Below are 57,671 nucleotides of genomic sequence, written 5' to 3'. Positions count from 1 at the left end.
CCCCTGGTAAAAAGCGTGTAAAGAGTGTTGGGTGCGGCTCTTTGCCGCTGTTGGTTGGCGAGCATCCCCCCTTGGATCCTCGCCGGTGTGGCTTACACGGCACAGATAGTAGCCGAGGCACAGAGATTGCGCTTGTCCTGCGGTAGATCCGGGGAAGGCTTAGAATCTAAAACCACATCCAGGGGGTTGGATGGGGATAACACGGGATAACACCGGATAACACGGGATGTCCCTGGGGACTAGAAGGAAATTGGGGGATTTCTCCATCATGCAGACACAGGCGCCACCGACGCTGCCTAAAGACAAACAGCCTTTCATCAGGTTGCTCATGCCCGCCGTGATGTTGATCGCGGTGGTGGGAATGATCGCCGCCATGGTGCTGTCCGGGTCTGGGCGTAACCCCATCAGCTTCATCTTTCCGCTGATGATGCTGGGGAGTATGGCGATGATGTTCCAGCCAGGGGCCAACATCGATGAGACTCGGCGCTCCTTTCACCGCCATATCGACGCGCTGAAGGACAGCGTGCAGCGCAGCCACGACGAACAACTGCAGACCATGCTGGCGGCCCACCCGCACCCGCAATCGCTGTGGACGCATGTGCATACGGGAACCGACGTCACCGCCAAGCCGGGAGTGGTGCGTATCGGTACCGCAGTGCAGACCCCAGATGACCCGCTGGAGGTGCCGGTCAACGCGCCGCCAGAGGACCTAGAACCAGTCAGCGCCATGAGCCTGCGCGAGGTGGCCCTGCGCTACGCAACTATCGAAGCCCCAGTGTCGGTGGATCTAGCTAGTTTCCACTGCATCGTGCTACTCGGCGAAGGTGCGCCTGGCCTGGCCCATGCGATGCAGGCACAGCTGGCAATGCAGGATCCGGACATCATCGGAATCACCGGCCCCTTCGAGCAGTGGTTACCGCATGACGGGCCCCGCAAGGCGCACTTTTGTACTGGCGATAGCCCGGTGATCGCCGGGGCGGTGGTCACGGAACCAAGTGATGAGTGGGTGGAAAACGCTAAGGGGAATGGCCTGTTATTGCAGGTGGACGATGCCGATGGCGGGTACTTGCTGAGCGCTTGGACCGTTGACGGCTGGGTGCCTTTCGGGGTGGCCGATCAGCTCAGTGAGGTAGAGCTGGCGCAGATCTGCCGCGCCCGGTCCACCGTGAAATCCAGCACGTCACTGTTGGAACTGCCGGGTGGGGACTTGCGTGCGCCGATCGGGTTCTCCGGTGCGCCGGTGTATCTGGACATCAAAGAATCAGCCCTAGGAGGCATTGGCCCGCACGGCCTTTGTGTGGGCGCCACAGGCAGCGGCAAATCGGAATTGTTGAAGAGCGTGGTGATCAGCTTCGCCCACCAGCACAGCCCGGAGGAGCTGAACTTCGTGCTCGTGGACTTCAAGGGCGGCGCCAGCTTCCTGGGAATGGATCGTTTGCCCCACACGTCCGCGCTGATCACCAACCTGGCTGAGGAGGCGGGGCTGGTCGACCGAATGCAGGATAGTCTGCTGGGGGAGATGCATCGGCGTCAAGAAAGACTACGCGCCGCAGGCCTGACCACGGCGGCCGAATACAACCGCGCCTACCCCGGACAGATGCCCGCGCTTTTTATCGTGGTCGACGAGTTCTCCGAGTTGCTGCACGCCCGACCCGAGTTCGCCGAGGTATTTGCCGCGATCGGTCGGCTGGGGCGAAGCCTGCGGATGCACCTGCTGCTGGCCACGCAACGGCTGGAGGAGGGGCGACTGCGCGGCCTGGAATCGCACCTAAGCTACCGTATTGCGCTGCGCACGTTTTCCGCCTCCGAATCCCGCGCACTGATCGGCACTACCGAGGCCTACGAACTGCCCACCACACCCGGCGCAGCGATCCTTTCCGCGGGCGACAAGGTGCGCTTCCACTCGGCCTATGTCTCTGGGCCAGAATTGCCACGCGACCAGCGTCTAGTGCGCGAGCTAGGAGCCACAGTGGAAGCAGAAACTACTACCATGCAGATGGTCATCGACCGGCTGGAGGGGCCGAACAAGAACCCGGTGTGGCTGCCACCTCTGCCAGAAGACCTGCCTGCTAGCGACATCATGGAATCCCGCGCGCCGGGCGTGGCCCGCATCGGTTTGGAGGATCTGCCGTTCGAGGGGCTGCAGGTGCCGTTGGATATTGACCTGCGGCGCAAGCACTGGGCGATCGTCGGCCAGCCACGGACAGGTAAGACAACGGCGGTGCGCAGTCTGGTGCTGGGGTGGGTCTTAAGTTCCCCGGGGTGGCCGGTGTACATTTTCGACCCGGGCGGCGGCCTGCGGGATCTGGCACGCTTGCCGCAGATCGCGGCGGTTGTGGGGCCGGACGGCCTGGCTCGGCTGTTCGACGAGATGGAACAGACGGAGGGGCAGCGCCTGCTGATTATCGATGGCCTGGATCAGGTGGGCGCGGTCAACGGGGGCACAGGCGAAGAGGAACAACGACTCATTCGCCTGGCCACTACCGGCCTGGAGCGCGGTTTGCACGTGGTGGTCACAGCCCTGCGGTGGAACTTCCGCCCTTCGCTGCGGGACGTGCTGACTGGGCAGCTGGAACTGCGGATGACCCCGCTGGATGCCCACTTCCGCGATGCCCAGAAGTCCCTGCCTGACGTGCCGGGCAGGGGCGTGTCGGCCCGCGGTAAGCATGTACAGTTTGCTAACTCCAACGCACAGGACATCGAGCACGTGCGCATGGAAAGCGTGAAACGCGGCGAGCCCGAGCTATCCATGCGGGTGCTGCCGGAGCGCATCGGGTGGGAAGAGTTGGCCGATCCGCAGGCCTTCGCCATCGGCGGGCCACGCCTGGATCCGGTGCGCTGGGAGCACGCCACGTTCCCGCACCTGGTGGCGATTGGCCAGGCCGGCAGCGGTGTGACCACGGCGTTGCGTGCGGTGATGCAATCCGTCGCCGAAAGCCAGAGCCACAGTGGTGAGCCCCCGGAGTTTTTGGTCACGGATACGCGCCGGGGCCTTCTGGGAGTGGCGGGTTACCGCGTCCCGGAGGACTTCCGTGCTGACCTGGCGGGTTGGGTCGATACGCTGCGGGCACGCATTCCGGGCAGCGACGTGGCACCCCAGCAGTTGCGTGAGAAAAGCTGGTGGTCCGGGCCGGAACTCTTCGTCATTGTCGACGATGCGGATGCTGATCCGGGGCTCGACCAGCTGGTTCCTTTGCTGCCCTACGCTGCGGATATCGGCTTACATGTGGTGCTGGGTCGCCGGTCGGGGCAGTTTGCCCGCGCTGCGTATCAACCGCTGATGCAGGCCTTGCGCGACCAGAGCGCCTGGTTGCTGTTTTCTGCGCCGCGTGAGGATGGGCCGATTGCCGGGGTTCGTTTAGTACGACGCCCACAGGGGCGCGCCGCCTACGTTCACAAGGAAACCTGGGACGTGCATGTGGCGGAGATTGCTGATGAAGGCTGACGTGGACGAGTGCCTGTCCGCGAGAAAATTAATTGGGGGAAGAGTATGAGGATGGATCAGAGGCTGGGTGATTCCCGGGGGCTGTTGGCGGAATCGCTGTCCTTGCAAGAATCGGGTGTGTTGGTCAGTGGGATGACCGTCACGGACCTTTCCACAGGGTTCGTGGTGGCCGGAGATGCGCAGACACAGCATCCCGAGTACCTGCTGTACAGCACGACATCGGGCTCCGCAGGGATGCCGGATGTCGAGTTTCAGCGGTCGGGTTTGAGCCTGGGGCGGCTGTCGGAACTCTTTGAACTGGTAAGCGAAGTGCTGGAGCAGCGCAAAGACTATCCGGACGTGGTGGCGGTGAATCCGCCGGAGCCACGCGTGTATTTCCCCTGGGGAATAGGGCTCCGGGCAGTCGACGTACTGGTGACGGGATCCTTCGCCGTGGAGGTGGTGCGCTACCTGCGAATCATGGGTATCCGGGCGCGCTTGGTGGATAACGAAACGGTGCTGCGTGTGGCCAGTGAGTTGGCGGTAGCGGAGCAGCAATTGGAACACCTGGGTCTAGCACGGACTTCGGAAGCGGTGTTACCGGCGGAGCCAGCGGAAGAATCCGATGCGGAGGCGGATGCCCGAACACTCGAGGAGCGGGATGTGCGAGGGGAACGAGAGGAACGAGGGGAACGAGATGAATGGGATGAGGAGGATAAGGGGAGCCGGAGGCTAGCGATCGCCTTGGCAGCTTTGGCGCTGTTCATCGTCGGCGGCGTGATTGCGACGTTTACTGTCTTTGACTCACAGTCGACTGAAGGAACAACGCAGGAGCCTGATCTAGCCGCAGCCCCCGATGAGGCTGTGCAGAGTGGGGAAGTGCAGAACTCCGATGTACAGAGCCCTGATGTGCAGAGCCCCGATGTACAAGGCGGGGAGGCGACGACGAGGGAACCGTTCCCCGAGCCTCGCAAGAACGGTGCCACCGTGGCAGAGCACAGCGCGCGACGTGCGGATATCCCAATCAGTGTAAACGTAGATGGCTGGCACCTTGGGGGTGCGACGAGGTCGCGGGAAGAGTACGTCGGTGACGATGACGGAATGCGCGTGCTGGTGGCGGCGAAGCAAACCCCGCTGAAGACTCAAAACGAGCTGGACGCAGCTCTTTTGAACGCGCTGAATGACGTGGGGCGGGTAGAGGCGAATGGAGTGACCGTCGTATCGACCCAGCCGGTTAGCTACGAGGAGACCTATGCGAACTCGACCACGTTGTGGCACGTGCGGCTCGTCGACGGACACCAGATTTCGGTGGGCTGCCAGTACCGGCAGTGGAATAAGCAAAGGGAAAAGGTGTGCCAGGAGTTCGTGAACACCGCCCGGCCGGAAAAGGTGGAGGGCGGCCCGCCTGAAGTGTAGCGATCGCAACCGTTGGCGCCGATCACAAAGAAATTCACCAGAAGCAGTGAACCTTTAAGTGGGCCGGTGAGTATAACTCTTTTGATGGCGCCATCAACAGGGGATACCCGGCGACATAGAAGACATGGAAGGCACGCATCAGTGCTTGCATGTAACAGTTTTGCATTCAGATTCTTTGAGGGGGAGTTAGAGCATGAGCTTTAAAACAGATGTCAGCACGATGAACCAGGCGGCGTCGAACGTCGACCGTGTGAAGAACGAGGTGCAGGGGGAGCTGTCTCGACTACGTGGGGTAGTGGAAGAGGTTTCTGGTAGCTGGAAGGGCCAGGCACAGGCTTCGTTCCACTCGCTTATGCAGCGGTGGGATGACAATGCGCGAAAGCTGAATGAAGCGCTGCAGAGCATTGCGGACAACATTCGCGCTAACGCCGGTGACTTCGATAGCACCGACGCAGACAATGCTTCGACGTTCAACGTCTAGGAACAAGAGAAGGCTAAGAAGAGAAGAAGGGAATAGAAGATGATTCAGTACAACTTTGCACAGATCAGTAATGCCGCGGACGATATTAACCGTGGCAATTCCACGATCAATGGTCTGCTCGGCGATCTGAAGCGAGACCTGCAGCCCATGGTGAATGAATGGGAAGGCGCTGCTTCCGACAGCTACCAGGCTGCGCAGAAGAAGTGGGACGATTCTGCGCAGGAGATCAACGATGTGCTGGGGCAGATCTCCCGCACGGTTCGCCAGGCGAATGATCGTATGAACGAAATCAACACCAACGCTGCAAACAGCTGGGCCTAAACACTTGTAAGAGCTTCGGTTCGCTGTTCTTCTTCGTCAGAGCTTTCAGCCCTCCTTGAGCAGTTTCGGGGAGGGCTGAACGCTTTCTTTTCTGACGCGGTCACGCGTGGGTAGCGACAGTGAAGCCGGGTTGATCGGAAACGTAATGGAATCTTAACCCTGGGGATTGAGCTGGCGGTTCGTTGATGAAATCTGCTTCAGCAGGCCGTTTGTGCCGATGTTGGTTGAAAAGTCAATAAACCCATACGTAGCGTCGTCGATGTACGGGAAACAGAAAGACAATCAGCGATCACCACGCTGAAGTCACACCACTGTTTAACTCCCAAATGTTGGTACTCACCAAGCAAAACCTAACCCGTATTGCGTACCGACTTGGCGAAAGGATTTATTAGCTAATGAGCAACGACATCAAGGATCTTTTTAAGGCAACCGCTTACGACAACGCTGGCGACAAGCTGGGCAGCGTGAAGGAAATCTTCGTTGATGACCAGTCCGGCCAGCCGACTTTCGTTGAGGTCAACCACGGCCTGTTCGGCATGAACTCCAGCCTGGTTCCAATGCGCGGCCACAAGTTCGACGGCGAGAACCTGAACCTGGCCTTCGCAAAGGATCGTGTGAAGGACGCGCCGGACTTCGACGCTGACCAGGCGCTGACCCCGGAGCAGCAGAACGAGATCTACCGCCACTACGGGCTGGACAATGTCGAAGACACCACCCGCTACGGCGACACCGCTGGTCAGCAGGGCACCGGCGAAGAGCGCAGCACCCTGGAGCGCCACGAGGCTGCCGGTGGTAGCGCCGCAGATGGTGTTGGCGCTGCTGGCGCTGGTGTTGCGGGTGCTGGCGCTGGTGTTGCGGGAGCTAACTCCGGCGCTACCGAGCGCGACGCTGCACAGACCGGCGATGCTGCTAACACCGCCGCTAGCCGCGAGGCTGCCGTAAACAACGAGGGCGAGATCATCCGCTCCGAAGAGCGTTTGAACGTTCAGAAGGATAAGGTGCAGACCGGCGAGGCACGCCTGCGTAAGTACGTTGTCACCGACACTGAGACCGTCGAGGTTCCGGTCACCCGCGAAGAGGTTCGCATCGAGCGCACCCCGATTTCCGCAGACGAGGCTGCTAATTACAAGGGCTCCATTGACGAGGGCGGCCAGGAAGCATCCGTGACTCTGAGCGAAGAGCGTGTCTCTGTCAACAAGGAAACCGTGCCGGTGGAGAAGGTATCCCTGAACAAGGAGCAGATCACCGAGACCGAGCGCCACACTGAGGAGCTCCGTAAGGAGCAGATCGACACCGACGTAGACGGCGGCGTCAACTCCTAAAAAACCTCAACTCCCGACAACCGCACGATCCCCGGCTCCGCACCTTCCCATCGAGGAAGGGGAGACGGGGATTTTTGGTGTTCGAGTCGGACTGTAGTAAATTCCCAAGGGTTGTGTGCATGCCGCTCGAAAGGTTTCGAGTTCATGCATTTCTGCGGGTCACAACCGGCCGCCGCAGAAGCGCTCAAGTATTCAGCTTTAGGTGTTCATCTGGCTGGCAGTTCCAAGATCAAGACTTTTAGGAGTCCACTGTGACTACTTTCCACCCGAAGAGCGGTGACATTACCCGTAAGTGGTACGTCATCGACGCCACCGATGTGGTGCTGGGGCGTCTTGCTGTTACCGCAGCTGACCTGCTGCGCGGCAAGAAGAAGCCTTACTACGCACCCAACGTTGACTGCGGCGACAACGTCATCATCATCAACGCCGACAAGGTTCACGTTTCCTCCAACAAGCGCGAGCGCGAGATGCGCTACCGTCACTCCGGCTACCCGGGTGGTCTGAAGACCATGTCCCTGGGTCGTTCCCTGGAGCTGCACCCGGAGCGCGTTATCGAGGAGGCAGTGAAGGGCATGATGCCGCACAACAAGCTGTCCCGCGCGTCCATCAAGAAGCTCCGCGTCTTCGCTGGCCCGGAGCACACTTTCGAGGCCCAGAAGCCTGAGACCTACGAGATCAAGCAGGTGGCACAGTAATGACCGAGTACAACGAGAACGTAACCGACGAGCAGAACGTTGCCGTCGAGGACAACTACGAGGGCGAGTACACCGCTGCCGACGCAGTGAACGAAGAGTTCGTTGCCACCATCGGTGACTCCGTCGCTTCCGAGGACGACGCTGAGCAGGTTGCTGCTGAGCCGGTTCTGTACGAAGGCCCCATCCAGACTGTTGGTCGTCGTAAGGAAGCTGTCGTCCGCGTCCGCATGGTTCCGGGCTCCGGCGAGTTCGTTTGCAACGGCCGCACCCTGGAGGACTACTTCCCGAACAAGCTGCACCAGCAGCTGATCAAGGCTCCGCTGGTTCTGCTGGACCGCGAGAACCAGTTCGACATCCACGCAAACCTGAACGGTGGCGGCCCTTCCGGTCAGGCTGGTGCTTTCCGCCTGGCTATCGCCCGTGCACTGAACAAGTACAACCCGGCAGAGCGCACTGAGCTGAAGCGCGCTGGCTTCCTGACCCGCGACGCTCGTGCAGTGGAGCGCAAGAAGGCCGGTCTGCACAAGGCACGTCGTGCCCCGCAGTACTCCAAGCGTTAAATCGCCTCCTTTCTTTTTTGGTGGCGACGCCCCCTCATCCCAGCCGTACAACATGTCGGCTGGGGCGAGGGGGTTTCCCTTTTGTCGCGCTTTCTATCCTTTTCTTCAGGCCACTTTTTCTAAGCCCGGGAGTGGCAGGCATAGTGTCAGGGGGTTGACCGGGTAACATTTCGCCCCATGGGTAAATTGTTCGGAACTGATGGTGTGCGCGGCCTGGCGAACAAGAAGCTGACTGCGCCGTTGGCGATGAAGCTGGGTGCCGCCGCCGCGCGCGTGTTGGTATCCAAGGAGGAAGTGGGTGGGCGCCGCCCCACCGCCGTGGTCGGCCGCGATCCGCGCGTATCGGGGGAGATGCTGATGGCTGCGCTGTCGGCAGGCATGGCCTCGCAGGGCGTGGATGTGCTGGACGTCGGCGTGATTCCGACCCCGGCCGTAGCCTTCCTCACCGATGATTTCGGTGCCGACATGGGCGTGATGATCTCCGCCTCCCACAACCCAATGCCAGATAACGGCATTAAGTTCTTTGCGGCTGGTGGGCGCAAGCTGCAGGATGATGTGGAAGACGCCATCGAGGCCACGATGCTGGAGCTGCCCGAATCCGGACCAACTGGTGCCGCAATCGGACGCATCCTTGACGAGTCCCACGATGCGCTGGAACGCTACCTGGCACACGTGGGCACGGCCATTAATCACCCACTGGATGGCATCCGCGTGGTGGTGGACTGTGCCAATGGAGCGGCATCGACCGCCGCACCGGAAGCGTATCGCCAGGCCGGAGCAGACGTCGTGGCTATTCACAGCCGCCCGAATAGCTTCAACATCAACGATGGTGTGGGCTCTACCCACATTGACGTGCTGCAGAAGGCCGTCCTGGAGCACCAGGCGGACCTGGGGCTGGCACACGATGGCGATGCGGACCGTTGCCTGGCCGTCGATTCCGAGGGCAACGTGGTGGATGGCGACCAGATCATGGCCATCATTGCGCTGGCGATGAAGGAAAACGGAGAGCTTAAGCAGAACACCCTCGTGGCCACTGTGATGTCCAACCTAGGGCTGAAGCTGGCCATGCGGGCAAACGGAATCAAGGTCCTGGAAACCCAGGTCGGCGACCGCTACGTGCTGGCCGAGCTGTTGGCCTCTGATCTTTCGCTGGGCGGCGAGCAGTCGGGGCACGTCATTATCTCTGAGCACGCAACCACCGGCGACGGCACCCTGACCGGACTGACCTTGATGGCGCGCATGGCGCAGACGGGTAAGCCCTTGTCCGAGCTGGCGAAGATCATGACGGTGCTGCCGCAGACGCTGATCAACGTGCCGGTGGCGGATAAATCCGTCATCGCCGACGACGAGCGGGTGGTGGAGGCCATCGCGAAGGCAGAAGAGGATCTGGGCGATGCAGGCCGTGTGCTGCTGCGCCCCTCTGGCACTGAAGAGCTGTTTCGTGTGATGGTGGAAGCTGCTGATCCTGGGACGGCGCGTCGTATCGCCGGCAAGCTAGCGGCTGTTGTGGCGGAGGTTTAAGCCTGCCCACGATGTTGGGAATCTTCCGTGAACCTTTTGTGCTTCCGCACGGTCTAACTGTGCGGAAGGATCAAAGGGGGAATAAAAGGTCGTGGAAGAGTTACAAGTGGATCCGCTGGTCGCTGCCGACAGGGCAGCGAAGGTGCGGGGCGAACAGGAAAGCTGGGTATCCCATCTGGGCGGGAACCGCCCTCAAGTTTCTGCCGCTATTTTTGGCGCGGGGTTGCAAGAAAAGGCTCAAGAATTTCTTTCCCTTGTAGATCAGGGGCATTCGGTGCGCATCAGCCATGCCGAGCGCATGGTCAAAGCGGGGGAAGATCTTGTTGGGTTAGCTGGCCGCGTGGGGGACGCGGATCAGGATAACTCCACACGCTTAGGTGATGGGAGCGTGTGGGCATGACGGCTTCGTTGGATATGCGTCTGAACGCTGCGCTTGATGTGATGGCCCGCTTCGGTGCACCGGTGGAGGAGGCGAAAGCTGCGGCGTCATTTACCAATGGCATGAATCCCGAAGCGATCAGAGCGTCGCTAGGGCCGGCGAGCAACAGCAAGCGACAAGCGCCGGGAGGCGAAGCGGAGAAAGACGCGAAAGATAGCTTCCGTGGCTTGGGGGACGGTCGGCCGGGGAAGGCGACTGAGAAGGCGGGGAAGGAGCAGCGGGATCACGAGCGATGCGTCCAGGATCGTTGCGTGGCGGTGCGAAATACTGCCGATGTGATGGGGGAATCCTCGGAGACCGCGGTGAGCTCTATCGAGGGGATCGCCGAAAAGCTAGAGCTTTTTGCGTTTCTGGGGGTCGGCCTGGTTGGCGGTGGAAAGCCACTGTTGGAAGTGTTGGCGAAGCTTGCGGGAAAGTTGTCGAAGAACATCCTGCACAGTCGTAACAACTGTCTGAATAAAACCATGGACACGTTGATTAAGGATGCAAAGCCCGCCGCCGAACCCGGCAATTCCAAGAAGCCTGTCTGCGAGGATCCGCGCCCTGCGGAAACGAAGTGTCCCGAGCAAGCTAAGGAACCTCCGCGGTGCGAGCAGCCAGTACAGCCCGCAGAGAAGCCCGCGGATACCCCGGCGGAAAAGCCTGCAGAGCCACCTGCGGTAAAGGCTCCGGCGCCAGTGCAAGCGGAAGAGCCTCAGACGGTCACTCGTCCGGCGATGGCCCAGACACCTGTGCCAGCGCCAGCGCCGAGTCCCGCGCCTGCACCAGAGCAAGTCCCGGTTCCGTCGCCTCCACCCGCATCGATGCCGGAGCAGACGCGCGTGGAGGTGCCACCTGCGCAGCCGGTGCCACCCGCGCAGCCGGCGCCACCTCCACTAGCAGGCTGCCTACAGATCAACATGCAGGGGGCAATGAGGCTATGGGGCGACTTTGTCCATTGCGTGACGGAGCTTCTTACCCCGCCAGTTGAGGAATGTCCGGTGCCGCAGTCGGATCCTGCACCGCAACCAGATCCAACGCCGCAACCGGACCCGAAACCGGAGCCAGAACCCAAGCCGGAACCGGAACCAGCTCCCGAGCCGAAGCCCGCGCCGGAACCAGACCCGAAACCTGAACAAGTCGTGCAGAAGGACGAATGCGAGGAAGCCCAGCATAAGCCTGCACACGCACACGTCTGCGAGGAAAAGCCCGCCCCTGAGCCGAAGCCTGAACAGGCAGAGGCTAAGCCAGAGCCAGCCCCAGCGCCGCAACCGGCACCTAAGCCGGAGCCAGCTCCAGCGCCGCAACCGGATCCACAGCCGGAGCCTCCGCGCTGCGAGCCCCCAGTCCCAGAGCAGAAGACGGAACCCAAACCAGCCCCAGAGCCCACTGCGCCTGCCGCGCCATCACAGCAGTGGAAGCCTGATATCTGGGTTGCGGCAGCGGGCTCTGCCTCGATTGAAATGGAAGGCGCCTCTGTGGAACTGGCAGGAGCTGCGGCGGTGGGCGTCGGAATAGAAAGGAGCGGTGAGTGGTGAACCGACAGGAGGAACTAGCGACGCGCTACCAGCGCATCGTCGATGAATATATGGCAGAAGTAGAAGAATCGGTGCGAGAGTTCGAAGAAACCCTGAAGGAATGCACCCGGCAGCTTGAGGAAGCGAAGGAGGCGCGGCGGGGAGCGAAGGCAGACCAGGTTGGGGAACCCCGCCAGGTGGGCAAGCACGGCGCTCAAGGAATGCGCGGAAGGATCTTCGACTAGCCACATCCGGAGCCCCGGGTAGATCAACCCATCAACCCGGGGGAGACCAACCTAGAAGATTTCGCTCAGGCGCTCTTCCAGATCCACGTTCTCGGGCAGGTTCTTGTACAGCTCGTGCTGGGTGGCAGTGCGGGTCTTCTTCAGCTCCGCATGGCTATCGCGGAAGGACTTGTATTTGCCCTTATCCTCCGCCAGAACAAAGCCCGTCAGCAGGCCACGGACCAGCTCCTGCTGGCTGAACTGCGGCAGGCCAGAGCCCAAGGCAAAGTTGCGGCCGTAGTTTTCGCTAAAGCTGGTGGAAGAAGCGCTCAGCAGTTCGCGGTAGACCACGTCACCGCCCCAGTTGGCGGCCATGCGCTTCGCATTGCCCCTTGGGGTTTCGCCCAAACGGCCAGCCTCCAGGACCAGGCCAGGGGCCTTTACGTACTTTGCGGCTTCCGTTGCATCCGGGGAAGTATCCGCAGGGTACACAGCCATAACGCCGGCAATGGTGGGTTCGGTTTCGTAGCCCTTCAGCTCGCTGCGGTGACTACGCCCCGTCGCAGCCAGCACGGCAGCCGAGGCACCCATGCCATGACCAGCGAGGTACAGATTGTTTGGCTGCACCGTGACGTTGCCGTTGCCGAGGCGCACACCGGCCAGGATCTGCAGTGCGGTCTCCAGGTCGGCGGCGAAGCCACGGTGGTTGGCCGCCAGGCCGGTCTCCGTATCCGGCGCGGCTACGGCGAAGCCCCAACTAGCCAGGTGGCGCAAAGTTGCGTGGTAGCTGTGTACCCCAACACGCCAGTCGTGACCGAAGGCGATGCCCGGAATCCCCTTGCCCTCGGCGGGGGTGTACACACGCCCCGGAATTCCGGCGAAGTTCAGGTCACCGACCATCACGCGGTGTGGGCCGCGCTTGCCCAAGCGAGTAATTAGGTTATTAATCTTATCTGCCACAGCCCCACAGCTTACCGAAATCAAGTGGCCATTGTGTATCGTCAGAGGCATGTGTGCAATTGTTGGCTACGTAGGTAACTCCGAGGCTCTCCAAATCGGGTTGGACGCGCTGGAGCGAATGGAATATCGCGGATACGATTCCGCAGGCATCGCAGTTGTCGAGCAGGACTCCCTGCACATCGAAAAGAAGGAAGGCAAACTGCAAAACCTCATCGACCGTATCGATGAGGTAGGTCGCGATAACTTCCACGGCACCGCCTGCATCGGCCATACCCGCTGGGCAACTCACGGTCGACCGAATGACGTCAACGCGCACCCGCACCGTTCCTTCGACGGCAAAGCCGCCATCGTCCACAACGGCATCATCGAAAACTTCTCAACCCTGCGTGCAGAAATCGAAGCCGCTGGCATCGAATTGGAATCCGAGACCGACTCCGAAGTCGCCGCACACCTGCTGGCACTCGCCTACAACGAAGGCGAGACCGCAGGCGACTTCCAAGCCTCCGCGCTGAAGGTTCTTTCCCGACTCGATGGTGCTTTCACCGTGCTGTTCGTTCACGACGATCACCCGGGCACTATCGTTGCCGGTCGTCGTTCCACCCCGCTGATCGTCGGCGTGGGCGAGGGCGAGATGTTCCTGGGTTCCGACGTTGCAGCCTTTATCGACCGTACGAAGAACGCCGTAGAGCTGGGGCAGGATAACGCGGTGGTTATCACCCCCGACTCCTACGATATTTACGACTTCGACGGCAACCCGGTAGAAGGCAAGCCCTTCACCATCGACTGGGACCTGGATGCTGCACAGAAGGACGGCTTTGATTCCTTCATGATGAAGGAAATCCACGAGCAGCCCGCCGCCGTCCGCGACACCCTGGCCGGTCACTTCGACGGCCGCCGAATCGTGCTGGACGAGCAGCGCTTGTCCGATGAGGATCTGCGTGGCGTAGAAAAAGTCTTCGTTGTCGCCTGTGGCTCGGCCTACCACTCTGGCCTGCTGGCTAAGTACGCCATCGAGCACTGGGTTCGCCTTCCCGTAGAGATCGAGGTCGCCAGCGAGTTCCGCTACCGCGACCCGGTTCTGGACCAACGCACTCTCGTTGTGGCTGTCTCCCAGTCCGGCGAGACCGCCGACACGCTGGAGGCGGTGCGTCACGCGAAGATGCAGGGCGCCCGCGTGCTGGCTGTCTGCAACACCAACGGTTCGCAGATCCCACGCGAATCCGATGCCGTGCTGTACACCCACGCCGGCCCGGAGATCGGTGTGGCTTCCACGAAGGCTTTCCTGGCGCAGGTTGCGGCGAACTACCTGGTCGGCTTGGCTTTGGCTCAGGCGCGCGGCACGAAGTACGCCGACGAAATCGCGGAGATTTACTACGCGCTGGAGGCTATCCCCGAGAAGATCGAGAAGACCCTCGAGCTGCGCGACCAGATCCTGGAGCTGTCGAAGGAACTCGGCCCGGTGAAGACCATGCTGTTCCTGGGCCGCCACGTCGGCTTCCCTGTCGCCCTCGAGGGCGCGCTGAAGCTGAAGGAGCTGGCCTACATCCACGCCGAGGGCTTCGCCGCCGGTGAGCTCAAGCACGGCCCGATCGCCCTGATCGAGGACGATTTGCCCGTCGTCGTGGTCGTTCCCAGCCCGAATGGCCGTCCGGTGCTGCACTCCAAGATCGTTTCTAACATTCAGGAGATCCGCGCCCGCGGTGCGAAGACCATCGTTATCGCCGAGGAAGGCGACGAGGCCGTGCGCCCCTTCGCCAACTGGCTGCTGGAGATCCCGGGTACCACGTCGCTGATGCAGCCGCTGCTGTCCACGGTGCCGCTGCAGTTCCTGGCTGCCGACATCGCCCGCGAGTGCGGCAACCAGGACATCGACAAGCCACGCAACCTGGCAAAGTCTGTCACCGTCGAGTAGCTGCGGGTTCTTTTTTAGTGACGCCCCCTGCCGTGCCCTTTTCCTAGGATTCCAGGAGGGGTGGCTAAGGTTATGAACATGTCGGATCGTCACCTTGCGGAATTAGTCGTTGACCTGGATGCCATTGCGCACAATGTGCGCGTGTTCCAGGAGGCTGCGGCGCCAGCCGGGGTGATGGCAGTAGTGAAGGCCGATGCCTACAACCACGGGGTAGATGTGGTTGCTCCCGCCATGTTGGACGCGGGCGTGGAACAGCTCGGCGTGGCCACGCTAGGGGAGGCATTGCACCTGCGCGGGAGCCTCAATGACTTGGGGGAGCGCTATCATTCCACCCCGATCACCGCGTGGATGTGGATGCCGGGCGATGAGTTGGCGGACGTCTTTGCTGCAGGAATTACCGTTGGCGTGCCCTCGCTGGCACACGCGAAATCTCTGGTGGAGCAGGCTGAGCGGGCGCTACGGGAAACGCAGGTCAGTGCTCCCGTGCGCGCCTCCCTCATGGTGGATACCGGCCTTTCCCGCTCCGGGGTAAGCCCTGCCGAGTGGCAGCAGACCGTGGAGCTGCTGGCGGCCCACACAGATTGCGTAGATATCACCGGCGTGATGAGCCACATGGCCAGCGCTGACGAGCCCCAGTCGGAAGCAAACGATCTGCAGGCCACTCGCTTCGCGCAGGCCATCGAGTTCTGCCGCAACCACGGTCTGCCGGTGCCCTGCAATCACATTGCAAACACACCGGCAACGCTCAACCGCCCTGATTTGGCTTATGAGTTGGTACGACCGGGCGTCGGACTATACGGCATCGACCCGGCAGGCGCGGGCGTAGAGCTACGACCGGCGATGACGCTCCGTGCTCGCGTGATAACGACTCGCGTGGTGCCGAAAGGGGAGGGCGTGAGCTACAGCCACACGTGGCGGGCGCAACGCGATACCCGCACTGCCGTGGTGGCGCTAGGCTACGCCGATGGGCTGCCCCGCAGCGTCTCCGGCAAGATGCAGGTGACGATCAACGGGAAGGTCTATCCGCAGATCGGACGGGTCTGCATGGATCAGATCGTCGTGGAGCTGGGGCCGGCAGACGACACAGAGGCGGAGACCAGCGCCGTGCAGCCAGGCGACTGGGCGGTGATCTTCGGCGAAGTCGGAACAAGCATCGACGAGTTCGCGGAGCTGGCCGGAACGATCAGCTACGAGGTGCTGACGATGCCACGCGGCCCACGGATCGCACGGGTGTTCCGCGGAGGAAAACCCGACTTCTCCGGCGATGGTTCCCGCACCGTGGCGACCGCCGATGACATGCGGCACCTGGGCGAACAGCTGGGGGCGCAGCTAGAGGCGGGGACCGTCGTGGTGCTGTCCGGTCCGCTGGGCGCGGGCAAGACGACTCTGACCCAGGGGCTGGCGGCCGGTTTGGGAGTGAAAGGGCGCGTGCAATCGCCGACGTTCACCATCGTGCGGACGCACCGCGCCGGGCAGCGCGGGATCGGGCTGTTGCACATGGATGCCTACCGCCTGCTGGGCGCGGATGTGGACGAGGGGATCGAACCGGGGCGCCACATCGACCGCAACGAGGTGCTCGATGCACTGGAGAGCCTGGACATCGACGCGGATATCGACGACGTGGTCGTGGTCGCGGAGTGGGGGCGCGGCGTGGTGGAGCCTTTGAGCGACAAGGTGCTGGATGTGCAGATCGACCGGGGTAGCGTGAGTGGCGCCGCGGATGCTGCCAGCGAAATCCGCACCGTGACCTGGCATTGGGGCTAGCGTTCCGGCGCGGCGTATTCTGGCAATTTCTTAGGAAAATCTATGGAACCTCTCGGCAAGACTTGCTTTTTGTCCCTGTGCTGTGTAAAAATAGTTGACGAATCACCGTGAGGGGTGTTTCACAAGACGCTGGCACTGAAGGGCCTGATCAACCCGCCAGGCGTACACAGTCCCTGAGAGGTTTACTGCGAGAGCCTCTCGGGGACTTCTTGTTTTTTCCGGGCCGCTGTCTGGACGCTCCACCCGTGCGCTTGGTGCCCACCCCGCACCCCGGCCTAGAATATCCCCATGATTAACGTGCTGGCCGTCGATACCTCCACCAATTACGTCACCTGCGGTGTTGTTCAGGTCTCTGCGAACGGCCAGGTGCGCGTGCTCACCGAGCGCCTCGTGGATAACGTCCGCGGCCACATGGAGCTCCTCGCGCCCAACATCCAGGCCTGCCTTGCTGAGGCGAAGTTGTCCCCCCGTGATCTGCACACCGTCGTAGTGGGCACGGGCCCGGGGCCATTCACGGGGCTGCGGGTAGGTATGGCTACCGCTGCTGCTTTTGGTGACGCCCTTTCGATCCCCGTCCACGGCATTCCCAGCGCGGCCGCCACGGCCTGGGAGCACGCAACCTCCCAGGTCGGATCGAAGGCCTTCGGCGACTACCTGATTGTCTCCGATGCCCGGCGTCGGGAGTTCTACCACTCGCGCATTAGCTTCTTCCCCGGGTTGGCAGGGCGGCTGCGCTCTGAGGTGCAGGTTCCGGCGTCGGTTCACTCTCCCGACGTGGTGCGGGATATCCAGCAGGAACTCGACCGCTGGCCTTTGCGGGTGCTAAGCGCTTCCGCGGTCGCGGATCAGGCGCAGGAGCTTTTCGGGCCCCTGGAGAATTGCGAGGTGGAGAGCCTGGATGCCCATCCCACGCCTCGGGGGCTAGTGCTTGCGGCGCTGGAATCCCTCGGTTCCGTTCCGGGACTGTTGGCCGACGCGCCCGCACTCCGCGCGCTCTACCTGCGCCGCCCGGATGCGCAGGAGCCGAAAGCAAAGGCGATTTCTAAGGCGCTGGACTTCTCCCGCGTGCAGGAGTTGGGCGTCCAGGAGGAAAAAGCGGGTCAGAACAGTGCCTTCGCAGTCGACCCTGACATCGCCGGTGTAGACAGGGAGGCCAATGGCCAAGCTGCCCGGGTCCGCCTGCTTGCGCCCACCGACGCACCCGTCTGCGCGGACATCGAGCAAGTCCTCTTCCCCGAGGATTCCCCCTGGTCCGCGGAGGCCTTCGCCAGTGAGATCGCCGCGCCGCATACCCACTGCCTCGGCCTGGAAGTCACCGATTCCACGAACGAACCTCAGCTGGTCGGCTATGCCATTCTCGCCGTCGGCGGCCCCGCCCAGGATCCGGAAGGGGAGATCCACACCATCGGCCTCCTCCCCGAATTCCAGGGCAGTGGTCTATCCAAGCTTCTGATGGATCCGCTCATCGCCGTCGCCGATCGCCTGGGCGCCCCGGTATTCCTCGAGGTGCGCACCGACAATCAGCCCGCCGTCGGCCTATACGAACGCTACGGCTTCACCATCGAGGGCACGCGCAAGGCCTACTACCAGCCCTCTGGTGCCGATGCCTTCACCATGGTGCGCCCTGGTCCTATTGATGACGCCACCCCAGCTTCAGAAGCTGACGCCTCAGAGGGCGGTGACCAGGGGCGGCCGCGCTACATCATGGGCATCGAGAGCTCCTGCGATGAGACCGGCGTGGGGATCGTCGCTAGCACTGCCACTGATGATGGCGACACAGCGCAGCTAGAGATCATTGCCAACCAGGTGGCTTCTTCGATGGAGCAGCACGCCCGCTTCGGTGGAGTAGTCCCGGAGATCGCCTCCCGCGCGCACCTCGAAGCAATGCAGCCGACCATGCGGGCCGCCTTGGCGGAGGCACGCGAGCGCGTCCCCGGTTTCCGCATCCCGGACGTGGTGGCCGCGACGGTGGGCCCGGGTCTGGCCGGAGCGTTGCTGGTCGGCGCGGCGGCCGCGAAGGCTTACGCCTTGGCATGGGAGGTGCCGTTCTACGGAGTGAACCACCTGGGCGGGCATGTGGCTGTCGGAACACTCACAGAGGATGCGGAAGAGGGGGCTGGTGCCGGCATCAGCACTGACAGAGACCTCAGCAACGCCATTGCCCTGCTAGTTAGTGGCGGGCACACGCAGATTCTGCATGTCACTGGCGCGGGCGCGCCGATGGAGGAACTCGGCAGCACGCTGGACGATGCCGCCGGCGAGGCCTACGACAAGGTCGCCCGACTGCTGGGACTGGGGTACCCCGGCGGGCCGGTCATCGACCGTCTGGCCTCCCAGGGTAACCCGCAGGCCATTGCGTTTCCCCGCGGAATGATGCGACAACAGGATTCACGCTACGACTTCTCGTTCTCCGGCCTTAAGACCGCCGTCGCCCGATACGTGGAAACTGCGGATCGGGAGGGTGCAACCATTCCCATCGAAGACGTGTGCGCTTCCTTCCAGGAGGCAGTGGTGGACGTCCTTGTCACCAAAGCCCTGCGCGCCTGCGAGGATAAGAATGCCCGCGTGATGCTGCTCGGCGGAGGTGTTTCCGCGAATAAACGCCTGCGTGAGGTGGCGGCCGAAAGGTGCGGAGAAGTGGGCGTCGAACTAAAGATTCCGCAAGCAAAGCTGTGCACCGACAATGGCGTGATGATTGCGGCACTGGCCGCGCGACTCGTTGCGGCGGGGGAGGAGCCGAGTGGTTTATCGACGCCTACTGACCCTTCGCTGGACGTGGAAGAGCCTGTCCTGCGCAATCCCTAATTTGCTGGCAAAATGTGGGGTGCCTATGTAAAAAGCGAAAGCCTTTCATCAAGTATCCATCAAATATCTAGGAGCTCACAATGGCACGCAGCATGCTGGTAACGCCCGACCTTCAGGCGAAGGAACTCGACATCGAACTTTCGGAGGCCGCCGACGTACTGGGGGGTAGTGCACAGGATCGCCTGCACGTCGTTTTCGTGGAGAGTGGCCTGACGGTTGCTGCTGTTTATTCTTCCGACGCGCGTAAGGCTGAAAACCCGGAGCCGAACCCACTGGCTTCCATGGGGCGCAAGGAACAGGAAACGGGCGATTCCGCCTTTATCTCCGACCCGACCCGCGCGATCCTCGGCCCGGTTCTGTTCGTGGGTGACGAGGGCGCGGACCTGACGGACGAGGACATCGAGTCGATCCACAACGGCATTCGTGCGGTAGAGAATTACAAGGCAGATAACGCCAAGGACTACCAGCTCTGGCACGACGCAGTGATTAACCTGACGAAGGGTATCTAACGCCGGGGGTTTGTTGAGCGTTAGCACTTGCGAGGGTAGAGTGCCAGATAGGTTGTTTGACTCACAGTTGTTCACCCGCGACGACGGCTGTATCTGGAAAACCAACCGGCACAACAGTTCACAAGAGTGAAACCCTACAGCTCGAATACACGGAGGTATTCAATCGTGGCTAACGTCAACATCAAGCCCCTCGAGGACCGCGTTCTCGTGCAGATCGTCGAGGCAGAGACGACCACCGCATCCGGCCTGGTCATCCCGGACTCCGCAAAGGAGAAGCCGCAGGAGGCAACCGTTATCGCAGTAGGCCCCGGCCGCTGGGCAGATGACGATGACCGCATCCCGATGGATGTTAAGGAGGGCGACACCGTCGTCTTCTCCAAGTACGGCGGCACCGAGCTGAAGTACAACGGCGAAGAGTACCTGCTGCTGAGCCAGCGCGACATCCTGGCCGTCATCGAAAAGTAAGCGGGTAGCTGCATGTCGAAACTCATCGCATTTGATCAAGAAGCCCGTGAAGGGCTGCAGAAGGGCGTAGACGCCCTGGCGGACGCGGTGAAGGTGACCCTAGGCCCGCGCGGCCGCAACGTCGTGCTGGACAAGGCCTTCGGTGGGCCGACCGTAACCAACGATGGCGTGACCATTGCACGCGACATCGACCTGGCGGATCCCTTCGAGAACCTGGGCGCCCAGCTGGTCAAGTCCGTAGCTATCAAGACCAACGACATCGCCGGCGACGGCACCACCACCGCCACCCTGCTGGCGCAGGCTCTGATCAACGAGGGCCTGCGCACGGTGGCTGCCGGTGCCAACCCGATTGCTGTGAACCGCGGCATTGCTGAGGGCACCGAGCGTGTTCTGGAGCTGCTGCGCGAGATGGCACAGCCCGTTGCTGACAACGCAGCCATCGCCAACGTTGCTACCGTTTCCTCCCGTGACGAGAAGATCGGCGCCATGGTTGCCGATGCTTTCGACAAGGTGGGCAAGGACGGCGTGGTGACCGTTGAAGAGTCCCAGTCCATCGAAGACGAGTCCATCGTCACCGAGGGTGTGTCCTTCGACAAGGGCTACCTGTCCCCGTACTTCGTCACGGATCAGGAGACCGGCCACGCTGAGCTGGAGAATCCGCTGATCCTGCTGGTGCGCGAGAAGATCTCCTCTCTGCCGGACTTCCTGCCGGTGCTGGAGAAGGTCGCTAACTCCGGCAAGCCGCTGCTGATCGTCGCCGAGGATATCGAGGGCGAGCCGCTGCAGATGCTGGTGCTGAACGCGATCCGCAAGTCCCTGAAGGTAGCAGCGGTGAAGTCCCCGTACTTCGGTGACCGCCGCGCGGCATTCATGGACGACCTGGCCATCGTGACCGGTGGTACCGTGATCGACAGCGAGCTGGGCCACAAGCTCTCCGAGACCACTCTGGAGCAGCTGGGCTCTGCCCGCCGCGTGAACATCACGAAGGAAGAGACCGTACTGGTCGACGGTGCGGGTTCCGCAGAGGCAGTGGAGCAGCGACGCAACCAGATTCGCGGCGACATCGAGCGCACCGACTCTTCCTGGGATAAGGAGAAGTTCGAGGAGCGTCTGGCGAAGCTGTCCGGCGGCGTAGCTGTGATCCGTGCCGGTGGCGCTACCGAGACCGAGGTCAACGAGCGCAAGCTGCGCATCGAGGATGCCATCAACGCTGCCCGCGCTGCTTCCCAAGAAGGCGTTATCGCCGGTGGCGGCTCCGCGCTGGTGCAGATCGCCGCCGAGATCGAGGAAATGTCCCGCCAGGCGGAAGGCGACGAGAGCATCGGCCTGCGCTCCCTGGCGCGCGCGCTGCGTCGCCCGACTTTCTGGATCGCCGACAATGCTGGCCTGGATGGTGCTGTTGTGGTTGCCAAGACCGCTGAGCAGCCCAATGGCTCCGGCTTCAACGCCGCCACCCTGGAGTACGGCAACCTGCTGGAGCAGGGCATCATCGATCCGGTAAAGGTGACCCACTCCGCTGTGGTTAACGCCACCTCTGTTGCCCGCATGGTGCTGACGACCGAGACCGCTGTGGTGGATAAGCCCGCCGACCCAGCCAAGCAGGCTGGCGCCCACGCAGGCCACGTGCACTAGTCATTCCGACTAGGCGCCTGGTCTCTGTGTCTGGCCGCTGTGCTTGGCCGCTGTGCTTGGCTACCCGGCGGGTTAGCCAGGAACAAAGCGGGGGATGCTTCCCATTGTTTTGGGAAGCATCCCCCGCTTTCCTTTTTAGGAGGCTGCGCGGCGACCGCGGTTGCGCGAGGTGGGGCGCAGGATAGCGTCTCGCTCAGATTCGCTGAGGCCGCCCCAGATGCCATAGGGCTCGCCAACGCTGAGTGCGTGGCTGCGGCACTGCTCAATGACTGGGCATTCGCGGCAGATAGCCTTGGCGCGGTGCTCACGCATGGCGCGGGCGCGGCCACGCTCGCCGTCCGGGTGGAAGAAGACGGAGGAATCAGCGCCGCGGCATGCGCCGTGGAGTTGCCATTCCCAAGTCGAAGAAGCTGGTCCCGGAAGTTGGCTGGGCTGTGGCATTAGGTGGAAACTCCTCGTGAAAGTAAAGATGCTCACTTGTAGTGACGTCAGAGAGGTTCCAATCCTTAGATGAACTTTAGGTAACGAGGGAGTGCCCTAAGAGTATCTAGAGTCCGCACTAATGGAAGTTGATTACGTTTCCATATGCTTTCACCTGCACTAACGCCCTTAGTTGAACAATGGATTAACTTGTTCTGCGCCACGCCCAGATTCCCCCAAAGGGGGGTTAGGCTGGGCTCTTAGCTTTGCTCGACTTCACAGCTGGAGCACAGGTGATGTCCGAAAAAGCTGCGGGGCAAGCTGTATATATATATGAATATTCTTGGAAAAAATGGGAACATGTTCTGAACGTGCGCAATTGCATGCACGTGAGGAGTAATGGATAGTTCAACCCAGGTTGATGAAGACGTTCGAAGGTATAGCGGAGTAAAAACGATGGCTGCATTGTGGGATGCGGATGAGGAGATTCAGGATCTCCTTCCAGCGGCCATTGCTCAGGATCGGTGCGCTGTGAACCGGCTAATAGAACTGGTGCACCCTAAGGTTGTCGTGTTCTGCCGTGGCAAGTTGGGAATGAACTCTTATCCGACGCCTGACGATGTAGCTCAGGATGTCTGCATCGCAATCGTTAAGGCTCTGCCGCGCTATGAGGATAAGGGCGCCCCTTTTATGGCCTTCGTTTATCGCGTGGCGCGGAACAAGGTTACTGACGCCTACCGTGCGCAGCAGCGGGACATGTCCGACCCTGCGGATGAGCTGCCAGAGGAAGAGCCTTTCGAAGAATCCCCTGAACAGGTGTATTTGAGCCAGGATGCCTGTAACGATTTTGCAAAGAAGCTCGATATCCTAAGTGAGAAATCAAGAGAAATCCTTATTCTGCGCGTTATTCACGGTTACTCCGCCGAGGAAACTGCGAAGATTGTAGGCTCCAAGCCCACTGCCGTCCGCGTTGCACAACACAGGGCAGTGGCGAAGTTGAAGAAGCATGGAATCATCACAAGCTCCTAGAGCCCTCCTGACAGGGCGCCTAGGAGCTGCGCCCCGGCTAGTGGATAGCGCGTGTGGCGTGGAGGCGAAGTCAGGGTATAAATTGTTAGCTACCGCCAGGTAGCGACCAGAACGAAAAGAGCTTAGCGCTATGGCACAGAATGACGACACCCAGGGATACGAGGAGAACTTCTCCTCGATCCTGGATCTCGATCGCATTCTTGACGCGATCGGGCAGGGGAAACCTATTCCGCAGACCGAGAGCTTCGACGCTAGTGATCCGGTTTTCGCGGAGCTTGCTAACGCTCGTGAGGATCTCTACCGCGACATTCCGCCTGCGCCAGATATGAGCCATCTCGTTGCCGATGACGGCAATGTTGCTTATGGCGATTTTGGCGCGCAAGAGGAATCGGGGGAGTCCACCGAGGGGAATTCTCGTTTCCTGCGTGCTGGTGCAAAGGCCGCGGCGGCCGGGGGGCTTTCTGTCACCAGCATGCTCATTGCAGGTGGCGTAGCTGCCGCTCTTGCCGTGGGTGGACTGGGGTACGCGGCGTACTCCAACTCACACGATCCGCACATCAATCGTGAGACAGCAGCCAAGGAGGGGACTGCTGAGGTGCAGAGCCTCGAGGGTTCCGGTGACGGGGTAGCCGGCGGACGAGGTGGCGTCACCAACGAAGAGAACCTTGCGGAAGGTGACAAGGGCGAGCGTGAAGAGAAGGTCAGCAGTAAGCGAAGCCCCAAGAATGAGCCGAAGAAGACAAGCGCGGCGAGCTCGTCGGCACCCAAGGCAACGGTAGCGGATATTCCGACGACGACCATCCTCCTGGGTGGAACGGGCACCCCGGTTCAGGGTGCCGAGCCGGCAATGCCGTTGGGAGCTCCCGGGCCGACGGGCACCATTGACGGGACGACAACGACGAAGTCGCCTAAGCCGACCAGCACGTCTAGCGCTGTGCAAAGCACCACCGTGCCCGCGCAGCCGAAGGTGCCAACGCTCACTGACTACACGGCGCCGCGAGCCGGCGGTAGTGATGAGCCAGCAGACAAATAGTTAGCTGCTTGCTTTAAGGGCCGCTGGCTATTCGGCCTGCAGGCTATTTGCCCCACATAAATGGTGGGCGTAGGCCGTGGAGCGCGAAATCGATCGCGTCCGCGTAGCCGAGGCAATAGTCCCACGTCACGTAATCGTGAGGATTCGGCTGTGCGGATGGCTCATGCACGGGGACAAGCTCGTTGTTCAGCATCGTCTGAATGTTGGACTCGATGATGTCCCAGTCGTAGAAGTGATTCTCTTCGCAGTCCTCGCACAGCATCGCCACGCCCCGCACCCCGCGGGGTTCTAGAAGCTTGCGGAAATCCCGAACGTTCTTCAAATCCTCCCGTAGAGCCTGAACCTCATCGGGTGACAGCGGCGGAACGGACTCATCAAACTCGTCGGGATCCAGGAACGACGCTGGGTCGTTTGGGTCATCGGCGAAAGGATCCGGCGGCATCTGATCGTGGTTAAAGCTCACACAAACACCGTACCCTGTGGCCGGTGGTAGAGGACAACAACGCCAACTGCCTACAAACTGCGGGATGAAATGACTACAAACTGCGGGATGAATCGCTGATAAACTGTGGGATGAAATAGCTACAATCTGCGGGATGTGAATAAAGTGCCTGGTAAAGAAGCTGTAAATTACCTGCCGAGGGTCGAAGACGAACGACTCAGGAGCGCCCTGGCGCGTGCCGGTGGGGTGCTAATCGAAGGGCCTAAAGGCTGTGGCAAATCTGCTACGGCAAGGCAAGTTGCAGGCAGCCTCGTGCAAGTGGACACGGATCTCAATCTAGAGACACAGCTCAATACCCTTCCGGACCTGGCGCTGCAGGGTGAAACCCCGCGCGTATTCGACGAATGGCAAGAACAACCCCGACTGTGGAATCTGGTGCGGCACGAGATTGATCTGCGCCAAGCCCCGGGGCAATTCATCCTCACGGGTTCAACGGCGCCGGGGGAGGAGAAGTCCCGCCATTCAGGAGCCGGCAGGATCGCGCGGCTGCGGATGCAGACCTTCAGCTTCTTCGAGTCTGGGCATTCAAACGGGGCTGTCTCCCTGGCGAAGCTGGTGGAAGAAGGAGGACTAGCGCACAATAACGAAACTGTGCTGGACGTGCGAGAGATTATTGATCGTATGGCCCACGGTGGGTGGCCCGGGAATAGAAACTTTTCCACGGCCGCAGCGCAAGAGAACCTGCGTAGCTATGCCGAAACGGTAGCGCACGTAGACATTAATGTCACCGACAGTAGGCGCCGGGATCCCGTGAAGGTCCAGGCACTCCTACGTTCCCTTGCGCGTGGCGTAGGGACGGAGCAGTCCATCAGTGCGATCGCTACAGATATAGACATTGATCGAGCAACCGCCAGCGAGTACCTCACCGCCCTGCAGCGTATTTTCATTGCCGAAGAACAGCGCGCCTGGTCCTCGCATTTACGCTCGCGTGCCAGCCTGCGCAAGGTTCCAAAGCGCCACCTTGCAGATCCTGCATTAGCGGCAGCAGTGCTAGAAGCGACTCCGGGGAAGCTATTGCAGAACCTTGAATTTACGGGGCAGATGTTCGAATCCCAGGTGGTGCATGATCTGCGCGTGCTCTCGGGTAGGCAGATCTTCCACGCTCGCGATGCATCCGGGCTCGAGGTGGATGCAGTTTTCGAGATGGCGGGCAAGACAGTGTTGGTGGAGATCAAGTTGGGGCAAAGCCCCCAAGTGCTGGACAAGGCTGCCCAGAACCTACTGGCCTTTGCTGACAGGTTTACGTGGGACACACCCCCGCTTCTACTAATTGTTACAGGGGGCAACTTGAGCGTTCAGTTGCCAAGTGGTGTATTCGTCACTTCGCTGTCGCACTTGGCGCCATAGCTCGAACCACGTCGCGAGCTACCCGACTACTCAACCCCGGCAAACAAAAAGGCGCATCAAAGGGTTATTCTGTAGTACATCAGCGACAAGACGGCGAAAACTCCCTTGGCAATCACGCCCGGGCGGGTTTGGCTACCAGCAATTTCTAGAGGAAGGTCGGGCAACCGTGACGAACCCTGAGATGAACGCGAAAATCTACCCAGTTGCCACCGGGGGTGACGATCCCAACAAGGTTGCCCTGGTCGGCCTGACTTTCGACGACGTCCTACTGCTGCCCGCCGCATCCGAGGTGATCCCTTCTGGCGTGGACACTTCCACCCAGTTCACCCGCAACATCAACCTGAACATTCCGGTGGCTTCCGCCGCGATGGATACCGTCACCGAGGCTCGCATGGCCGTCGCTATGGCTCGCCACGGCGGCATCGGTGTGCTGCACCGCAACCTGTCCATCGAGGATCAGGCGCAGCAGGTGGAGATCGTCAAGCGCTCCGAAGCTGGCATGGTCACCGACCCGGTTACCGCGTCTCCGGATATGACGATTCAGGAAGTAGACGACCTGTGCGCCCGCTACCGCATCTCCGGCCTGCCGGTCGTGGATGACGAAGGCGTGCTGGTCGGCATCCTCACCAACCGCGACATGCGCTTCGAGACCGACTTCAGCCGCAAGGTCTCCGAGGCCATGACCCCCATGCCACTGGTCGTCGCCCAAGAAGGCGTGTCCGCCGAAGCCGCCCTGAGCCTGCTGTCTGAGCACAAGGTAGAGAAGCTGCCGATCGTCGATGGTGCTGGCAAGCTGACCGGCCTGATCACCGTCAAGGACTTCGCTAAGCGCGAGCAGTACCCGCTGGCAGCCAAGGATTCCTCCGGCCGCCTTCTGGCTGCCGCCGGCATCGGTACCGGCGAGGATGCATGGACCCGCGCAGGCAACCTGGTGGACGCTGGCGTGGACGTCCTGATTGTCGATACCGCCCACGCCCACAACCGCGGCGTGCTGGACATGGTTTCCCGCGTGAAGAAGGAATTCGGTGACCGCGTGGACGTTGTCGGCGGCAACCTGGCCACCCGCGAGGCAGCACAGGCAATGATCGAGGCCGGCGCTGACGCCATCAAGGTCGGTATTGGCCCGGGCTCCATCTGCACCACCCGCGTCGTAGCGGGCGTTGGCGCCCCGCAGATCACCGCCATCATGGAGGCATCCGTCCCGGCCAAGAAGGCTGGTGTGCCGATCATCGCCGACGGAGGCATGCAGTTCTCCGGTGACATCGCCAAGGCGCTGGCCGCTGGGGCGTCCACAGTAATGCTTGGCTCCATGCTCGCCGGATCGGCCGAGACCCCCGGTGAGATCGTGACCATCAACGGCAAGCAGTACAAGCGCTACCGCGGCATGGGCTCCATGGGCGCCATGCAGGGCCGTGGCCTGACCGGCGAGAAGCGCTCCTACTCCAAGGACCGCTACTTCCAGGCGGACGTGAAGTCCGAGGAGAAGCTGGTGCCGGAAGGCATCGAAGGCCGTGTGCCGTTCCGCGGCTCGATCAGCTCGATCCTGCACCAGCAGGTCGGCGGCCTGCGCGCTGCTATGGGCTACACCGGTGCGGCTACGATCGCGGAGCTGCAGAATGCGCGCTTCGTGCGCATCACCGGCGCGGGCCTGCGTGAATCCCACCCGCACGATGTGCAGGGAATCATGGAAGCGCCGAACTACAACCCGAACCGCTAAAGCACGCCAGCTTAAGCACGCTAAAGGAGCACGCCCTTCATGCAGGAATACGTAGACATCGGACGCTCGCGCACCGCGCGCCGGGTGTACGGCCTGAACCAGATCGACATTGTGCCGTCGAGGCGCACCCGCAGCTCGCACGATGTGGATACGTCGTGGAAAATCGACGCTTATTCCTTCGACATCCCCGTGATGACGCATCCGACCGACTCGATCGTCACTCCCGAGTTCGCCATCGAGTTCGGCCAGCTTGGCGGCCTGCCGGTTATCAACGCCGAGGGTCTGTGGGGGCGCGTGGATGACCTGGACGCGGCTCTGCGCGGGGTTGTTGAAGCTGCCCGAAAGGCCGAGGCTTTCCTGTTCGAAGAGCAGGGGAGTGACGCCACCTCGGTCCCAGATCTCTACGGCGCCAACGCGGAGCTCCAGCGCCTCCACGCGCTGGAACTGAACGTGGACCTGCTGCAGGAGCGCCTGGACAAGGTGCGGGAATCCGGCGTGCGCTTCGCCGTCCGTGTGTCCCCGCAGAACGCCCGTGAGCTCGCGCCGGTACTGATCAAGTCCGGCATGGACCTGCTGGTGGTCCAGGGCACCCTGGTCTCTGCAGAGCACGTACACCGCGACGGCGAGCCGCTGAACCTGAAGGAGTTCATCGGCAGCCTGGACATCCCGGTGATCGCCGGTGGCGTGGTGGACTACACCACCGCCATGCACCTGATGCGCACCGGTGCAGCGGGCGTGATCATCGGCTCCGGCCACACCACCAACAACGAGTCCCTGGGTATCGACGTGCCGATGGCCACCGCCATCGCCGACGCGGCTGCGGCACGCCGCGACTACTTGGACGAGACGGGTGGCCGCTACGTTCACATCATCGCCGACTCCTCGCTGCACAATTCCGGTGATGTAGCCAAGGCCATCGCCTGTGGCGCGGATGCTGTCTCTCTGGGGCTACCCCTGGCCACCGCAGCCTCCGCGGGTGCGCCGAACTGGTATTGGCCGTCCACCGCGGGCCACCCGAAGCTGCCACGTGGCCTGGTGGAAGAGGTAGGCCTGGGCGAGACACAGCCACTGGAAGAGCTGCTGTTCGGCCCGACCACCAACCCGATCGGTGGAGAGAACATCATCGGCGCCCTGCGTCGCTCGATGGCCAAGTGTGGTTACACGGACATCAAGAGCTTCCAGAAGGTCGACCTGGTCGTCCGTTAGTACAGAAAGAACACAACTGATTCGAATGAAGATTTCCCAGTGGTGGCAGCGCACAACTGAACGGCTGCCGATGCAGCTGGCGGTGCTGTCGTGGGCGTCAATAATAATCGGTGTGATCGGCATCGTCGCCACGATCGTGGTCTACCTGGGCTACCAGCCGCAGCATGGCGACGAGACCGTGAAGATGAACGTCGGCGCGACCGGTGTGATGGTGGGGCTGTACTTCTTTGCCTTCGCGCTGTTCGGAGCGATGATTATCCAGGGGCGTACGTGGGGCGTGTCGGGGCTGGTGCTCACGCATGTCACGCTGGTGTTCATCACGATCACGGTGATTAAGGCGGGTGTGTTCTGGCTCGCGTCGATCTTCGGCGTAATTGCGGCGGTATCTCTGGCCCTGATTTTCTCCCCACCGTCGATGGAGTGGTACAAGCAGCGCTTCGTGGACGGACGGAGCTAGCAAGCGACCGGTGTGCCCCCTGGCGCGCAGGTGCGTTAAAGTTAGGGGCGTGACTCAACAAGACCCAGCTGCCGCCGCTCCACGGCCCGTACTTGTCGTGGATTTCGGCGCGCAATACGCACAGCTCATTGCCCGCCGGGTGCGCGAGGTGAACCTGTACTCCGAGGTCATCCCGCACACCATGTCCGCCGACGAGGTCGCAGCGAAGAACCCTGCGGCCCTGATCCTTTCTGGTGGACCTTCTTCTGTTTATGCAGATGACGCCCCCTCGCTTCACCCCGAACTTCTGGAGTTGGGGGTGCCGGTATTCGGCATCTGCTACGGCTTCCAAGCAATGACCCAGGCCATGGGTGGAACCGTGGCAAAGACCGGCCTGCGTGAGTACGGCCGGACCGAATTGCAGATCCAGCCGGAGGCTGGCGTGCTGCACGGGGACATGGGGGACAGCCAGCAGGTGTGGATGAGCCACGGCGACTCTGTCGCTGAGGCGCCGGAGGGCTTCACCGTGACCGCCCGTACCGAAGGCGCGCCGGTGGCTGCCTTCGAGTGCCCGGAGAAGCGCATGGCGGGCGTGCAGTACCACCCTGAGGTTCTGCACTCCCCGAAGGGGCAGGAGGTGCTGCGCCGCTTCCTGCTGGAAACCGCTGGGCTGGAGCCAACCTGGACCGCAGGCAACATTGCCGAGCAGCTGATCGAGCAGGTGCGCGAGCAGATCGGCGACGAGGGACGCGCGATCTGCGCCCTGTCCGGTGGCGTGGATTCCGCTGTGGCGGCCGCGCTGGTGCAGCGTGCGATTGGTGACCGACTGACCTGTGTGTTCGTCGACCACGGCCTACTGCGCGCCGGTGAGCGCGAGCAGGTGGAGAAGGATTTTGTGGCCGCCACCGGCGCGAAGTTGGTGACTGTGGACGAGCGCGAGGCGTTCCTGCAGAAGCTGGCTGGCGTGACCGAGCCGGAGGCTAAGCGCAAGGCCATCGGTGCGGAGTTCATCCGCTCCTTCGAGCGCGCCGTTGCGGGTGTGCTGGCCGATGCCCCGGAGGGATCCAGCGTGGATTTCCTGGTGCAGGGCACCCTGTATCCGGACGTTGTGGAATCCGGCGGCGGCTCCGGCACCGCGAACATCAAGAGCCACCACAACGTCGGCGGCCTGCCGGACGACGTGGAGTTCAAACTGGTGGAGCCCCTGCGCCTGCTGTTCAAGGACGAGGTTCGCGCGGTGGGCCGCGAGCTGGGCCTGCCGGAGGAAATCGTGGCACGCCAGCCGTTCCCGGGTCCGGGCCTGGGTATCCGCATCATCGGTGAGGTGACGGAGGAGCGCCTGGAGACCCTACGTGCGGCCGACGCTATCGCCCGCGCGGAGCTAACTGCTGCTGGCTTGGACGACGTGATCTGGCAGTGCCCGGTGGTTCTGCTGGCCGACGTGCGTTCCGTGGGCGTGCAGGGTGATGGCCGTACCTATGGCCACCCGATTGTTCTGCGCCCGGTATCCAGTGAGGACGCGATGACGGCCGACTGGACCCGTATTCCTTTCGATGTGCTGGAGAAGATCTCTACCCGCATTACCAACGAGGTGGAGGAAGTTAACCGCGTGGTGCTGGATGTGACCAGCAAGCCGCCGGGAACCATCGAGTGGGAGTAGAAGCGGTTTCGCCCTGTCTTAGAGATTTTTTAGAAGAAACTTCCGAAATACTGATTTTGCTACGCTAACTAGGCTAAGCTGTGTTTTGTCGTTGCTTGCAGTGCTCTGCACGTTTTGCGGCAGTCTGTTCTGTTCTTTCCTAGAAAAGGTATTTCCTCATGGCTTCTAAGTTCGTTCGTGGCGCAACCGCTATCGCTGCCGCATCTGCATTGGCTTTCGGCGGCGTGAGTGCCGCATCTGCTGCTCCGGCTGGTTCCCTGGGTGGCCTGACTGGTTCCCTGGGTGGCCTGACTGGCTCCCTGGGTGGCAAGAAAGATCTGGATGTCCCGCAGGGTGAGAAGACGAAGCTGGGCAACCTCGGTGGCCCGGCCTTCAATGTTGACCTGTACAAGCAGCTTCACGGTGCGACCACCGTGGCTCCGGGTGCTACCGTCAAGACCCGCATTGTGGTGCAGGGTGTAAAGGGCAAGACCAGCATCAACGAGGTTATTGAGTGGATGCCGAAGGGCTTCAAGCTGGTCAAGGTTGAGCGCATTAAGGGCGGCCTGTTGGGTGACTCTGTCCACCAGCTGGGCCAGTCCGAGTACGCGGTGACTCAGAACAAGGACAACACCGAGGTTCACGTCTCTTGGGAGGAGGGTCTGCTGATCAAGCACAAGCCCACCGTTGATACCGCCACTCCGCTGCTGCTGGACTTCACCTGGAAGGCCCCGGAGAAGGAGGGTACCTACAAGAATGGTGCTGGCTTGAAGGTCGGCGCTGTTGTTAACAACAATAAGACCTTCGATACCGGCACTCCGATCGTCGTGAAGAAGGGCGCCGCTCCGTCCGGCAGCCTGTCCGGTTCCTCGATCGCTGGCTCCTAATTCAGAAGCTAAAGCCAATTTTTTCGGCCCGCACCCCCGGCATTTTGGGGGGTGCGGGCCGTTTTGTATGCGCGCTGCGTTTCTGCAGCGCTATTTCTTCTTGTTCCTCTTGGCTGTGCCGATTGGCTTGATGTGCGCGGTGCCGTCAATGTGTGGGTAGATAAGCCAGGTATAAGCGCCGGCGATTACCCAGGCGATGGCTACGAGGAGCCACGAGCGTGTGCTGAGTAGCGGGATGGTCATCAGCGCGATCCAGAGCGGGAATAGTGGCGCGACCTGGGCGGCGCTGGTGCGGTAGCGCTCGTCGCGCTTCTCTACTTCTTCACGCACCTTCTTGCGGTACGGGTGGCTAAACGTTAGTAGCAGCGCTGCGCCGACCGTTGTTACCAGCACGATGACCTGAAATCCTGGCGCGAGCGGAGCGGCCATGATTCCCACCGCTAGGCCGAATAACACCGAGGCTATGGCGCGCACGGCGGTCGGTGGGGTGATGACGGGCTCGTTGCGGGTTTCTTGGCTCATGGTTGTCCATATTAGGTGACGCCACATTCCCCGCCCCTTGTAACCTGCGCTTTTGGCTGTTCGTTTGACGCTGTGGAGGGAGAGGGATATATTCAACACAGCTTAGTTAGAACATGTGTTCTAATATATGCTTGTGGGGCGGAGAGCTGTCCGCAGGTGCTGCTAGAACATGCGGTGCTGGTTGCCGTGAGCTGGTTGCAGTGCGTTGGTAGCAGCGTTTGTTGCACAGGGAAGGGAGGTGAAGGCGATGGCGCAGGTCGAGGCGACGGCGACGATTGCAAGTTTGCGGCAAAAGATGCGGCAGATCGAGGCGAAAAGTGCTGCGGTGGGGGAGGGGGCGTCCCAAATAAAAGAAAGCGTGCGTGTAGCGCCAATGCCACAATGGCTGGCCGGGCACCTACCAGGTGGCGGGGTGGCGCGTGGGCAGGCGACGCAGATATCGGATTGTCCGGCGGTGCTGGTGGATGTGCTGGCGCATCTCACGGCGCAGGGAATGTGTGTGGCGGTGGTGGACTATCCGCGGCTGGCGATCGCGGCAGTAGCGGCCGCGGGTGGTGACGTGGAGAGGCTGGTGTTGGTGCCGGACTCCACTCCACACACGGCGGCGGTGTTAGGCACGCTGATAGAGGGGATGGACGTGGTGCTGTTCGCCGCAGGCGGGCAGGGTGGACAGAGCGTGCAGAGTGTACAGGGTGCACGGGGTATGCAGCGCGGTGCCGTGCCCCCGACATTTGCGCGGCCGGTGGAGGCGCGACTGCGCAAAAGCGAATGTGCCCTGCTTGTGTGCGGGCGCGCGTGGCCGCAGGCGAGAATGCACGTGGAACTGCAGGTATGTGGTGTGCTGGGGCTGCGCCGTGGAAGCGGACGGATCCGTGCCGTGGAGGTCGAAGGGCGCGTATGGGGCAAAGCTCAGCCGCCCAGTGCGGTGCGGGCGACGATCGGGGCAGAAGAAGCGATGGGAGCCGAGAGCGCTGCGGAGGTAGGGGAGCAGTGGGCTTAAGCGGGGCGGAAGTAAACGGCACGGCTCGGGTGGCTGTGCTGTGGTTCCCGGATTGGCCGGTGTATGTGCAAGCTCAATCGCGGGGATGGGACGTACTGGCACCCGCCGCGGTGATCGCCGATTATCGCGTGTTGGCCTGCAATGCTGCCGCGCGAGCCCAGGGGATCAAGATCGGAATGAAGCAACGGCACGCATTGGCGGCATATCCGCAGCTCAACGTCGCGGAGGATGACCCGAATAAGCAGGCCTCGGTGCATGAGGACGTGCTGGCGGCGCTGCAGGACGTCAGCGCAGTGGTGGAGACCTTGCGCCCCGGACTGCTGGCTTTTCCCGTGGACGCTTTGGCCAGATACTACGGGGACGAAGATACCGCTGTGGAGAAGCTGCTGGACGCTGCAGTGCGAGTGCATGCCGACTGCATGGCCGGGGTGGCAGACGACCTTGTGTCCGCAGTGTGGGCAGCGCGGCAGGGGAAGAGTATCCCTCCGGGAGGCAGCGCGGCGTTCATCGCGGGGTTGCCGATCAACGTGCTGGGGATAGAACCAGAGCTGCGCGCGCCCGCGCACCTTAGTTCCACGCTGCAGCAGCTGGGGCTGCGCACAATGCGGGACTTCGCGGCACTGCCCCGCGCCGACGTGGCCGCTCGCTTTGGGCAAGAGGCCGTGGAATGGCACCGCATAGCCAGCGGACACGTGGAAAGAGCGGTGGCGCCCGCGCGCCGACGTGAGGAATTGGAGGTGCGCTATGAGGTCGAGGAACCCATCGCACGCACCGAAACCGCAGCTTTCATCGCCCGCCACGTAGCTACCGCGTTGCACAACACACTTTTCGCCGCGGGGGAGGCCTGCCTGCGCCTGGCCGTGCGTGCCTACCTGGAGCCCCCGGCGAACTACACCGGGCCGACCGTCATCGAGCGGCTCTGGCGCTGCCGCGAGCCCCTATCGGAGCAGGACACCGCCCAGCGGGTGCGCTGGCAACTCGATGGCTGGCTCACCCGACTGCGGGCGGGGACAGCTGATGGTGGAAACGTGCATGGTGGGGACGTGCATGACGGGGACGCGCATGACGGGGAAGCAGACTGGGCGGACAACACCGCCGGTGTGACCTGCATCGAGCTCGTGCCCGTGGAGACCGTGCCGGCGGGGAGCCTGGCCACCCCACTGTGGGGCGGGCCGGACGAAGGCATCCGCGCTGCCCGCGCCGCGGCCGGTCGAGCGCAAGCACTGATCGGCATGAACCGGGTACTGCGCCCCATTCACAGGGGCGGGCGTGCCGTTGCTCGACGTATCGCCACTGTGCCCTACGGGGAGGACGACCCGGAGGCTATCACCGCGTTGCCGACCCGCCAGTGGGAAGGCCAGCTGCTGCACCCCCTGCCCGGGCTGATCGGGGCCCCAACCAGCGGGGTAGTCCCGGCCAGCGGGGTAGCTGATACCCATAACCCCAGCGCTGCACACCCCGCCGCCAGACTGATGCTGCTGGACCGCCACAGTGACCCCGTCCACGTCACTGGCCGGGGGCTGATGAGCGCGCCTCCGGACACTCTGCGCTGGGGTGCCAGGCAGCTCCGCATCACCGGCTGGGCTGGCCCCTGGCCCGTCGACGAACACTGGTGGGCGGAAGGGAAGCGTTATGCCCGGCTGCAGGTCTCGGCACGCGAAGGTACATCGGAATCTGTGCACGCATTCTTGCTGGTGTGCAAAGGAAAGCAATGGCGGATCGAAGCAACCTACTAGCCCCTACGGATTCTTTGTAACTTGCTACCCTGGGAACCATGCCAACAACCAGAAATGCGCAGGCTGGACAGCCAAATTCGGGACAGGTTACCGCCGCTGAGGCCTCCGGCGGAATCTACGCGGATATGTGCTCCCAGCGGACCGACGAGATGTTGCCGGGCACCGCCAAGCCCGGTCGGTTGATCCTCGCTCTCGAGCACGTCACCAATTGGGGACACGACATCCTCGACGGCACTGCGCTGGGGGAGGAACTCTCAAAGAAGATAGAGAAATTCCTCGACGAAAACGGCGCCCAACTGCAGTTCATTCGCAGGCCGGGTCGCGAAGGCCAGCAGCGTGCCGCCAACCCCACCCGGCAGCTCTACATCAGCTGGGCTGAAGGTTATGGCGACGATCCCACGCCCATTCTCGAAAGCCTGCAGGTCTCCGGCCCCGAAGCGCTCCTAGACCTCGACCTCAGCGCCCCCGGCGCAGCTGGTGGCCAGCGCATCGACGGCCCCCTGCTGCTGGTGTGCACCCACGGAAAACGCGACAAATGCTGTGCCGTATTCGGTCGCCCCGTCGCCGAAGAGCTCACCGCAGAATATGGCCAGCTGGTGTGGGAATCCTCCCACACCAAGGGGCACCGCTTCGCACCCTCCATGATCCTGCTGCCTAGCAACTACTCCTATGGCCAGCTCGGAACCGCCGGCGCGCGCAGCATGTTGGAACACGCCAAGCAGGGCGAGCTGTGGCTGGAAGGTTGCCGTGGCCGCGGCCTGTGGGATCCCATCGGTCAGGCAGCCGAACTCGCCGTCGCAGAGAAGATGGCTGGCGAAGGCTACCCCGTCAAGCTGGCGAGTATGCGCGTGAGCAAGTCGGAAAACACAGAGGCCACGAACCCTGATGCAGACTCCGCCACAGAGGTGCGCGTCGTGACCATTGCCCCAGAAGCAGGCACGGATGCTAACCCAGAAGCTGCCGTAGAAGTCGGCTCAGAATCCAGTCCAGAAAAGGAAATCACGGTCCGCTTGCACTCGCGCCCAGGCGGAACCTCCGTTCCCTCCTGCGGTAAGAAGCCCAAGCAGACCGTGACCTGGGTCGCGGAATTCTAAACGCACAACAAAACCCCGGGGCAGTTCACATCTGTGAACTAGCACCCGGGGGTTTTGCTGCCTAGGGGTTTTGCTGCCTAGCGTTCCCCGCTAACTAGCGGCGCATGATCTTCTTCGACAGCCAGTTACCGCCCAGCTGCGCAATCTGAACGATGACGATGATCACTGCAACGGTCGTCCACGTGACGGCGTCATTAAACGAGCGATAACCGTAGACAATCGCGAAGTCGCCCAGACCACCTGCACCGATGTAGCCGGCCATGGCGGACATATCGACGATGGCGATGAACATGAAGGTGAAGCCCAGGATCAGCGGGCCCAGTGCCTCGGGGATGATCACCGTGAAGATGATCTTCAGCGGCGAGGCACCCATCGCCTTGGCGGCCTCGATCACGCCCGGGTCGATTGCCACGAGGTTCTGCTCGAAGATACGCGCAGCGCCGAACGTGGCGGCGACGACCATCCCGACGATGGCGGCGTCCGTACCAATGCGGGTCTGCACCACCAGATCCGTCAGCGGCCCGATCGCAGTCAGCAAAATGATGAACGGGATGGGGCGGATGAAGTTAACCAGGAAGTTCGTAACCCAGTAGACCACCCGGTTCTGCAGAATGCCGCCCTTGCGGGTGGTGTATAGCAGCAGGCCGATGATTAGGCCCAGGATCGACGAGATCACCAGCGTGATCGAGACCATGTATAGCGTCTCGAAGATCGCCTTTTGGAACGTGTTGCCGTAGCGGTCCCAATCCATTTGCGCGAGGGTCATCGTGTTCATCGGATCTCCTCAATCTCGGTGGAAGCCTGCATATGGCTGTGGAATTCCTCGATGGCTTTTTCGCCCTCGGCGTTGTGGGCCGTGAGGCGCAGGGTGAGGCGACCGAAGCTGTGGTTCTGGAGGGTGGTGACGCCACCGTGGACGATGTTGACCGCCACCCCTGCAGTGGACAGCTTCGAGACGGCATCGAAAAACCCGATTCCCTCGGCCATGGTCACAGTGAAGAGGCGACCATTCTCGGTCTGCAGTGCCTCCGCTTCGACCATGTCGGGGGTGTTGCGTAAGGAGGTGGCCACGAAGTTGGCGGCAGTCTGCGTCTGGGGGTTAGAGAACACCTCGTAGACGCTGCCCTGCTCCACGATGCGGCCGCTTTCCATCACGATGACGGAGTCCGCGATGGAACGCACAACCTCCATCTCGTGGGTGATGACCACGATGGTGATGCCGAGTTCCCGGTTGACCTTGCGCAGCAGTTCCAGCACGTCGCGGGTGGTGGAAGGGTCGAGTGCGCTGGTGGCCTCGTCGGCCAGCAGCAGGCTGGGGTTGGTTGCCAGTGCGCGGGCGATGCCGACGCGCTGCTTCTGGCCACCGGACAGCTGCTCTGGGTAGGCCTTGCCCTTATCGGACAGGCCGACGAACTCCAGGAGTTCCTTCACACGCTCTTCCCGCTGCTGCTTGGGCATGCCCTGCAGGCGCAGTGGGTAGGCGACGTTGCCTGCCACATTCCGGGAGGAAAACAGGTTGAACTGCTGGAAGATCATGCCGATGTCGGAGCGCAGCTTGCGCATCTGCGATTCCGGCAGCGGAACGATGTCCTGGCCATTCAGCAGGATCTGTCCGCTGGTGGGGCGATCCAGGCCGTTGATCTGGCGGACGAGGGTGGACTTGCCGGCTCCGGAGTAGCCGATGATGCCGACGATGGAGCCTGCTGGGATGTGGGTGTTGATGTCCTGGAGGGCGTGAATTTCCTTCCTGCCCTGCTTGAACACCTTCTTCACATCGCGGAAGACAATCTCCGTGCCAGTGTTGTCTGTGCTGCGAGTGCCGGTGGTGCCGGCACTGGGCTGATCGACGCTGGTTTGTGCGTCTGAAGCCATAGGGGAACCTCTTTTAAGAGTTGGGTTTTCGAAAATTGGGGTGGGGGCTACTTCTTGACCTTGCCCTCGGTGTCCTTCAGGATCTTAGCGAGCTCGTCCGGACCCATCTTGACCTCGACGGAGGTGCCCTTGGACTGCTCGTTCAGCGCGTCCTGGACTTCCTTGGAGTGCCAGATGTCAACAAGCTTCTTCAGATCCTTGTCGTCCTTCTTCTCCTCGGTGGTGACGAAGGCGTTGATGAACGGCTTTGCGGCCTCTGCCTTCGGGTCGTCCTGGACGATGGCGGACTTCGGGTCGATGTTGCCGCGCTCCAGGAAGGAGTTGTTGATGACGGCCGGGGTGCCGTCCTTGTAAGCGGTCACGGTCTGTGCGGCGTCCACCGGGGTGACCTTGACCTTGGACTTGCCCTCATCGATGTCGGCCGGGGTGGGGGACAGGATCTTGTCGTCCTTCAGCTTCACCAGGCCAGCGGATGCCAGGACGTGCAGGGCGCGGCCCTGGTTTGTCGGGTCGTTCGGGATGGCGACCTCGCCGGCTTCCTCGATGTCCTTGACCTCGCTGTGGTCCTGGTAGTAAACGCCCAGCGGGATGATCTCGGTCGCGCCGATCGGCACCAGCTTGGAATCGTTGTTGACGTTGTAGTCAGCGAGGAACATCAGGTGCTGGAAGTTGTTGACGTCGATCTCGCCTTCCTGCAGCGCGCGGTTGGGCAGGCTGTAGTCGCCGAAGGGAACCAGCTCGACGTTCAGGCCTTCCTTCTTGGCCTGTTCTTCAAAGACCTGCCACTGCTTCTGACCCTGGTCGGTGGTGCCGATCTTGATGGTGTCGTCGTCACCGCCACATGCGGAGAGGCCGAAGACCATAGCTGCCGCAGCTACACCAGCTGCTACTTTACGGCGAAGGGACATGGGATCCTCCTGGGTTGTCTAGTGCCCGACGCTTCGTTGATTGCCCGGGCTGAACTGTGCGTTTAAGGTAGCAGTCTAAACCAAAATGAACAACTTAGTCTAGTTTTGATCCAAACCAGCCCCAGAGCTTTTTCGGGTTGGCGAGTAATAGAATATATGTTCTATACTTGCGCTGTGTCTGAAGAACCCCGCGACCCCGACATTTCGCGTCGCACGCTGCGCCGATCGCAACCTAGGAGCTTCTCCCAGGGCACACCGCTGAGCTGGAAGCAGCTCGAAGGCGTGCTGTCCGGCGTGGGGCCGGGCTTGCGCAACCTCCGCGCAATCGGGGTGGCAGAAGGTGATCGGAAGACTGGAATTGAGGTAGCTGAAATCGAAGGGGCGTCCCAAAGAAAAACAGCGACACCCTTCGCTGAGCTCCACGCCTGCAGCGCCTACAACTTCCTGCGTGGTGCGAGCCAGCCCGAAGAGATGGTTGCGGCGGCGCGCGACCTGGGGTTGAGTGCTCTCGCGTGTGTGGATCGCGACGGTTTCTACGGGGCGGCGCGCTGTGCCACGGCGGTGGCCGAGAGCGCTGGCACTGAGGGCACTGGCACGGCGGGCACTGGCACGGATTTGGCGACGGTCTTCGGCGCGGAATTGAGCCTCGACGTGCCACTCACGGTGCTGTGTAAAGGGCGCGAAGGCTATGCGCGCCTGAGCCGTCTTATTGCGGACGCCCGCATGGCCGACCCGGACAAAGATTCCGTCCGGTACCCCGATCTGCCCCAGCTGGCGCAGGCCGCGGACGGCCACTGGCTGGTGCTGCTCGATTGGCGGTGGATGGGCGCGGCTAGTCCGGAGGAAACAGCTCCGGCCGAGCGCCTGGTGGAGCTTTTCGGGCCGACCAACGTCGTGGTCGAGCTACAACACACGATGAACCCCGCGGATGCCGACCGCAACGAGCGCCTCCATGCCCTGGCGGTGCGCCACGGCCTACGCGAGATCGTCAGTAGTGCCCCGACGTGCGCGACCCCGAAGCATTCCCGGTTGGCGGGGGCGAAGGCGGCGCTGCGCGAACGGCGGGACGTCGCCACCGCGGAGCCAACCACCCACCCCGTCGGCGGATCGTGGCTGCGCTCGGGGGAAGAGATGCTGCAGCTCGCGGGCGATTGCGAGTGGTTGGCGCGGGCCGTGGAGACCTCCGTGCAGGTCGCCAACGAATGCGCCTTCACCCTGGACCTCGTTGCGCCGAACCTGCCGCACTTCCCCGTGCCGCCGGGGTATACGGAGATGTCCTGGCTGCGTGCGATCACCGAACGCGGTGGCACGGAACGCTACGGCCAGCGGGGATCCTCTGCCGCCGCCAACCAAGCGTGGGCCACCATCGACCGCGAGCTGAAAACGATCGAGCAGCTGGGCTTCCCGGGCTACTTCCTGATCGTCCACGACATCGTTGCCTTCTGCCACGAGAACAACATCTTCTGCCAGGGGCGAGGATCCGCGGCCAATTCCGCGGTCTGCTTTGCGCTGGGGATCACGACGGTGGACGCTGTGGCGTCCGGCCTGCTCTTCGAGCGTTTCCTCTCCCCGGAACGCGACGGACCACCCGACATCGACCTCGACATCGAATCGGGGCGGCGCGAGGAGGCGATTCAGTACGTGTACTCCCGCTACGGCCGCGACAATGCCGCGCAGGTGGCGAACGTGATTACCTACCGCCGCCGAGGCGCGACCCGCGATGCCGGCCGCGCGCTTGGCTACGCGCCGGGGCAAATCGATGCCTGGACCCGCCACCCGGAACAGACCCCCGACATTGTGCAGGACCTGGCCGAGCAGATGCTGGATCACCCCCGCCACCTGGGCATTCACTCCGGCGGCATGGTGATCTGTGACCGCCCGATCGCACAGGTCGTGCCGACGGAATGGGCGCGGATGGAAGGCCGCTCGGTGGTGCAGTGGGATAAGGACGACTGCGCGGCCGTGGGGCTGGTGAAGTTCGACCTGCTAGGGCTCGGCATGCTGGAAGCGTTGCACCATGCGGTGGACCAGGTGCGCGCCCACCGGGGCCGGGAGGTCGAACTGTGGCGGCTGGACCCCACAGAGCCGGAGGTTTACGCCATGCTGTCCCGCGCCGACGCGGTGGGGGTGTTTCAGGTCGAATCCCGCGCGCAGATGTCCACCCTGCCGCGACTGAAACCGCGCACCTTCTACGACCTGGTGGTGGAGGTCGCGCTGATCCGCCCCGGCCCTATCCAGGGTGGCTCCGTGCACCCGTACATTCGCCGCCGCAATGGTCTGGAGCCCGTGACCTTCGACCACCCGTGCCTGGAGCCCGCGCTGACGAAAACTCTGGGCATTCCGCTGTTCCAGGAGCAGCTGATGCAGATGGCCGTGGACGCCGCGGGCTTTACCGGCGCCGAAGCTGATACTTTGCGCCGGGCGATGGGGTCGAAGCGTTCCCCGCAGAAGATGGAGCGGCTGAAAAAGCGCTTCTACCAGGGGCTGGAGGCGAAGAACGGGATTCAGGGTGTGGTGGCTGATCGGTTGTGGGACAAGATCGTGGCCTTCGCCAGCTACGGTTTCCCAGAATCACACTCGCAGTCCTTTGCCTCCCTGGTCTACTACTCCGCGTGGTTTAAGTACCACTATCCGGCGGAGTTCTGCGTAGCTCTGCTGCGCGCCCAGCCGATGGGGTTCTACTCGCCGCAGTCCCTGCTGGCGGACGCTCGCCGTCACGGTGTGCAGATCCTTCCCGTGGACGTGAACGCGTCGGGCGTGCAGGTTGATGCGGTTGTTCCCTTGATGACGCCCCTACGGAACAACCGGCCCACGGGAGTTCACGGGCTGGGGCGTGGCACGGCCGAACCGGTGGGAAAGATCCGGCTGGGGCTCAGCGGTGCGGGCGGAGTGAAGGGGATCTCCGCCGAGGTGGCGGAGCGCATCGTCGAAGCGCGCGAGAAAGTGGGGCGTTTCACCAGCGTGGAAGAACTATCCCGCGAGGCCGGGCTGAGCGTTGCGCAGGTGGAGAAGCTGGCGCGGGCGGGGGCGTTGGGGAGCCTCGGGCTATCGCGCCGCCAAGCCGTGTGGGCGGCCGGGGTGGCAGCGACCGAACAGTCGGGAATGCTTCCGGGGACGTCGGCTGTGCATGCGCCGGCGTTGCCTGGGATGAGTGCTTTCGAGATGGTGGCGTCCGAACTAGCGACAACGGGCGTGACGACGGCCGAACATCCGGTGCAGCTGCTGCGCGAGTACCTGGATCAGTGGCACCGACGAGTGGGCGGCGCAGGCGGTGCAGCGGTGGTGACGGCCGACAGTTTGCTGCACGTTCCCGACGGCACCCGCGTGCGCGTGGCGGGAGTGGTGACGCACAGGCAGCGCCCAGCTACCGCAGGCGGAGTGGTGTTTTTCGGCTTAGAGGACGAGACCGGGCTGGCGAATGTTGTCGTCTCGCAGGGGCTGTGGGCGCGGCAGCGGGCGGTAGCGTTGAACGCAAAGATCCTGGTCGTGAGGGGAATCGTGCACAACGCGGAAGGCGCAGCCACCGTGACGGCGGATCTGTTGGAACAGGTGGAGACACAACTGCGGCCGGTCGGCGAGATCGCGGGGGCACACGCAGGTTCGCGCGACTTCCGCTGACCAGTGGTGATCACAAACACGGGGTGGGGTGATTGACACAGCGGAACGTGCAAAGAACAATCGTGCACGTGAACCGCAACCCTTTCGACCCCGAGAACCCCAATGCGCAGCGACGCGCGCGCGAAAACTCGGCTCGAAAGGCACGCCACAGTATCGCGGATTCCACGCAGGCGAACAGCGAGGATTCCTGGCGGGGGAGGCGGCGCCGCCACGAAGCACGGCCCGCAGTGCGGCATCGCAGAGAGGACCACGGCGGCAGCTGGAAGGGCGCACACCCCAGCGTGTCGGGCGAGAATCGCCGCGAACCCGAAGGGATTTCCCGCAGCCGCCCCACTGGACAACATTTCCGCCGCCGTCGAATTGCAGCGGCGATGTTCGTCGCATTCCTGCTGGCCTGCGCGACGGGAGTGGGTGCGGCGGTGCAGAAACTGAGTAGCTCGCGGCACGAGGATCCCCAGGCACACAACACGGTGAACGAACCTGCGGACTATGCGCCGACGGAAGCGGTGGCTATCCCACCGGCCACGCCGGACGTGCAGCTCACCCCTGCCGTGGCGCGCATTCCCCAGAAGCTCCGCCCGATCCGTGACGAGCTGAAGCCCGGGCAGAACAGGGAACTGCAGCTTAAGTCCAGCGATCGTGAGCGCAAGTACATCATCAACATTCCGAGGGGCGCGCTGCCTTATTCCAAGAAGGGCAATCCGACTGCGCACCCGGATGCGAAAACCAGGCCCCTGCCGTTGATCTTCGCCTTCCACGGCTACCGCGAGCAGGCGGATCAGATGGCGCGGTACACGGGTTTGGCGGATAAGGAGGCGATCGTGGTGTACCCGCAGGGCGTGGGCAACGCCTGGGAGGGTGCCCCATACGCGAAGGTGAAGCGGGGCGAGGATGTGCGCTTTGTCCGCGACATACTGGATGCCGTGTCCTCTACCTACCAAGTCGACGCGAACCGGATCTACGCCACCGGTATGTCCAATGGCGGAGGGTTCGTGGGCAAATTGGCCTGCGAACTGCCGGAGGAGTTCGCCGCTTTCGCCGCAGTCTCGGCGGCCTATTACTCGGGTACTTGGCGCGCGTGCGCAGAGAAGGGCTCGGATCCGAAGCGGCCGGAAACCGTCCACTTCAAGCGTGGTCAGACAAGCCCCTACCTGGATATTCACGGTCGTAAGGACCAAACGATCCACTACGATGGCGGCCCGCGCTATGGGGACGAATACCTAGGGGCCTACGAGTTCACACAGCAATATGCGGCACGTTCGCACTGCGTGGGCGCCCCGGTCACCACGCGAGTGACCGACGCGATCCAGCGCGTGCAATGGCCAAACTGCGGCCACGGAATGGAAGTCACCCACCTGGCCATCGGCGATGCCGGGCACACGTGGATGGGCGAACGGACGGGCGAGGCCGGCAAGGCTGCGGCCGACCCTTCCCGCGAAAGCAAGTCGAAGGCAGTGACCGCGACTGGTGAGGTCGCCGCGTTCTTCGAGGTACACCGTCGCAGCTAGCTGCGGCTTGCCCGCTGCTTTAGGTGGACAGGTCGACGTCGTCGTAAGCGATGGTGGGATCCGTGAGCCAGGCGAGGGCACGGTGGCGTTCGACAAGGATGGAATGATCCTGCGGCTGTAGCTGCGCGGAACCGGTCTGCCCAACACCTGCCTGACCCGAGGCCTCCAGCTGCTGTTCGACCGATACCCAGCGCAGCGAATAGATGTATTCGAAAGCCTCGCAGATCTCCGACAGGCTGCGCATAGGCAGTGCGGCAGCATCCTGGTTTTCGCGGTCGATGCCGCGCAGAGCGCTACGCAGGGCAGCCAGATCGACGGGGGTGAAGCTGAAGACATCAATATCCATCAGGCCGAGTGCCCAGGCCAGGAACTCTGACGCGGTGTAAGCCCAGGCCAGCTGATAGGCATCTTCCTGCAGATCCTGGCTGTAGGTCGCCGCAGCGGTCGCCGCACCGGTCGCCTCACCGGACGCTGCGCCGGGCACTGCGCCCGGCGCCTCATCGGCAGATTCTTGTGCAGCCTCCACCCGCTCGAGGAATGCCTGCTCCACCTTGGTCAGATTGCCGAAGGTGCGCTGGGCTCCTGCCCGCAGTGCAGCGAAATTCACAGCCTCGCCGCGCAGCACGCTGGCAGCGGCGGTCGCTACGACGGAAAGCGCAACGGCTCGGTTGAATACTTCCTCGGCGGGGCGAAGCAGAATCTCGGCCTCGGAACGCACCGGCGGCAGCGTCGGGGCTACCTGGTAACCCTGGCGCCATAGTGCCCCGCGCACCCGACGCATCCGATCCTCGGAGCCGGGGTGCCGGGGCACGGAGTTAGCCTGCGCCCCGTTCGCCGGGGAGCTGCCGACCAGTGCGGGATCCAGCAGATCTGCACCGCTGGCGTTGCGCACGGTTCCGTCGGCCAGGAAGAACACGGCGTTGGCTTCACGTGCCCAGTCGGCGAACTCGCCCAGGTGGGAAAAGTCGAAGTCATCTTCGCGCTCAAACACGTAGTGGCGGCGTACGCTCCGGATGTGTTGCACTACGGCGAGCACGTAGGAGTTGAAATTGCCGAAGCGTTCCTCCCCCTGCTCGGCCGCGTATCCCGCGAAGCCCGCGAGGTGTTCCAGCAGTTCCAGGGTTTGCTTGTCATCTTCCTCACCAGCGCCGTTGGCTGCAGTCTTCAGGTAAGGCTGCGCGGGCGAATCGAAGCACAATTCGCGGGACGCAATGGCTGGCGCCCCAGCCCCCTGGAAGGGCACGTCTGCTCGGACGGTGGAATAAGCGTTCACATAGATGCTCATGCCTCAATAGCATAGAGTTTCTTTGCCCCACCTGCTGGGACAAGTCGCACATGCGCTTCGCTAGAATACTAGAGTCATGCGCCATACGACTGCCCCTTCGCTCGCGCCCAACGGCACTGCTATTGCCTATATTGTCCGCGACGGTGGCTATCCTTATGCCGTCCAAGCGGAGCTCACCGAGGACGGCGTGGGCAGGGAAAGACCAGTGCAGCTGCCCATCGAAGGCCCGGTCACGCGCGTTTTACACTCCCCGGATGCGCAGTGGATCGCCTGCGAGGTTTCCCCCAAGGGCTCGGAGAAGCTCGAGACCTTTACGGTATCTACGGACCCTGGCGTGCAGGGGGCGTCACCACTAAGAAACACTTTCGATGCCCGCACGCGCCTGGTGGAGTGGGACCGCGACAAGCTAGCGATGGATGCTGTGGCGGCCGACGGCATGACGGAGGCGCGTCTGGTCGACCCGAATACGTCGCGCTACCAGGTGATGGATCGCCGCATCGATGCGCTGCTGGTCGCCGCGGAGGCCGGGTACAGCCTGATGCGCGTCGGCCCGCGCGGCAACCGCGAGCTGCTGCTGGTCACCCCGCAGGGCCGCTGGATGCCGCTGCTGCCGCCAGAGCCCGGCGCCACGACGGAGGATGGGCGGATCCTGCCGATCACGGACAGTCGCTTGGTGATCCTGGTGGTCACCGACCACAGTGCGGATCGCCGTCGCCTGTTGCGCCTGGTGGTGGACATCAACGGCGAGCGCCCGGTGTGCGTCGAGCGCGAGGAAATGATCAGCAACCCCGAGGCCGACGTCGACGAGTTCGCCATTAGTGAGGACCTGTCGACCGCCGCGGTGCTGTGGAACCAGGCGGGCATTTCCAACCTGGAACTGCTGAGCCTCGGCGAGGACCAGCGCGTGCAGGTTCGCCGCACCATCGAGCTGCCGGGCATGGTGGCCGCGGGACTTTCCATCACGGACGACGGCCAGCTGCTGGCTTTGACGGTCGAAGGGCCGAACCTGCCGCCGACGGTGGAGGTGCTGCGCCTGGAATCGGGGCGCGTGGAACCACTAGACCCGGACCGCACCGATCGCCTGGACGAACGCGCCCGCCAGGGAGACGTCCCCGAACTGGTGTATTACACCGCCCGCGACGGCCTGGAGCTTTCCGGTTGGCTGTATCTGCCGGAGAACCCCGCGCCGGACCGCCCCGTGTACGTGCACCTGCACGGAGGCCCAGAAGGCCAGTCCCGCCCCGCCAACCACGACGTGCTTGCCGACATCGTTGCCGCTGGTTACACCGTGTTTACCCCTAACATTCGCGGTAGCAAGGGCAACGGTCGCGCGTTCATCCACGCCGACGATCGTTACGGTCGCTTCGCCGCGATCGACGATGTGGCGGATACTGTTTCTTTTCTTTGTGACGCCGACCTGTGCACCCCCGGGCGCGTATTCCTCGGAGGTCGCAGTTACGGCGGGTTCCTAGCTGTGCTGGCGGCGGCCCGCTACCCCGACATGTTCCTGGGCGTAGTGGATGCGTGCGGCATGACGAGCTTCGAGACGTACTACGAGTCGACGGAGCCGTGGTTGGCCAGTGCTGCCTCCCCCAAGTACGGCTACCCGATGCACGACGCAGAGCTGCTGTGGGAAATCTCCCCGCTGTACAAAGCGGAGCAGATCACCACTCCGGTGCTGTTTATCCACGGGGCGAACGATTCCAACGTGCCGCTGCAGGAATCCAAGCAGCTTTACGACGCGCTGGTGGAGCTGGGGCGCACCCCGGAATTCCTAGAAGTGCCGGGGGAGGGCCACCAGTTTGTGAAGCCGAAGTCGCGGCAGCTGATCGGCGAGCGGGTCCTGGAATTCTTCGCGACGCTGAGTTAGCGCAGACGAAGGCGTAGGCAGGGGCGCAGACAGGGGCGCTGGTAGGGGCACTGGGACGGCAAAGGTTGGAGAAGCGTCCTATCGTGGAAGTTGTTAGATCCCTTCTATGGCGACCTACAAAACACACGCTAAGGAATCCGAGCGAAGAGACTCTGTGAGGAGAGCGACTTTCAATGGCACATCAAAAGCGCCAAATCCCTAATCCTGTTGAAATTTTCGATCTGCTGAAGTTTAAGAAGCCCACCCTGGATTTCAAGGCTCGCCGATTGAGCGACGCACAGACGATCTGGGATCTGCGGGCCATTGCCAAGCGCCGCACCCCGGCGGCCGCCTTCGACTACACCGACGGCGCAGCTGACAACGAGATTTCGATGAACCGCGCACGCCAGGCCTTCCGTGACGTGGAGTTCCACCCGTCGATCCTGAACGACGTATCCAATGTGGACACCACCGCGGAGATTTTCGGCGGCAAGTCCTCCCTTCCGTTCGGCATCGCCCCGACCGGCTTTACCCGCCTGATGCAGACCGAAGGCGAGCTCGCGGGCGCGAGCGCTGCGGGGTCTGCGGGTATTCCGTTCTGCCTGTCCACCCTGGGCACCACCAGTATTGAGGACGTACAAAAGGCCAACCCGAATGGTCGGAACTGGTTCCAGCTATACGTGATGAAGGAGCGCGAGATCTCCTACGGGCTGGTGGAGCGCGCGGCCAAGGCCGGCTTCGATACCCTGCTGTTCACTGTGGATACGCCCGTCGCCGGCAACCGCCTGCGCGATGCCCGCAACGGCTTTTCCATCCCCCCGGAGATCTCCCTGGGCACCGTTGTCAACGCTATCCCGCGCCCCTGGTGGTGGTGGGATTTCCTGACCACCCCACCGCTGGAGTTCGCCTCCCTGACCAGCACCGGCGGCACCGTCGGCGAGCTGCTGGACTCCGCAATGGATCCCTCCATCAAGTTCGAGGACCTGAAGACCATCCGCGAGATGTGGCCGGGCAAGCTGGTCGTCAAGGGTGTGCAGAACCTGCCGGATTCCAAGAAGCTGGCTGACCTGGGCGTGGACGGAATCATCCTGTCCAACCACGGTGGTCGCCAGCTGGATCGCGCTCCGGTGCCTTTCCAGCTGCTGCCCGAGGTTGCCCGCGAAGTCGGCAAGGACCTCGACGTGGCCATGGATACCGGCATCATGAATGGCGCCGACATCGTCGCCGCGATCGCCAAGGGCGCGAAGTTCACCCTCATCGGCCGCGCTTACCTGTACGGCCTGATGGCCGGTGGCGAGGCCGGCGTGGCTCGCGCCATCGAGATTCTGGCCAGCGAGGTGCGCCGCACCATGCGCCTGCTGCAGGTTTCCTCCCTGGACGAGCTCACCCCCGAGCACGTCACCCAGCTGAACACGCTGAACATCAACCGGGTGAATGGCGTGCCCGATGAGGAGCAGAGCCTGTTCAGCTAGTCGCTGAACTTCATGCCCGCGTCGCTGAGTCGACGCACGTAGGGCATGCCCAGACCGGTGGCCGGAGTAAGCACTCCGCCGCCGGTTTTTCCTTGGTACGGGGAGCCCGTCGGCAGTTCGGCGTCACAAAGAACAAGAGTGAGCGCCGCTTCGCTAAGCATCAACGACGTTCCCTTGTACCCCGGGTCAGCGGCCAGGCTGATGGTGTTGGTGTAGGTGGCGCCGGAGGGGCTCACGCCGATGTGCGTGGTGTGGAAGAAGCCTGCGTTGCGCTCGGCTTCGCTGGGGCCCTCGCCGGGCTCCGGAACCCAGCGGGAGAGGAACGTGCGCAGCCTGTCCTGGCTCAGCGCTGCCACCGCCGTGCCCAGCACCGCACCCATCGTGAAGGCCCGCATACGACCCTTGAACCCCTTGCCGGTGTACAGGTATTCGCTGTAGCGCAGCTTGTCGCCGAATTTGTGACCCAGCAGCGCGTGGGAGCGGCGCACAACGCGCGTGTTCGAGCCTGCCATGATGAAAGGCCCTGCCCAGACGTCGTCTTTCGTGCCGCCGATGTCGCTGTCGCGCACTACGCCAAAGTCCGGCTGTTTGCCCAGGTCGGGCTCGTTGTCGCGGTCAGGGGAGAGGGTGTATGGGTCGGCCAGTAGCCGCTTCTTCTCTGGCGCTCCCTTGATGGCGGCGAACTGTTCGCGCATCGAGTCGATGGTGCCGCCCGACAGTCCGCCTTTCATCTTCACGATCATTGTGGCGGTCTCTAGGGTGTCTTTATTTTCGGACGCCCTCTGTCCCAGCAGCAGCATTCCCAGGTCACTTGGCACGGAATCGAAGCCGCACGCGTGAATGATGCGCGCCCCGCTGGCGGTGGCGATGTCGTGGTAGGAGTCCGCGGATTCGCGCATGAAGAGGGGCTCTCCGGCTAGGTCGACGTAATGCGTGCCGTGGGTGGCACATTCGCGGACCAGGGGGAAGCCGTGGCGGTAGTAGGGACCGACGGTGGAGATGACCACGCGGGTATCGCGGACCATCTTCTCCAGGGAGCGATTATCGCTGGAATCGGCGATGACCAGCGGGAATTCCTTGGCCCGGGGGTGCTTGGCAGCCAGCTGCTCGCGCAGGGCCTCCAGCTTGGTCTGGTTTCGGCCGGCGAGAGCGATGCGCACATCGGCTGGGGCGTTGGCGGCCAGGTAGCCGGCGGTCAGCGCGCCGACGAAACCGGTGGCACCCATCAGGGTGATGTCGAAGCTGCGGGAGGGGGAGTTGCTCATGGCTACATTTGTACCGGTTAGATTGGGGGAATGACGTCAGAAAACCAGTTTGCGGGTGTGAACCCACCACTGCACGTAGTGTTCGACCGCCCGGAGATTCCCCCGAACACGGGCAATGCGATCCGCATGTGTGCAGGTTCGGGAGCTTCGCTGCACCTGGCTGGGCCGCTGGCCTTTAAATTTGACGACAAGCATGTGCGCCGGGCGGGGCTGGATTATCACGAGCTGGCAGACGTGCACGTCCATGAGGGGATCGATGAAGCCCTGGATCACGTGACTGATCCGGTACGTGGATCGGGTCGGGTATTCGCCTTTACAGCGCAGACGGGAACCTGGTTTACGGAGGTGGACTATCGGCCGGGTGACGCTCTGCTCTTCGGCCCGGAGCCGACGGGCTTGGCTGACGACGTGTTGGCCGATCCGCGGGTGACGGCGAAGGTGCGCATCCCGATGCTGCCGGGGCGGCGGTCCATGAACCTATCGAACGCGGCGGCGGTGGCGGCCTATGAGGCGTGGCGCCAGTTGGGGTTCGCCGGCGGTGTGTAGCGGGGTGCCGGAAGGGGTGCCACTGCTGTCCGGTGAACTCAAGGTGAAGGTTCGAATAAGAGTACCCTAAAACACCTTTCGGCAAGTTGAGCGGCACCTGTGAAGAGTGTATTCTTGTTCGCATAGGGTGCAAGCTTGAAGGCTTAACCTTCATCTCGCCAAGAAGGAGTGGGTATCCGTTTTTAGGTAAACCTTAACAGGTGGGTCGAAGAACGGATCTAAGGCTGGAAAAGGATAATGGCTCGCGTATTAACCGGTGAAAACCTTAAGTTGGCCGAAGATCGCCAAGGGGCGGCGCTTAGTCGGGCATGTATTTGTCTTCTAACCGTTGCTGCCCTTCTGGGTGCACTCGTGACCATCGTGGGAGCTATTGGAGGAATTAATGTTCCTTCGGCGCAGGCGCAGACTCCAACGGGAAACTGTAAAGAAGAGAAACTGCTGGATACGCAGCTCTACTCACCTCTTTCGGATGCGAGGAATGACGCAGATTTAAAGGAAGTTGCAGTTCCCGACAAGAGCAACGCCAAGATGTTCCGCATTAACATCAAGAGTGGTACGCGGGGTGAGGATCTGCCGCTGACCCGGGTAGAAATTAGCGCTACAAGGTCCTTAAATGGGGATCTAGGTGGGTTCTTTGTTACTAAGAAGGAGACCAGCAACGGGGTTGAATACAACTCGTCTACCACGCCACCGCCCGGAGGCGGTCGGGTCGGCACCAACGGTAAGGCTGTGCAAACCACCGGTATTACGGTGCAAGGTCGTAATAGCGGAGGGAAGGTAAATTCCGTCTCTTTTGACCTTAAAGGTACAGGGACGGGATTCAATACTTGGCCAGGAAATACCCTACGGGTGTTGACGAACGCGCCGACGACAAACGGTAACGATTACTCGGTCAAGGTTTATGGCATTGTGTCCGTGCCGTGTAAGTGTGAGGAGGCGACAACCCGTAAACCTCCCCGAGAGCTCACCCAGGACGAACTCAATAAGGGCACGGCTGTTTACGTGTCGGCCACGCAGAATGGTGGTCAGGCGGGAAACACGAGCACACAGCTCAACCTGCAGATCGAGGGTAGCAGTACTTTTACCCGCATCGGCAAGCCTTCCAACTGGGTGTACAACGCGCTGTCCTACAACACAAAGGACAACTGGATCTACGCCATAAGCCAGAAGAACCACAATTCGAGCCTCCAGGAATGCCACCCCGCGGGCCATCTTCTGCAGATCAATCCGGTCACGGGTGAGGTGTACGACCTCGGGCTGATCAAGAATGCTCAGGGCGCGACCCTTTTTCAAAAGGCGACCAGCGGAAATCCAAACGACCTGGATCAAATCAACACCGGCACCTTTGACCTACGTGGATCGAACGAAGTGATGTGGGTGGGCAACACCTCAACATCTGGTAGCCGACAGCTGTATAAGATTCCCCTGCCAGCGGTAGGTGCGAAGGATCCACGTGGCGAGATTGCCCGCGATCGATACAACGTACCTTTCCAAGCTGGAGCAGAGGATCATGTTGTTCTCCCCAGTGCCCCACAGTACCTCTGGGGTCTGGTGAGTCCCGCCCGCATGCAGCAAGACGGGGCGAACCCAAAGACACACGTCATGTTTGAGCGCATCAACATGGATACAGGAGAACGGAAGACGTGGACTATCCCCGCGGATCAGCTTCAAGACCCGTCTGGTAATACAGCGATCCCGGAGAAGGTCTGGGGTAAGGCCTGGTTGTACGGCAACGGCAACCTCGGCTTTGGTACTGGAGGAAGTACTGCCGATCAGGGGGGCATGCAGATTAGGGTTTTCGACCCAACCGGAGAGCATCCGAGCTTTCAGCTGGTCTCTCGGCTGTCGAAACTTCCTGCTTCCTACAACACCGATGCAACGAGTAACCCCGGGGTGCAGATCCCCTCGGATCTTAAGGCAAAGAAAACTACTTTGGAGCCAAGAGACCCCCGACTGAAACAGGTCTATGATGCCGGCTTGCCCAGGGACAAGAAGTATTGGGCGCTGGAGGTTGAGAACATCGGAAAAGGTGCTTCGTCAGGTTTCACCTTGTACGACATTCTGCCGGCAACCTACGAAGGCCTTGTGGAATACGACCAGGTTATCTACGAAGGGTACGACGGTGGGAATGTCCACACTCAAGCTGCCACGACTAACCCCCAAACCGGCGAGATAACAAAAACCTACTTCTTTGGTCCCATGCCTGCCGGCGGTAAGGCGACCGTCATTATTGGCGCGACGTTGAAGTCCGGTGCGGAATGTCGTCCGAACACGGCGCATGTGATTAACCATGACAAAGACGAAGATCCGACGAACGCTACTGCCTACGATTCCTGTCCCGGTGCATTGAGCAAGACTGCCATCGACACCAACGGTGACGGAAAGGTTGGCTTCGACGACATTGACTCCGATACGGATGGCCAAGGCAACGTTACGTACACTGCCGCCTATGACGTGACGGTTAAGAGCTTTGATGACCTTAACGAATACGTTTACCCGGTGCCCACCGATACCCCGAAACTGCCCAAGGGGGCGAAGCTCACCGGTGCGGAGGTGTACTTCACTGATGAATACACGTCCAAGGACAAGCAACCAGGAAGCACGCCTTCGTGCGTGGTAAAGCCCGACGTGCTGCAAACGGGAAGCTTCCGGCTAGGCAACTGTGACCGAGTACGTTCCGAGGACTCCCCAGAAATGTGGGAAAAGCGCACCATCGACGCAGTTGGACGGCAGGCTACCAAGAATGGCGACGGCACTCATCGGTACCGAGTCAAACTGAAGTTCACCCTTGATAAGGCAGAATACGATAAAGCTCGAACTGAATCGGCCGGAGGCGGAGAAGGTGGCGTCACACCCGGTGACGGTGCGGGCACACCAGCGTGCAGTGCAGAGCGCGGCGGCTTCGCCAATAGCGTGAAGATGGGCGACCTCGAAGACGAGGGTTGCTATCCCGGACCCGATAAGACCCGTTTCTATCTATGGAAGGTCGATTCGGACTCCGCAGGAAACATCACGACTATCCCCGCGCGCGACGGCGATAAATACGGGGCGCAGTTCGCGATCTACGACCAAGACCCCACGGGGCCGGCGGCGAACAAAATTGCCGACCTCAAGGTCACAGAGGATGGAAAGTACCTCTGGACTGAGCTGGACTACGGAACCTACTTCTTGTTGGAGACGAAGTCGCCGGACGGCTATCAACTCTTGCCTACCCCGGTGAAAATCAGCATCAAACGAGATGCCAACGGCAAGACGATCGTGGAGTCGGACCAGCAGAACGCACTGTTTGCTGCGTCTAAGCCGAGTGACCTGCCACAGGACTATCCAGATGGTGCATGGCTGCAGGTGGCCAATGTGCACCAAGGCGTGATGCCAAAGACCGGTGGCGACGGTGTGATGCTCCCCATTCTCGCGGGGCTTCTCATCGCAGCCACAGGAGCCATGGGCATACGCCGACGACTGAACTAACCCTGACGTGCACAACTTCTAAAGAGGAGAACAATGTTTCAACCCAGTACCCCAGGCCGGTGCCGAGATGGACCCGGGTGGGCACGATGACCTGAAGCCAAGAAACCACATTGCTCACACAAGGATCCGTTACGACGGCGCGCAGTGTTCACCGCAAGTAGCTCGCCACGAGTATTGCCAACCATGTGCCCTCGACCACTCGGATCAACTTCCACTACTCATTCACTTGTAAGAAAGAAGGACTTTCATGTCTAACGCAACTGTCGGCAAGCGCGTAGGCGCGCTGTCCGCTGCATTCGCTATCGCACTGGCTGCCGGCACCGTCGGCGCCGAAGTAGTCTACGAGGCCCCGACCGCACAGGCGCAGGCCGTCAGCACCATCGACAACGACCAGCAACTTTCCCTTACCCTGCACAAGCGCATCGGCGCTGAGGGCGAGCAGGGCGACGGAACCGAGATTAAGAACCCTTCTGGTGAACCAGCCAAGGGCGTCAAGTACAAGATTGAGCTGGTTCAGCCACTGAACAACAGCGGCGACTGGGCAAAGGCACGCGAGATTACCAACCCTTCCGAAGCTAAGGCCTGGACAGGCGTCGGTGCGTACTCCAAGGAAGGCGAAACCGGCGAAGATGGCACCCTGAAGTTCGAGGAATTGCCAAAGGGCCTCTACAAGGTCACCGAAACCGAAGTCCCGGCTAATTCGGGTCTGGTGCCCGGCGCACCGTTCCTGGTATATGTGCCGATGACCAACTCGGAGGGCAAGGGCTGGATCTATGACGTTCACGCGTACCCGAAGAACTCCAAGGTGACAATCACCAAGGAAGTTGAGGACCAGAACGCACAGGCAGGCCAGGACTACAAGTACACGATCACCACGGGCGTTCCGGCTGTTGCTAAGAATTCCACGCTGGAGAAGTACATCGTCAAGGATGAGCTTGATCCGAAACTGGAGGCTAAAAACGCTACTGTCGAAGTGAAGTACGGAGAGTCCGCTGACAAGGCTCAAGCATTGGTGGCAGACACCGACTACAAGTTGGTAAAGGAAGGCCAGGAGATCAGGGTCGAATTCACCGAAACTGGCCGCAACAAGCTGAAGTCCACCGACCTCGTGTTCACCACCATCACGACCAAGACCAACGGCTTCATCCAGCACGTTCCCAACGACGCAACGCTGATCACCAATAACGGCTCTTCCGAACACGACACAGAGAAGACGTCGGATAAGGTTCACACCTACTGGGGCAAGGTCACCATCAACAAGACCGACGGCAACGATAAGAACAAGAAGCTGCAGGGTGCAGAGTTCCAGTTGGTGCAGTGTGTCGACGAAGGTAAAGGGGCCTGGAAGCAGAAGGAAGGTACCGATCCTCTGAATGTCCAGGGCCAGAACAAGTGGACCACCAACGAGCAGGGCACTGTCACCATCGAGGGCGTGCACGTTACCGACTTCGCCAACAACCAGGCCGACTCGGAGACCAACTACTGCTTGCAGGAGACCAAGGCACCTGAAGGCTACGTGATCAACGATGCACTTGAGCACTTCGAGCTGAAGAAGGGCGAGGTGGACGAAAACGGTGCGCCGACCGCCGACATCAAGTACACCGCCAACATCAAGAACTACACCGACGAAAACCACCTGCCGAACACCGGTGGCGCAGGCTTCTGGGCCATTGTTCTGGCTGGTTTGGCGATTATCGGTGGCGGTTTCTACGCAGCTCGCCGAAGCACCCAGCAGTAGGGGCTAGGCAGTTCGAACGGGAAAGCAACGGACATGACAAGCACAATTGGTAAGCATCGAAAGAGCGCACCGCGATCGCTCTTTCGTCGCACCTTCCTCCCCATCCTTTTAGTGGTGGTGGGGTTGCTTGTCATGCTTTATCCCGTTTACGCCACGCAGTGGAACAACCACCAGCAACAAAAGATCGCGGAAAAATACGAACAAGACTTGAAGGAAACGGATCCTCAAGTCCTTAGCCGAGCGGTAGAGGAAGCCCGCAGGTATAACACGACGCACAAGGACGGACCGATCCTGGATCCGTGGCTGGCTCGCGTCAGCGAGGATAACCCCGCATACGAAGAGTATCTTTCCCAGCTATCTGGCCAGAGCGCCATGAGTCAGGTGGTTATCCCGTCCATCGAATCGCGCCTACCCGTTTACCACGGGACCTCCGACGAGGTTCTGCAAAAAGGTCTTGGGCACCTCTATGGATCCTCCTTACCTGTAGGCGGGAAGGGAACTCACGCGGTTATTACAGGCCATACAGGCCTGTCCAACGCCACGCTGTGGGATAACCTCGTGGATGTGCGGAAGGGCGATGCGGTTTACGTATCCACCTTCGGCGAGAAGATGAAGTACGAGGTGTACGACACAGAGGTTGTCTTGCCGGAAGAGGTTGACAGCCTCAAGACCCGGCCGGAAGAGGACCTACTGACCCTCATCACTTGCACCCCCTACGGCGTGAATACCCACCGGCTCCTGGTGCATGCACACCGCGTTCCAATGGATGAGGACGAAGGCAACGTGTTCGATGATCGCGGCAAGCTGATGCAGTGGTGGATGTGGCTACTGCTCGCCGCCGCAGTGTTGATCATCGCACTGATTACTTGGTGGTTCCTTCGCGAGCGGAAGAAGCAGAAAGCCAGACAATCCGAACAGGTAGTAGTAGGCGAAGAAGAAATGGAAGAGGAATAAGCCGTGAACCTCATGAACACCGCGTCACAGGTACGGTGGGCGCCGGTGCACCGTGCCGGGCTGCGCCGCTCCGTGTTCGGTTTGGGCGCAGTCGTGGCTCTGGCCGGCACTCCGTTCGTTGGCCCCACCCCTGTTGTGCCGCAGGCTAACGCGAAGCAGCACACGATCACAGGCCAGGTCGAAGGCCTGGATGTGAAGTTTATTGATGCTACCCGTCTCGGTACTCTCACGGTGGTGAAAAGCGAACCAAATTGGTGGGACGACCGAGGGGGCAAGAAACCCTTTGGGCCTATCGACAACATTCGCTTCACAGCGCAGCGTGTCCAGGGGATTGACCTCACTACCGAGAAGGGGATGAATCAGGCGAAGCGGCTCTCGGTAGCCGATGCTCGTCGGCAGGGGTTCGATAGAACCTTTGAGGCGTACACAGATAGTTCCGGTAAGGCAGTGTTCACCGGCCTCCCGGTCGGCTTGTACTTGGTCACGGAATACGAGGGCGCGGATCCTACTAAGGAATACCGCCAGTCCAGTCCTTTCCTCATCACGATCCCTATCGGAGAAACCGGCAGCTGGAACTACAACGTGACGGTGAATACGAAGCCGAAGCCGGAGGACAATCCAGGAACGCCGCCAGATAAGCCAGGAACGCCGCCGGACAATCCAGGAACGCCTCC

At 61.8% G+C, this 57,671-nt stretch carries 46 protein-coding genes; 37 read left to right on the top strand and 9 right to left on the bottom strand.

The annotated features are described in order from the left end of the window. Positions 1 to 268: 268 nt before the first annotated feature. The 11 genes from HMPREF2678_RS09685 (at position 269) to HMPREF2678_RS09635 (ending at position 11,920) form a co-directional block, all read left to right on the top strand. A complete protein-coding gene (locus HMPREF2678_RS09685; RefSeq protein WP_070552235.1) occupies positions 269 to 3,445 on the top strand; it encodes an FtsK/SpoIIIE domain-containing protein in 3,177 nt (1,058 codons plus the stop codon). Between the two features lie 51 nt (positions 3,446 to 3,496). Beyond that, positions 3,497 to 4,840, top strand: a complete 1,344-nt coding sequence (locus HMPREF2678_RS09680; RefSeq protein ID WP_237743898.1) for a type VII secretion-associated protein — start codon at positions 3,497 to 3,499, stop codon at positions 4,838 to 4,840. A gap of 193 nt (positions 4,841 to 5,033) precedes the next feature. Further along, positions 5,034 to 5,321: a WXG100 family type VII secretion target gene (locus HMPREF2678_RS09675; protein ID WP_034971117.1), complete on the top strand. Its 288-nt coding sequence runs from the start codon at positions 5,034 to 5,036 to the stop codon at positions 5,319 to 5,321. 39 nt (positions 5,322 to 5,360) lie between these two features. Beyond that, the gene (locus tag HMPREF2678_RS09670; RefSeq protein WP_034971118.1) at positions 5,361 to 5,642 is read left to right on the top strand and encodes a WXG100 family type VII secretion target; all 282 of its coding nucleotides are present in this window, start codon (positions 5,361 to 5,363) and stop codon (positions 5,640 to 5,642) included. Between the two features lie 395 nt (positions 5,643 to 6,037). Then, a complete protein-coding gene (locus tag HMPREF2678_RS09665; RefSeq protein WP_034980293.1) occupies positions 6,038 to 6,964 on the top strand; it encodes a PRC and DUF2382 domain-containing protein in 927 nt (308 codons plus the stop codon). 251 nt (positions 6,965 to 7,215) lie between these two features. Beyond that, on the top strand, positions 7,216 to 7,659 hold the full coding sequence (rplM, locus tag HMPREF2678_RS09660) for a 50S ribosomal protein L13 (protein WP_034971121.1): 444 nt from the start codon (positions 7,216 to 7,218) through the stop codon (positions 7,657 to 7,659). Continuing rightward, positions 7,659 to 8,219, top strand: coding sequence for a 30S ribosomal protein S9 (rpsI, locus tag HMPREF2678_RS09655; protein ID WP_034971122.1), 561 nt, complete (start codon positions 7,659 to 7,661; stop codon positions 8,217 to 8,219). Before rplM ends, rpsI begins: the two co-directional genes overlap by 1 nt. Positions 8,220 to 8,396: 177 nt before the next feature. Continuing rightward, entirely contained in the window at positions 8,397 to 9,740 is a 1,344-nt protein-coding gene (gene glmM / locus HMPREF2678_RS09650) for a phosphoglucosamine mutase (RefSeq protein WP_070552186.1), read from the top strand. 106 nt (positions 9,741 to 9,846) lie between these two features. Next, positions 9,847 to 10,140, top strand: coding sequence for a hypothetical protein (locus HMPREF2678_RS09645; protein WP_237744312.1), 294 nt, complete (start codon positions 9,847 to 9,849; stop codon positions 10,138 to 10,140). After that, a complete protein-coding gene (locus tag HMPREF2678_RS09640; protein ID WP_070552184.1) occupies positions 10,137 to 11,696 on the top strand; it encodes a PspC-like choline-binding domain-containing protein in 1,560 nt (519 codons plus the stop codon). Before HMPREF2678_RS09645 ends, HMPREF2678_RS09640 begins: the two co-directional genes overlap by 4 nt. Beyond that, positions 11,690 to 11,920: a hypothetical protein gene (locus HMPREF2678_RS09635; protein ID WP_034971125.1), complete on the top strand. Its 231-nt coding sequence runs from the start codon at positions 11,690 to 11,692 to the stop codon at positions 11,918 to 11,920. Before HMPREF2678_RS09640 ends, HMPREF2678_RS09635 begins: the two co-directional genes overlap by 7 nt. Positions 11,921 to 11,971: 51 nt before the next feature. Here HMPREF2678_RS09635 and HMPREF2678_RS09630 read toward each other — a convergent pair whose 3' ends face one another. Then, the gene (locus HMPREF2678_RS09630) at positions 11,972 to 12,847 is read right to left on the bottom strand and encodes a dienelactone hydrolase family protein (RefSeq protein WP_034971309.1); all 876 of its coding nucleotides are present in this window, start codon (positions 12,845 to 12,847) and stop codon (positions 11,972 to 11,974) included. A gap of 61 nt (positions 12,848 to 12,908) precedes the next feature. Between HMPREF2678_RS09630 and glmS the strand changes: the two genes are divergently transcribed. The 6 genes from glmS (at position 12,909) to groL (ending at position 21,946) form a co-directional block, all read left to right on the top strand. Beyond that, positions 12,909 to 14,771 carry a glutamine--fructose-6-phosphate transaminase (isomerizing) gene (gene glmS, locus HMPREF2678_RS09625; RefSeq protein ID WP_034971126.1) on the top strand — a complete coding sequence of 621 codons (1,863 nt, stop codon included), beginning with the start codon at positions 12,909 to 12,911 and terminating at the stop codon, positions 14,769 to 14,771. Positions 14,772 to 14,849: 78 nt separating this feature from the next. After that, positions 14,850 to 16,535: an alanine racemase gene (alr, locus tag HMPREF2678_RS09620; RefSeq protein ID WP_246817936.1), complete on the top strand. Its 1,686-nt coding sequence runs from the start codon at positions 14,850 to 14,852 to the stop codon at positions 16,533 to 16,535. A gap of 288 nt (positions 16,536 to 16,823) precedes the next feature. Continuing rightward, positions 16,824 to 19,340 carry a tRNA (adenosine(37)-N6)-threonylcarbamoyltransferase complex transferase subunit TsaD gene (gene tsaD, locus HMPREF2678_RS09615; RefSeq protein ID WP_070552181.1) on the top strand — a complete coding sequence of 839 codons (2,517 nt, stop codon included), beginning with the start codon at positions 16,824 to 16,826 and terminating at the stop codon, positions 19,338 to 19,340. Between the two features lie 80 nt (positions 19,341 to 19,420). After that, entirely contained in the window at positions 19,421 to 19,849 is a 429-nt protein-coding gene (locus HMPREF2678_RS09610) for a hypothetical protein (protein WP_034971136.1), read from the top strand. 165 nt (positions 19,850 to 20,014) lie between these two features. Beyond that, a complete protein-coding gene (gene groES / locus HMPREF2678_RS09605; RefSeq protein ID WP_013889160.1) occupies positions 20,015 to 20,314 on the top strand; it encodes a co-chaperone GroES in 300 nt (99 codons plus the stop codon). 12 nt (positions 20,315 to 20,326) lie between these two features. Next, complete coding sequence (groL, locus tag HMPREF2678_RS09600; RefSeq protein ID WP_034976967.1) at positions 20,327 to 21,946, top strand: chaperonin GroEL; 1,620 nt, start codon at positions 20,327 to 20,329, stop codon at positions 21,944 to 21,946. 135 nt (positions 21,947 to 22,081) lie between these two features. Here groL and HMPREF2678_RS09595 read toward each other — a convergent pair whose 3' ends face one another. Beyond that, positions 22,082 to 22,387, bottom strand: a complete 306-nt coding sequence (locus tag HMPREF2678_RS09595) for a WhiB family transcriptional regulator (RefSeq protein ID WP_034971141.1) — start codon at positions 22,385 to 22,387, stop codon at positions 22,082 to 22,084. Positions 22,388 to 22,765: 378 nt separating this feature from the next. Between HMPREF2678_RS09595 and HMPREF2678_RS09590 the strand changes: the two genes are divergently transcribed. Continuing rightward, positions 22,766 to 23,395: a sigma-70 family RNA polymerase sigma factor gene (locus HMPREF2678_RS09590; protein ID WP_246817935.1), complete on the top strand. Its 630-nt coding sequence runs from the start codon at positions 22,766 to 22,768 to the stop codon at positions 23,393 to 23,395. A 130-nt stretch (positions 23,396 to 23,525) separates the two neighbouring features. Next, positions 23,526 to 24,428, top strand: a complete 903-nt coding sequence (locus HMPREF2678_RS09585) for a hypothetical protein (protein ID WP_034992926.1) — start codon at positions 23,526 to 23,528, stop codon at positions 24,426 to 24,428. Between the two features lie 43 nt (positions 24,429 to 24,471). Here HMPREF2678_RS09585 and HMPREF2678_RS09580 read toward each other — a convergent pair whose 3' ends face one another. Continuing rightward, complete coding sequence (locus tag HMPREF2678_RS09580; protein ID WP_034971311.1) at positions 24,472 to 24,870, bottom strand: DUF5319 domain-containing protein; 399 nt, start codon at positions 24,868 to 24,870, stop codon at positions 24,472 to 24,474. 156 nt (positions 24,871 to 25,026) lie between these two features. Between HMPREF2678_RS09580 and HMPREF2678_RS09575 the strand changes: the two genes are divergently transcribed. From HMPREF2678_RS09575 to HMPREF2678_RS09550, 6 genes are all read left to right on the top strand, one after another. Next, complete coding sequence (locus HMPREF2678_RS09575; protein ID WP_070552176.1) at positions 25,027 to 26,277, top strand: ATP-binding protein; 1,251 nt, start codon at positions 25,027 to 25,029, stop codon at positions 26,275 to 26,277. A 181-nt stretch (positions 26,278 to 26,458) separates the two neighbouring features. Continuing rightward, on the top strand, positions 26,459 to 27,994 hold the full coding sequence (guaB, locus tag HMPREF2678_RS09570; RefSeq protein ID WP_034971145.1) for an IMP dehydrogenase: 1,536 nt from the start codon (positions 26,459 to 26,461) through the stop codon (positions 27,992 to 27,994). A gap of 39 nt (positions 27,995 to 28,033) precedes the next feature. After that, positions 28,034 to 29,200, top strand: coding sequence for a GuaB3 family IMP dehydrogenase-related protein (locus HMPREF2678_RS09565; protein ID WP_034971146.1), 1,167 nt, complete (start codon positions 28,034 to 28,036; stop codon positions 29,198 to 29,200). Positions 29,201 to 29,225: 25 nt separating this feature from the next. Then, a complete protein-coding gene (locus tag HMPREF2678_RS09560; protein ID WP_070552173.1) occupies positions 29,226 to 29,657 on the top strand; it encodes a hypothetical protein in 432 nt (143 codons plus the stop codon). 49 nt (positions 29,658 to 29,706) lie between these two features. Then, positions 29,707 to 31,296 (top strand): glutamine-hydrolyzing GMP synthase, encoded by a 1,590-nt coding sequence (gene guaA, locus HMPREF2678_RS09555; RefSeq protein ID WP_083303461.1) that lies wholly within the window; start codon positions 29,707 to 29,709, stop codon positions 31,294 to 31,296. A 158-nt stretch (positions 31,297 to 31,454) separates the two neighbouring features. Then, a complete protein-coding gene (locus HMPREF2678_RS09550) occupies positions 31,455 to 32,162 on the top strand; it encodes a hypothetical protein (RefSeq protein ID WP_070552168.1) in 708 nt (235 codons plus the stop codon). Between the two features lie 90 nt (positions 32,163 to 32,252). On the opposite strand, the gene HMPREF2678_RS09545 is transcribed toward HMPREF2678_RS09550, so the two are convergent. Continuing rightward, positions 32,253 to 32,684: a hypothetical protein gene (locus HMPREF2678_RS09545; protein WP_034976979.1), complete on the bottom strand. Its 432-nt coding sequence runs from the start codon at positions 32,682 to 32,684 to the stop codon at positions 32,253 to 32,255. Positions 32,685 to 32,931: 247 nt separating this feature from the next. Here HMPREF2678_RS09545 and HMPREF2678_RS09540 point away from each other — a divergent pair, with 247 nt between their 5' ends. Genes HMPREF2678_RS09540 through HMPREF2678_RS09530 form a run of 3 tightly spaced genes read left to right on the top strand, consistent with a single transcriptional unit; the run spans position 32,932 to position 36,514 of the window. Continuing rightward, the gene (locus HMPREF2678_RS09540) at positions 32,932 to 33,684 is read left to right on the top strand and encodes a hypothetical protein (RefSeq protein WP_070552233.1); all 753 of its coding nucleotides are present in this window, start codon (positions 32,932 to 32,934) and stop codon (positions 33,682 to 33,684) included. After that, on the top strand, positions 33,675 to 35,420 hold the full coding sequence (locus tag HMPREF2678_RS09535; protein ID WP_070552161.1) for a Y-family DNA polymerase: 1,746 nt from the start codon (positions 33,675 to 33,677) through the stop codon (positions 35,418 to 35,420). The genes HMPREF2678_RS09540 and HMPREF2678_RS09535 overlap by 10 nt, the downstream gene beginning before the upstream one ends. A 38-nt stretch (positions 35,421 to 35,458) precedes the next feature. Next, the gene (locus tag HMPREF2678_RS09530; RefSeq protein WP_070552159.1) at positions 35,459 to 36,514 is read left to right on the top strand and encodes a sucrase ferredoxin; all 1,056 of its coding nucleotides are present in this window, start codon (positions 35,459 to 35,461) and stop codon (positions 36,512 to 36,514) included. A 94-nt stretch (positions 36,515 to 36,608) separates the two neighbouring features. Here the strand turns inward: HMPREF2678_RS09530 and HMPREF2678_RS09525 are convergent, their stop codons facing one another. Genes HMPREF2678_RS09525 through HMPREF2678_RS09515 form a run of 3 tightly spaced genes read right to left on the bottom strand, consistent with a single transcriptional unit; the run spans position 36,609 to position 39,294 of the window. After that, positions 36,609 to 37,289: a methionine ABC transporter permease gene (locus HMPREF2678_RS09525; protein ID WP_035001329.1), complete on the bottom strand. Its 681-nt coding sequence runs from the start codon at positions 37,287 to 37,289 to the stop codon at positions 36,609 to 36,611. Beyond that, a complete protein-coding gene (locus tag HMPREF2678_RS09520; RefSeq protein ID WP_210382716.1) occupies positions 37,286 to 38,386 on the bottom strand; it encodes a methionine ABC transporter ATP-binding protein in 1,101 nt (366 codons plus the stop codon). Before HMPREF2678_RS09520 ends, HMPREF2678_RS09525 begins: the two co-directional genes overlap by 4 nt. 47 nt (positions 38,387 to 38,433) lie before the next feature. Next, the gene (locus HMPREF2678_RS09515) at positions 38,434 to 39,294 is read right to left on the bottom strand and encodes a MetQ/NlpA family ABC transporter substrate-binding protein (protein WP_034971155.1); all 861 of its coding nucleotides are present in this window, start codon (positions 39,292 to 39,294) and stop codon (positions 38,434 to 38,436) included. A 156-nt stretch (positions 39,295 to 39,450) separates the two neighbouring features. Here HMPREF2678_RS09515 and HMPREF2678_RS09510 point away from each other — a divergent pair, with 156 nt between their 5' ends. Then, complete coding sequence (locus HMPREF2678_RS09510) at positions 39,451 to 42,912, top strand: error-prone DNA polymerase (RefSeq protein ID WP_070552157.1); 3,462 nt, start codon at positions 39,451 to 39,453, stop codon at positions 42,910 to 42,912. A 68-nt stretch (positions 42,913 to 42,980) separates the two neighbouring features. Further along, positions 42,981 to 44,420, top strand: coding sequence for a CE1 family esterase (locus HMPREF2678_RS09505; protein ID WP_246817934.1), 1,440 nt, complete (start codon positions 42,981 to 42,983; stop codon positions 44,418 to 44,420). A 19-nt stretch (positions 44,421 to 44,439) separates the two neighbouring features. Here the strand turns inward: HMPREF2678_RS09505 and HMPREF2678_RS09500 are convergent, their stop codons facing one another. Next, a complete protein-coding gene (locus HMPREF2678_RS09500) occupies positions 44,440 to 45,705 on the bottom strand; it encodes a DUF4272 domain-containing protein (protein WP_070552153.1) in 1,266 nt (421 codons plus the stop codon). A gap of 76 nt (positions 45,706 to 45,781) precedes the next feature. Here HMPREF2678_RS09500 and HMPREF2678_RS09495 point away from each other — a divergent pair, with 76 nt between their 5' ends. Together HMPREF2678_RS09495 and HMPREF2678_RS09490 are read left to right on the top strand one after the other, a co-directional pair. Next, positions 45,782 to 47,575: an alpha/beta hydrolase family protein gene (locus tag HMPREF2678_RS09495; RefSeq protein WP_043012522.1), complete on the top strand. Its 1,794-nt coding sequence runs from the start codon at positions 45,782 to 45,784 to the stop codon at positions 47,573 to 47,575. Between the two features lie 173 nt (positions 47,576 to 47,748). Then, a complete protein-coding gene (locus HMPREF2678_RS09490; protein WP_070552150.1) occupies positions 47,749 to 49,026 on the top strand; it encodes an alpha-hydroxy acid oxidase in 1,278 nt (425 codons plus the stop codon). Here HMPREF2678_RS09490 and HMPREF2678_RS09485 read toward each other — a convergent pair. Beyond that, positions 49,023 to 50,291: a saccharopine dehydrogenase family protein gene (locus HMPREF2678_RS09485; protein ID WP_070552148.1), complete on the bottom strand. Its 1,269-nt coding sequence runs from the start codon at positions 50,289 to 50,291 to the stop codon at positions 49,023 to 49,025. The genes HMPREF2678_RS09490 and HMPREF2678_RS09485 overlap by 4 nt on opposite strands. Before the next feature lie 30 nt (positions 50,292 to 50,321). Between HMPREF2678_RS09485 and HMPREF2678_RS09480 the strand changes: the two genes are divergently transcribed. The 5 genes from HMPREF2678_RS09480 to HMPREF2678_RS10565 all read left to right on the top strand — a co-directional run. Further along, positions 50,322 to 50,837 carry a tRNA (cytidine(34)-2'-O)-methyltransferase gene (locus HMPREF2678_RS09480; RefSeq protein ID WP_070552146.1) on the top strand — a complete coding sequence of 172 codons (516 nt, stop codon included), beginning with the start codon at positions 50,322 to 50,324 and terminating at the stop codon, positions 50,835 to 50,837. A 237-nt stretch (positions 50,838 to 51,074) separates the two neighbouring features. Continuing rightward, positions 51,075 to 54,305 (top strand): prealbumin-like fold domain-containing protein, encoded by a 3,231-nt coding sequence (locus HMPREF2678_RS09475; RefSeq protein ID WP_246817933.1) that lies wholly within the window; start codon positions 51,075 to 51,077, stop codon positions 54,303 to 54,305. 247 nt (positions 54,306 to 54,552) lie between these two features. Next, on the top strand, positions 54,553 to 56,043 hold the full coding sequence (locus HMPREF2678_RS09470) for a SpaH/EbpB family LPXTG-anchored major pilin (RefSeq protein ID WP_070552143.1): 1,491 nt from the start codon (positions 54,553 to 54,555) through the stop codon (positions 56,041 to 56,043). Positions 56,044 to 56,076: 33 nt separating this feature from the next. Continuing rightward, entirely contained in the window at positions 56,077 to 56,997 is a 921-nt protein-coding gene (locus tag HMPREF2678_RS09465; protein WP_070552142.1) for a class C sortase, read from the top strand. 12 nt (positions 56,998 to 57,009) lie between these two features. Beyond that, a partial coding sequence (locus HMPREF2678_RS10565; protein WP_246817941.1) for a pilin N-terminal domain-containing protein occupies positions 57,010 to 57,671 on the top strand: 662 nt, incomplete at its 3' end.

The sequence above is a fragment of the Corynebacterium sp. HMSC058E07 genome (assembly GCF_001809885.1).
Taxonomy (GTDB): domain Bacteria; phylum Actinomycetota; class Actinomycetes; order Mycobacteriales; family Mycobacteriaceae; genus Corynebacterium; species Corynebacterium macclintockiae.
Note: the sequence above shows the minus strand (reverse complement) of the source record. Positions and strands in the feature narration are given on the sequence as shown.

Coding starts and splice junctions, on each gene's coding strand:
- HMPREF2678_RS09685 (WP_070552235.1), top strand. CDS start 269: ATGCAGACACAGGCGCCACCGACGCTGCCTAAAGACAAACAGCCTTTC.
- HMPREF2678_RS09680 (WP_237743898.1), top strand. CDS start 3,497: ATGGATCAGAGGCTGGGTGATTCCCGGGGGCTGTTGGCGGAATCGCTG.
- HMPREF2678_RS09675 (WP_034971117.1), top strand. CDS start 5,034: ATGAGCTTTAAAACAGATGTCAGCACGATGAACCAGGCGGCGTCGAAC.
- HMPREF2678_RS09670 (WP_034971118.1), top strand. CDS start 5,361: ATGATTCAGTACAACTTTGCACAGATCAGTAATGCCGCGGACGATATT.
- HMPREF2678_RS09665 (WP_034980293.1), top strand. CDS start 6,038: ATGAGCAACGACATCAAGGATCTTTTTAAGGCAACCGCTTACGACAAC.
- rpsI (WP_034971122.1), top strand. CDS start 7,659: ATGACCGAGTACAACGAGAACGTAACCGACGAGCAGAACGTTGCCGTC.
- glmM (WP_070552186.1), top strand. CDS start 8,397: ATGGGTAAATTGTTCGGAACTGATGGTGTGCGCGGCCTGGCGAACAAG.
- HMPREF2678_RS09640 (WP_070552184.1), top strand. CDS start 10,137: ATGACGGCTTCGTTGGATATGCGTCTGAACGCTGCGCTTGATGTGATG.
- glmS (WP_034971126.1), top strand. CDS start 12,909: ATGTGTGCAATTGTTGGCTACGTAGGTAACTCCGAGGCTCTCCAAATC.
- alr (WP_246817936.1), top strand. CDS start 14,850: ATGTCGGATCGTCACCTTGCGGAATTAGTCGTTGACCTGGATGCCATT.
- tsaD (WP_070552181.1), top strand. CDS start 16,824: ATGATTAACGTGCTGGCCGTCGATACCTCCACCAATTACGTCACCTGC.
- HMPREF2678_RS09610 (WP_034971136.1), top strand. CDS start 19,421: ATGGCACGCAGCATGCTGGTAACGCCCGACCTTCAGGCGAAGGAACTC.
- groL (WP_034976967.1), top strand. CDS start 20,327: ATGTCGAAACTCATCGCATTTGATCAAGAAGCCCGTGAAGGGCTGCAG.
- HMPREF2678_RS09595 (WP_034971141.1), bottom strand. CDS start 22,387: ATGCCACAGCCCAGCCAACTTCCGGGACCAGCTTCTTCGACTTGGGAA.
- HMPREF2678_RS09590 (WP_246817935.1), top strand. CDS start 22,766: ATGGATAGTTCAACCCAGGTTGATGAAGACGTTCGAAGGTATAGCGGA.
- HMPREF2678_RS09585 (WP_034992926.1), top strand. CDS start 23,526: ATGGCACAGAATGACGACACCCAGGGATACGAGGAGAACTTCTCCTCG.
- HMPREF2678_RS09580 (WP_034971311.1), bottom strand. CDS start 24,870: ATGCCGCCGGATCCTTTCGCCGATGACCCAAACGACCCAGCGTCGTTC.
- guaB (WP_034971145.1), top strand. CDS start 26,459: ATGAACGCGAAAATCTACCCAGTTGCCACCGGGGGTGACGATCCCAAC.
- HMPREF2678_RS09565 (WP_034971146.1), top strand. CDS start 28,034: ATGCAGGAATACGTAGACATCGGACGCTCGCGCACCGCGCGCCGGGTG.
- HMPREF2678_RS09560 (WP_070552173.1), top strand. CDS start 29,226: ATGAAGATTTCCCAGTGGTGGCAGCGCACAACTGAACGGCTGCCGATG.
- HMPREF2678_RS09550 (WP_070552168.1), top strand. CDS start 31,455: ATGGCTTCTAAGTTCGTTCGTGGCGCAACCGCTATCGCTGCCGCATCT.
- HMPREF2678_RS09545 (WP_034976979.1), bottom strand. CDS start 32,684: ATGAGCCAAGAAACCCGCAACGAGCCCGTCATCACCCCACCGACCGCC.
- HMPREF2678_RS09540 (WP_070552233.1), top strand. CDS start 32,932: ATGGCGCAGGTCGAGGCGACGGCGACGATTGCAAGTTTGCGGCAAAAG.
- HMPREF2678_RS09530 (WP_070552159.1), top strand. CDS start 35,459: ATGCCAACAACCAGAAATGCGCAGGCTGGACAGCCAAATTCGGGACAG.
- HMPREF2678_RS09525 (WP_035001329.1), bottom strand. CDS start 37,289: ATGAACACGATGACCCTCGCGCAAATGGATTGGGACCGCTACGGCAAC.
- HMPREF2678_RS09520 (WP_210382716.1), bottom strand. CDS start 38,386: ATGGCTTCAGACGCACAAACCAGCGTCGATCAGCCCAGTGCCGGCACC.
- HMPREF2678_RS09515 (WP_034971155.1), bottom strand. CDS start 39,294: ATGTCCCTTCGCCGTAAAGTAGCAGCTGGTGTAGCTGCGGCAGCTATG.
- HMPREF2678_RS09510 (WP_070552157.1), top strand. CDS start 39,451: ATGTTCTATACTTGCGCTGTGTCTGAAGAACCCCGCGACCCCGACATT.
- HMPREF2678_RS09500 (WP_070552153.1), bottom strand. CDS start 45,705: ATGAGCATCTATGTGAACGCTTATTCCACCGTCCGAGCAGACGTGCCC.
- HMPREF2678_RS09495 (WP_043012522.1), top strand. CDS start 45,782: ATGCGCCATACGACTGCCCCTTCGCTCGCGCCCAACGGCACTGCTATT.
- HMPREF2678_RS09490 (WP_070552150.1), top strand. CDS start 47,749: ATGGCACATCAAAAGCGCCAAATCCCTAATCCTGTTGAAATTTTCGAT.
- HMPREF2678_RS09485 (WP_070552148.1), bottom strand. CDS start 50,291: ATGAGCAACTCCCCCTCCCGCAGCTTCGACATCACCCTGATGGGTGCC.
- HMPREF2678_RS09480 (WP_070552146.1), top strand. CDS start 50,322: ATGACGTCAGAAAACCAGTTTGCGGGTGTGAACCCACCACTGCACGTA.
- HMPREF2678_RS09475 (WP_246817933.1), top strand. CDS start 51,075: ATGGCTCGCGTATTAACCGGTGAAAACCTTAAGTTGGCCGAAGATCGC.
- HMPREF2678_RS09470 (WP_070552143.1), top strand. CDS start 54,553: ATGTCTAACGCAACTGTCGGCAAGCGCGTAGGCGCGCTGTCCGCTGCA.
- HMPREF2678_RS09465 (WP_070552142.1), top strand. CDS start 56,077: ATGACAAGCACAATTGGTAAGCATCGAAAGAGCGCACCGCGATCGCTC.